Annotated in this window: 55 protein-coding genes and 1 tRNA gene (2 of these 56 running past the window's edge); 30 read left to right on the top strand and 26 right to left on the bottom strand. The window is 47.7% G+C overall.

The annotated features are described in order from the left end of the window. From ilvN to ilvD, 3 genes are all read right to left on the bottom strand, one after another. Positions 1-389, bottom strand: partial view of an acetolactate synthase small subunit gene (ilvN, locus tag DN748_RS10150; RefSeq protein ID WP_112371674.1) — the 5' portion only. It extends 136 nt beyond the left edge of the window; only the first 389 of its 525 coding nucleotides appear in the window; its start codon is at positions 387-389; its stop codon lies off the left edge, out of view. A gap of 36 nt (positions 390-425) precedes the next feature. Beyond that, complete coding sequence (gene ilvB, locus DN748_RS10145) at positions 426-2,159, bottom strand: biosynthetic-type acetolactate synthase large subunit (RefSeq protein WP_201741460.1); 1,734 nt, start codon at positions 2,157-2,159, stop codon at positions 426-428. A gap of 77 nt (positions 2,160-2,236) precedes the next feature. Further along, positions 2,237-3,910: a dihydroxy-acid dehydratase gene (gene ilvD, locus DN748_RS10140; protein WP_112371672.1), complete on the bottom strand. Its 1,674-nt coding sequence runs from the start codon at positions 3,908-3,910 to the stop codon at positions 2,237-2,239. A 147-nt stretch (positions 3,911-4,057) separates the two neighbouring features. Between ilvD and DN748_RS10135 the strand changes: the two genes are divergently transcribed. Beyond that, positions 4,058-4,237 (top strand): hypothetical protein, encoded by a 180-nt coding sequence (locus tag DN748_RS10135; protein WP_112371671.1) that lies wholly within the window; start codon positions 4,058-4,060, stop codon positions 4,235-4,237. 271 nt (positions 4,238-4,508) lie between these two features. Here the strand turns inward: DN748_RS10135 and DN748_RS10130 are convergent, their stop codons facing one another. Together DN748_RS10130 and DN748_RS10125 are read right to left on the bottom strand one after the other, a co-directional pair. Further along, positions 4,509-4,703 carry a DUF6364 family protein gene (locus DN748_RS10130; protein ID WP_112371670.1) on the bottom strand — a complete coding sequence of 65 codons (195 nt, stop codon included), beginning with the start codon at positions 4,701-4,703 and terminating at the stop codon, positions 4,509-4,511. Positions 4,704-4,835: 132 nt separating this feature from the next. Further along, a complete protein-coding gene (locus DN748_RS10125; RefSeq protein ID WP_112371669.1) occupies positions 4,836-5,477 on the bottom strand; it encodes a protein-L-isoaspartate(D-aspartate) O-methyltransferase in 642 nt (213 codons plus the stop codon). 410 nt (positions 5,478-5,887) lie between these two features. On the opposite strand from DN748_RS10125, the gene DN748_RS10120 reads away from it, so the two are divergent. The 9 genes from DN748_RS10120 to DN748_RS10080 all read left to right on the top strand — a co-directional run bounded on the left by DN748_RS10120 (position 5,888) and on the right by DN748_RS10080 (position 15,072). Beyond that, on the top strand, positions 5,888-6,847 hold the full coding sequence (locus tag DN748_RS10120; RefSeq protein WP_112371668.1) for a Gfo/Idh/MocA family oxidoreductase: 960 nt from the start codon (positions 5,888-5,890) through the stop codon (positions 6,845-6,847). Between the two features lie 133 nt (positions 6,848-6,980). Continuing rightward, positions 6,981-7,868 carry a 3-hydroxyacyl-CoA dehydrogenase family protein gene (locus tag DN748_RS10115; protein WP_112371667.1) on the top strand — a complete coding sequence of 296 codons (888 nt, stop codon included), beginning with the start codon at positions 6,981-6,983 and terminating at the stop codon, positions 7,866-7,868. Between the two features lie 142 nt (positions 7,869-8,010). Continuing rightward, positions 8,011-9,255 carry a DUF1015 domain-containing protein gene (locus tag DN748_RS10110; RefSeq protein ID WP_112371666.1) on the top strand — a complete coding sequence of 415 codons (1,245 nt, stop codon included), beginning with the start codon at positions 8,011-8,013 and terminating at the stop codon, positions 9,253-9,255. A 51-nt stretch (positions 9,256-9,306) separates the two neighbouring features. Beyond that, the gene (locus tag DN748_RS10105; RefSeq protein WP_112371665.1) at positions 9,307-9,966 is read left to right on the top strand and encodes a YggS family pyridoxal phosphate-dependent enzyme; all 660 of its coding nucleotides are present in this window, start codon (positions 9,307-9,309) and stop codon (positions 9,964-9,966) included. 62 nt (positions 9,967-10,028) lie between these two features. Continuing rightward, positions 10,029-11,444, top strand: coding sequence for an exonuclease domain-containing protein (locus DN748_RS10100; protein ID WP_112371664.1), 1,416 nt, complete (start codon positions 10,029-10,031; stop codon positions 11,442-11,444). Positions 11,445-11,512: 68 nt separating this feature from the next. Next, positions 11,513-12,400, top strand: a complete 888-nt coding sequence (locus tag DN748_RS10095) for an ion transporter (protein ID WP_112371663.1) — start codon at positions 11,513-11,515, stop codon at positions 12,398-12,400. Between the two features lie 20 nt (positions 12,401-12,420). After that, positions 12,421-13,347 (top strand): tRNA (adenosine(37)-N6)-dimethylallyltransferase MiaA, encoded by a 927-nt coding sequence (miaA, locus tag DN748_RS10090; RefSeq protein ID WP_112371662.1) that lies wholly within the window; start codon positions 12,421-12,423, stop codon positions 13,345-13,347. Positions 13,348-13,478: 131 nt separating this feature from the next. Then, positions 13,479-13,560: transfer RNA gene (locus DN748_RS10085), tRNA-Tyr, on the top strand. Positions 13,561-13,791: 231 nt separating this feature from the next. Continuing rightward, the gene (locus DN748_RS10080; protein WP_112371661.1) at positions 13,792-15,072 is read left to right on the top strand and encodes a site-specific integrase; all 1,281 of its coding nucleotides are present in this window, start codon (positions 13,792-13,794) and stop codon (positions 15,070-15,072) included. Between the two features lie 174 nt (positions 15,073-15,246). On the opposite strand, the gene DN748_RS10075 is transcribed toward DN748_RS10080, so the two are convergent. The 3 genes from DN748_RS10075 to DN748_RS19090 form a co-directional block, all read right to left on the bottom strand. Then, complete coding sequence (locus DN748_RS10075) at positions 15,247-16,104, bottom strand: nucleotidyl transferase AbiEii/AbiGii toxin family protein (protein WP_112371660.1); 858 nt, start codon at positions 16,102-16,104, stop codon at positions 15,247-15,249. Then, complete coding sequence (locus tag DN748_RS10070; protein WP_112371659.1) at positions 16,079-17,077, bottom strand: type IV toxin-antitoxin system AbiEi family antitoxin; 999 nt, start codon at positions 17,075-17,077, stop codon at positions 16,079-16,081. Before DN748_RS10070 ends, DN748_RS10075 begins: the two co-directional genes overlap by 26 nt. Before the next feature lie 341 nt (positions 17,078-17,418). After that, entirely contained in the window at positions 17,419-17,928 is a 510-nt protein-coding gene (locus DN748_RS19090; protein ID WP_112371658.1) for a hypothetical protein, read from the bottom strand. A 470-nt stretch (positions 17,929-18,398) separates the two neighbouring features. Here DN748_RS19090 and DN748_RS10060 point away from each other — a divergent pair, with 470 nt between their 5' ends. From DN748_RS10060 to DN748_RS10045, 3 genes are all read left to right on the top strand, one after another. Beyond that, positions 18,399-20,201, top strand: coding sequence for a ParB/RepB/Spo0J family partition protein (locus DN748_RS10060; protein ID WP_112371657.1), 1,803 nt, complete (start codon positions 18,399-18,401; stop codon positions 20,199-20,201). 287 nt (positions 20,202-20,488) lie between these two features. Then, on the top strand, positions 20,489-21,703 hold the full coding sequence (gene dinB, locus DN748_RS10050; protein ID WP_112371655.1) for a DNA polymerase IV: 1,215 nt from the start codon (positions 20,489-20,491) through the stop codon (positions 21,701-21,703). Further along, positions 21,703-24,681, top strand: a complete 2,979-nt coding sequence (locus tag DN748_RS10045; protein WP_112371654.1) for a DNA polymerase III subunit alpha — start codon at positions 21,703-21,705, stop codon at positions 24,679-24,681. Before dinB ends, DN748_RS10045 begins: the two co-directional genes overlap by 1 nt. A gap of 3 nt (positions 24,682-24,684) precedes the next feature. Here DN748_RS10045 and DN748_RS10040 read toward each other — a convergent pair whose 3' ends face one another. The 4 genes from DN748_RS10040 to DN748_RS10025 are packed head-to-tail and all read right to left on the bottom strand — an operon-like array spanning position 24,685 to position 31,008. Next, on the bottom strand, positions 24,685-26,091 hold the full coding sequence (locus tag DN748_RS10040; RefSeq protein ID WP_112371653.1) for a type III PLP-dependent enzyme domain-containing protein: 1,407 nt from the start codon (positions 26,089-26,091) through the stop codon (positions 24,685-24,687). Beyond that, a complete protein-coding gene (locus DN748_RS10035; protein ID WP_161554536.1) occupies positions 26,078-27,874 on the bottom strand; it encodes an FAD/NAD(P)-binding protein in 1,797 nt (598 codons plus the stop codon). The genes DN748_RS10040 and DN748_RS10035 overlap by 14 nt, the downstream gene beginning before the upstream one ends. Beyond that, positions 27,871-28,812, bottom strand: a complete 942-nt coding sequence (gene sbnA, locus DN748_RS10030; protein ID WP_161554535.1) for a 2,3-diaminopropionate biosynthesis protein SbnA — start codon at positions 28,810-28,812, stop codon at positions 27,871-27,873. Before sbnA ends, DN748_RS10035 begins: the two co-directional genes overlap by 4 nt. 60 nt (positions 28,813-28,872) lie before the next feature. Next, complete coding sequence (locus tag DN748_RS10025) at positions 28,873-31,008, bottom strand: catalase (protein ID WP_112371650.1); 2,136 nt, start codon at positions 31,006-31,008, stop codon at positions 28,873-28,875. A gap of 334 nt (positions 31,009-31,342) precedes the next feature. Between DN748_RS10025 and DN748_RS10020 the strand changes: the two genes are divergently transcribed. From DN748_RS10020 to DN748_RS09970, 11 genes are all read left to right on the top strand, one after another. After that, a complete protein-coding gene (locus tag DN748_RS10020) occupies positions 31,343-32,347 on the top strand; it encodes an SDR family NAD(P)-dependent oxidoreductase (RefSeq protein WP_112371649.1) in 1,005 nt (334 codons plus the stop codon). A 19-nt stretch (positions 32,348-32,366) separates the two neighbouring features. Further along, a complete protein-coding gene (locus DN748_RS10015) occupies positions 32,367-33,197 on the top strand; it encodes an AraC family transcriptional regulator (protein ID WP_112371747.1) in 831 nt (276 codons plus the stop codon). Positions 33,198-33,199: 2 nt separating this feature from the next. After that, on the top strand, positions 33,200-33,964 hold the full coding sequence (locus tag DN748_RS10010) for a methyltransferase domain-containing protein (protein ID WP_112371648.1): 765 nt from the start codon (positions 33,200-33,202) through the stop codon (positions 33,962-33,964). A gap of 828 nt (positions 33,965-34,792) precedes the next feature. Next, positions 34,793-35,335 (top strand): hypothetical protein, encoded by a 543-nt coding sequence (locus tag DN748_RS10005; RefSeq protein WP_112371647.1) that lies wholly within the window; start codon positions 34,793-34,795, stop codon positions 35,333-35,335. Between the two features lie 713 nt (positions 35,336-36,048). Beyond that, complete coding sequence (locus DN748_RS10000) at positions 36,049-36,390, top strand: single-stranded DNA-binding protein (protein WP_112371646.1); 342 nt, start codon at positions 36,049-36,051, stop codon at positions 36,388-36,390. An 81-nt stretch (positions 36,391-36,471) separates the two neighbouring features. After that, the gene (locus DN748_RS09995) at positions 36,472-36,852 is read left to right on the top strand and encodes a DUF6876 family protein (protein ID WP_112371645.1); all 381 of its coding nucleotides are present in this window, start codon (positions 36,472-36,474) and stop codon (positions 36,850-36,852) included. 63 nt (positions 36,853-36,915) lie between these two features. Continuing rightward, positions 36,916-37,374, top strand: a complete 459-nt coding sequence (locus DN748_RS09990; RefSeq protein WP_112371644.1) for a JAB domain-containing protein — start codon at positions 36,916-36,918, stop codon at positions 37,372-37,374. 333 nt (positions 37,375-37,707) lie between these two features. Beyond that, positions 37,708-37,896 (top strand): hypothetical protein, encoded by a 189-nt coding sequence (locus tag DN748_RS09985; protein ID WP_112371643.1) that lies wholly within the window; start codon positions 37,708-37,710, stop codon positions 37,894-37,896. A 516-nt stretch (positions 37,897-38,412) separates the two neighbouring features. After that, positions 38,413-39,009 carry a BfmA/BtgA family mobilization protein gene (locus DN748_RS19245; protein WP_201741459.1) on the top strand — a complete coding sequence of 199 codons (597 nt, stop codon included), beginning with the start codon at positions 38,413-38,415 and terminating at the stop codon, positions 39,007-39,009. 4 nt (positions 39,010-39,013) lie between these two features. After that, positions 39,014-40,036 (top strand): MobB family relaxase, encoded by a 1,023-nt coding sequence (gene mobB, locus DN748_RS09975; RefSeq protein WP_112371642.1) that lies wholly within the window; start codon positions 39,014-39,016, stop codon positions 40,034-40,036. Between the two features lie 19 nt (positions 40,037-40,055). Continuing rightward, positions 40,056-41,633: a type IV secretory system conjugative DNA transfer family protein gene (locus tag DN748_RS09970; RefSeq protein ID WP_236636834.1), complete on the top strand. Its 1,578-nt coding sequence runs from the start codon at positions 40,056-40,058 to the stop codon at positions 41,631-41,633. A gap of 34 nt (positions 41,634-41,667) precedes the next feature. Here DN748_RS09970 and DN748_RS09965 read toward each other — a convergent pair whose 3' ends face one another. Continuing rightward, positions 41,668-41,955 carry a DUF6922 domain-containing protein gene (locus DN748_RS09965; protein WP_112371641.1) on the bottom strand — a complete coding sequence of 96 codons (288 nt, stop codon included), beginning with the start codon at positions 41,953-41,955 and terminating at the stop codon, positions 41,668-41,670. Positions 41,956-42,006: 51 nt separating this feature from the next. Between DN748_RS09965 and DN748_RS09960 the strand changes: the two genes are divergently transcribed. Both DN748_RS09960 and DN748_RS09955 read left to right on the top strand, forming a co-directional pair. Beyond that, on the top strand, positions 42,007-42,216 hold the full coding sequence (locus DN748_RS09960) for a hypothetical protein (RefSeq protein WP_112371640.1): 210 nt from the start codon (positions 42,007-42,009) through the stop codon (positions 42,214-42,216). Between the two features lie 176 nt (positions 42,217-42,392). Beyond that, positions 42,393-42,704 (top strand): hypothetical protein, encoded by a 312-nt coding sequence (locus DN748_RS09955; protein ID WP_112371639.1) that lies wholly within the window; start codon positions 42,393-42,395, stop codon positions 42,702-42,704. Between the two features lie 21 nt (positions 42,705-42,725). On the opposite strand, the gene DN748_RS09950 is transcribed toward DN748_RS09955, so the two are convergent. From DN748_RS09950 to DN748_RS09915, 8 genes are all read right to left on the bottom strand, one after another. Then, complete coding sequence (locus DN748_RS09950; protein WP_161554534.1) at positions 42,726-43,535, bottom strand: DUF4138 domain-containing protein; 810 nt, start codon at positions 43,533-43,535, stop codon at positions 42,726-42,728. A gap of 14 nt (positions 43,536-43,549) precedes the next feature. Then, a complete protein-coding gene (traM, locus tag DN748_RS09945) occupies positions 43,550-44,476 on the bottom strand; it encodes a conjugative transposon protein TraM (protein ID WP_112371637.1) in 927 nt (308 codons plus the stop codon). Beyond that, the gene (locus DN748_RS09940) at positions 44,457-45,080 is read right to left on the bottom strand and encodes a conjugal transfer protein TraK (RefSeq protein ID WP_112371636.1); all 624 of its coding nucleotides are present in this window, start codon (positions 45,078-45,080) and stop codon (positions 44,457-44,459) included. The genes traM and DN748_RS09940 overlap by 20 nt, the downstream gene beginning before the upstream one ends. A 47-nt stretch (positions 45,081-45,127) precedes the next feature. Continuing rightward, complete coding sequence (locus DN748_RS09935; protein ID WP_112371635.1) at positions 45,128-45,973, bottom strand: hypothetical protein; 846 nt, start codon at positions 45,971-45,973, stop codon at positions 45,128-45,130. Positions 45,974-46,048: 75 nt separating this feature from the next. Next, on the bottom strand, positions 46,049-46,624 hold the full coding sequence (locus tag DN748_RS09930; protein WP_236636833.1) for a conjugal transfer protein: 576 nt from the start codon (positions 46,622-46,624) through the stop codon (positions 46,049-46,051). Beyond that, positions 46,621-49,044, bottom strand: a complete 2,424-nt coding sequence (locus tag DN748_RS09925) for a TraG family conjugative transposon ATPase (RefSeq protein WP_112371634.1) — start codon at positions 49,042-49,044, stop codon at positions 46,621-46,623. Before DN748_RS09925 ends, DN748_RS09930 begins: the two co-directional genes overlap by 4 nt. Beyond that, positions 49,022-49,312 (bottom strand): hypothetical protein, encoded by a 291-nt coding sequence (locus DN748_RS09920; RefSeq protein WP_112371633.1) that lies wholly within the window; start codon positions 49,310-49,312, stop codon positions 49,022-49,024. Before DN748_RS09920 ends, DN748_RS09925 begins: the two co-directional genes overlap by 23 nt. A 10-nt stretch (positions 49,313-49,322) precedes the next feature. Beyond that, a complete protein-coding gene (locus DN748_RS09915; protein WP_112371632.1) occupies positions 49,323-49,607 on the bottom strand; it encodes a hypothetical protein in 285 nt (94 codons plus the stop codon). 156 nt (positions 49,608-49,763) lie between these two features. On the opposite strand from DN748_RS09915, the gene DN748_RS09910 reads away from it, so the two are divergent. Together DN748_RS09910 and DN748_RS09905 are read left to right on the top strand one after the other, a co-directional pair. Then, entirely contained in the window at positions 49,764-50,399 is a 636-nt protein-coding gene (locus DN748_RS09910; RefSeq protein ID WP_112371631.1) for an N-acetylmuramoyl-L-alanine amidase family protein, read from the top strand. Between the two features lie 156 nt (positions 50,400-50,555). Next, entirely contained in the window at positions 50,556-51,332 is a 777-nt protein-coding gene (locus tag DN748_RS09905; RefSeq protein ID WP_112371630.1) for a GIY-YIG nuclease family protein, read from the top strand. Positions 51,333-51,348: 16 nt separating this feature from the next. On the opposite strand, the gene DN748_RS09900 is transcribed toward DN748_RS09905, so the two are convergent. The 5 genes from DN748_RS09900 to DN748_RS09880 form a co-directional block, all read right to left on the bottom strand. Further along, a complete protein-coding gene (locus DN748_RS09900; protein WP_112371629.1) occupies positions 51,349-52,470 on the bottom strand; it encodes an endonuclease/exonuclease/phosphatase family protein in 1,122 nt (373 codons plus the stop codon). Positions 52,471-52,477: 7 nt separating this feature from the next. Then, a complete protein-coding gene (locus DN748_RS09895; RefSeq protein WP_112371628.1) occupies positions 52,478-53,164 on the bottom strand; it encodes an ATPase in 687 nt (228 codons plus the stop codon). Further along, entirely contained in the window at positions 53,148-53,855 is a 708-nt protein-coding gene (locus DN748_RS09890) for a hypothetical protein (protein WP_112371627.1), read from the bottom strand. The genes DN748_RS09895 and DN748_RS09890 overlap by 17 nt, the downstream gene beginning before the upstream one ends. Positions 53,856-53,859: 4 nt before the next feature. Beyond that, the gene (locus DN748_RS09885) at positions 53,860-54,135 is read right to left on the bottom strand and encodes a helix-turn-helix domain-containing protein (RefSeq protein WP_112371626.1); all 276 of its coding nucleotides are present in this window, start codon (positions 54,133-54,135) and stop codon (positions 53,860-53,862) included. Positions 54,136-54,416: 281 nt separating this feature from the next. Beyond that, on the bottom strand, positions 54,417-55,247 hold the full coding sequence (locus tag DN748_RS09880; RefSeq protein WP_112371625.1) for an RteC domain-containing protein: 831 nt from the start codon (positions 55,245-55,247) through the stop codon (positions 54,417-54,419). A 288-nt stretch (positions 55,248-55,535) separates the two neighbouring features. On the opposite strand from DN748_RS09880, the gene DN748_RS19085 reads away from it, so the two are divergent. After that, the gene (locus tag DN748_RS19085; RefSeq protein ID WP_161554533.1) at positions 55,536-55,691 is read left to right on the top strand and encodes a hypothetical protein; all 156 of its coding nucleotides are present in this window, start codon (positions 55,536-55,538) and stop codon (positions 55,689-55,691) included. Between the two features lie 103 nt (positions 55,692-55,794). Further along, positions 55,795-57,671: the 5' portion of a tetratricopeptide repeat-containing sensor histidine kinase gene (locus DN748_RS09875; protein ID WP_146746592.1), read on the top strand. The gene runs 136 nt beyond the window's last position; the window shows 1,877 of its 2,013 coding nt (coding positions 1-1,877); its start codon is at positions 55,795-55,797; the stop codon falls past the right edge of the window.

The following is a 57,671-nucleotide window of genomic DNA, read 5'->3' as shown; positions in this document are numbered from 1 at the left end:
CTTCCCGTTTTTTCTATGACAAAAAATTCCCGGGCCACCGTAACGATATTGGCATTGCTATTTTTTATGATATTCTGTATCTGCCGTTCGTCAAACAGCAGGCTTGACTTTATCTTGAACAATGCGGTCTCCTGATAGATGGTTTCCTCATCGGTGTGATAGTAGGCCTTGATGACCTCTATCTGCTTTTCCAGCTGTCCCGCTATTTTGCGCACCTGGTCTTCACTCATATCGGCCACGATCACAAAGCGGCTTACATTTTCGATCTCCGACTCCGAGACCGTAAGGCTCTCTATATTGATATGTCGTTTCAAAAAGATCGCTGAAATACGGTTCAGCAGGCCTATGTTGTTTTCCGAATATATGGAAACAGTATATGTATTATTCATTTTTTATATGCTGATTTCTGTTATTACCCTTCCTGTTTATTCCAGCCTGCAATCGGATACCGATGCCCCCGTAGGGATCATGGGAAATACATTGTCTTCCTTTTCCACGCAGACTTCGAGAAAATAAGCTTCTTCCGAAGCTATCATCTCATCTATGGCTGCGTCGAGATCTTCCCTTCTGGTCACCCGTTTTGCCGGAATATGGTACCCCTTGGCAATGGTGACAAAATCCGGGTTTATCAACTCGGTAGAGGCATAGCGTTTGTCAAAGAACAATTGTTGCCACTGGCGCACCATGCCCAGGAAGTCATTGTTGAGTACCACGATCTTTACCGGGACTTTCGTCTGGAATATGGTCCCGAGTTCCTGGATGGTCATCTGGTAGCCCCCGTCGCCTATGATGGCTACGACTTCTCTCTCCATTGCTCCCATTTTGGCACCTATGGCTGCCGGAAGGGCAAACCCCATAGTACCGAGCCCCCCTGAGGTTACATTGCTCTTGGTCTGATTGAACCGGGCATAACGACAGGCGATCATCTGGTGTTGTCCCACATCGGAAACGATCACCGCATTGTTGTTTGTCCTGGTATTGATCCGTCTTATAACCTCTCCCATGGTGAGTTTTTCCTTTTCCGGGAAAAGATCGTTCCTGATCACTTTATCGTATTCTATGGCATGCATATCCTTGAACTTCTGATGCCAGGATTCATGCCTGTTTTCTTCAAGGAGGGGCAATAATTGTGTGAGTGTCTCCTTCAGGTCACCCAGCACTGCCACATCGGTTTTTACATTCTTGTCGATCTCTGCCGGATCGATCTCGAAATGGAGCACCTTTGCCTGCCTGGCATAGGTTTCCAGGTTTCCCGTAACCCTGTCGTCAAAACGCATACCCAGTGCGATAAGGACATCACATTCGTTGGTCAGCAGGTTGGGGGCATAATTACCGTGCATCCCGACCATTCCCGTATGGAATTCGTGATCGGAAGGCAATGCGGAAAGCCCCAGAGCCGTACTGGCAGCCGGAATCCCCGTCTTTTCAATAAAGGCTTTTAATTCCGCTTCGGCCCTGCCCAGTATGACGCCCTGTCCGAACACAATAAACGGTTTCTTTGCCGCATTAATTACCGCAGCCGCTTCCTGTACCTTTTCCGGTTTTACCACCGGTTTCGGTTTATAACTCCGGATACCGGTACACTTTTTATAAGAGAAGTCAAATTCCTCGAACTGGGCATTTTTCGTAATATCGATCAGTACGGGTCCGGGACGTCCGGAGCGTGCTATATAAAAGGCCTTGGCCAGCGCTTTGGGAATATCGGCAGCCCTGGTGACCTGGTAACTCCATTTGGTCACCGGGGTCGATATCCCTATGATATCGGTTTCCTGAAAGGCATCGGTTCCCAGCAAGTGACGGGCCACCTGCCCGGTAATACACACCAGGGGGGTGGAATCTATCTGTGCATCGGCAATACCGGTAACCAGGTTGGTTGCTCCCGGGCCCGAGGTTGCCATGGCGACCCCTACCCTTCCGGTAACCCTCGCATATCCCTGGGCCGCATGTGCAGCACCCTGCTCGTGGCGGGTAAGCACGTGATGCAACTGGTCCTGGAACTTAAACAATTCGTCATACACCGGCATAATGGCACCTCCGGGGTATCCGTAAATCAGATCCACTCCTTCTTCGAGAAGGCAACGGATAACGGCTTCCGCACCACTTATTCTTATGGCTGCCTTTGTCTCCGTTTCTGCTAATCTTTCCTTTAATGTTTCCATACTTATCTATTATTGCTACGCCGGTTATGGGGTATTGCAGACGTTTATCCGGTATACTCCATACGGATTAAAGATGTTTAGAATTCGTCTGTTACACAACCCTGTGATGCAGATGAAACCGTCCTGGCGTATTTATACAATATTCCTTTTTTGTGTTTCAGCGGAGGTTGTTGCCATCCGGCCCTTCGCGCTTTTAATTCTTCTTCCGTAAGTTCCACTTCTATGGTATTTTTTTCGGCATCTATGGTAATGACATCCCCGTCTTTCACCAGGGCTATGTTTCCGCCGTCCTGGGCCTCCGGAGATACGTGCCCTACCACAAAACCGTGCGACCCTCCCGAAAAGCGTCCGTCTGTAATAAGGGCCACTTCCTTCCCGAGTCCGGCCCCCATAATAGCGGCAGTAGGCTTGAGCATTTCCGGCATTCCCGGGCCTCCTTTCGGTCCTTCATAACGAATGATAACGACATCGCCTTTTTGTACCTTACCTTCCTTTATCCCCCGGTTGGCTTCGAATTCACCGTCAAACACCTTGGCTTTCCCGGTAAAATTCAGCCCTTCTTTCCCGGTGATCTTCGCCACTGCGCCTTCTTCGGCAAGATTGCCGTACAGAATGCGGATATGTCCCGTTTTCTTAATGGGATGGTCCAGGGACCGCACGATGTCCTGCCCTTCTTCCAGATCGGGAAAAGCTTCGAGATTTTCTGCCAGCGTTTTCCCGGTAACCGTAAGACAGTCGCCGTGTAACATCCCTTCCTTCAGCATAAATTTCAGTACGGCAGGAATACCTCCCACCCTGTGAAGGTCTTCCATGACGTATTTCCCGCTGGGTTTCAGGTCGGCCAGGAAAGGAGTGTTTTCACTGATCCTCCTGAAATCGTCCAGGGAGAATTCTATCTCCGCCGCCTTGGCTATCGCCATAAAATGAAGTACTGCATTGGTAGACCCTCCGAGTACGGTAACCAGGCGAAAAGCATTTTCCAATGCTTTCCTGGTAACGATGTCCCTGGGTTTAATATCTTTCTCAAGCAGGTGTCTCAATGCTTTTCCGGCAGCTATACAATCTTCCTTCTTGCCGTCGTTCTCTGCCGGGATAGAGGAATTCTGCGGTATGGCCATCCCCATCGCCTCTATGGCAGAAGCCATGGTATTGGCCGTATACATTCCCCCGCAGGCACCGGCCCCCGGGCAAGCTTTGTGGATCACATTTTTATACTCTTCTTCCGATATGCTTCCGGCCACCTTTCCGCCCCAGGCTTCAAAAGCAGAAACTACATCCAGTTTTTTCCCGTTGTGACATCCTGCAGCGATGGTTCCGCCATAGACCAGTACCGCCGGCCTGTTTATTCTTAAAAGAGCCATAAGTGCTCCCGGCATATTCTTGTCACATCCCACTACGGTTACGGCACCGTCATAACACATTCCCTTGACTACGGTTTCGACAGAATCTGCGATAATATCTCTCGAAGGGAGAGAATAACGCATTCCTTCCGTCCCCATCGATATACCGTCGCTCACCCCGATCGTATTAAAAATGAGACCGATAAGATCAACTTCCGCAGTACCCTGTTTTACATATTCAGACAATTTGTTAAGGTGCATGTTACACGGATTGCCCTCATACCCCGTACTCGCAATGCCTACCAGTGGTTTTTTGAGGTCTTCATCGCTGAGCCCCAATGCGTGGAGCATCGCCTGAGCTGCGGGCTGGGTAGGGTCCTGGGTAACTTGTCTACTATACGTATTTAACATTCTTCAATAAAAATTAGTTTTCTCTACAATACTTTACGAACAGCTAAATTATTTTATATAAAATCACCAGCATTTTAACATGAATTCCGTTCTTTAAACTCAACATCCCTCATGAATTATTACACTGTTGATTTACAACATATTAAAATGCATTCAACTATCATATCCAAAAATTACGACAGCCTTAAAAATCAAGGGCCCGTATCCACCATCCGGTTGATACAGGCCCTTCGCATACGGCATAAGACCACTGTATCAACCCGGAAACAGGCTAATGACGATGACTATAATAATGACCGTATTCCTTATCACAATATTCATTTTTAAGGGTCAGATGAAATAAAAAAAGCCTTCCCGGTTTCAGGGAAGGCTCTTCAGATCGTTTCATACATACCATTCCCTGCTACGATGATATAATCACCACAGTAATGACAGTAATAATATGTATGAAATATCTTTTCATGTGAACAAATATCATAAAGTTTTTTCAATTACCAAGCCCCGAAACAGATTTTATTTCCCCTTAAGTCATAAAATCATAATAATCGTGTATTATGTTACAGATGAAACCCGGTATACACCCGGAATGATGGCCTGGCTATTTCGGCAGATCAATAACACCGCTTAAACTTTCCACCAGAGGTGTAATTTCCGGTTTTCTTTTTGTGCGCTTTGTCAGTGAAGCCAGATAAGACTCAATAAGCTTTGACAAACTTATATTGTTCGACCTGGCATAAACCTTTGCCTTTTCAATGACAGCCTGATCGAGACTTAATGTGAGTTTCTTGTCCATACCATTGTTTTACATGTAAATATACAAATATTATACGTAATACTGAAATATAAAAACGAACTGCAGCTCATATAATTCCTTAAACCGCCCCGATTGTTAAGACAGGGGGTTATGCGGATCAATAATTGCCCTTTAACTCTTATTTTCCAGCAGGGGGACAAAACGGAATTCCCCGAACTCACTCTTTGCGAATTCCTTTGCCGACTTGCGGACAAACATGGTCATGATCTGGGTATCTTCCCCGACGGGGATCACCAGCCGCCCTCCTATTTTCAGCTGGGCCAGCAATGGCTTCGGCACCTCCGGTGCTCCGGCGGTTACAATAATACCGTCAAAAGGAGCCTCTTCCGGGAGTCCCTTATACCCATCGCCAAAAATCATTTTTTTGGGGCGATACCCCAGTTTGGGGAGAAAAAGGCTGGTCCGTTTAAACAGTTCCAGTTGCCGTTCTATGGTATATACCCTGGCTTTCATTTCCAGAAGTACGGCCGTCTGGTACCCGCTTCCGGTACCGATCTCCAGGATCTTTTTTCCCGGGGCAACCTCCAGCAGTTCCGTCTGGAAGGCTACGGTAAAAGGTTGTGATATGGTTTGTCCGGCAGCTATGGGAAAAGCCTTGTCCTGATAGGCGTGATCTTCAAAACTGCTATCCATAAAAAGATGTCTGGGCACCTGCCTGACGGCATCCAGCACCCCGGGGTCCGAAACCCCCTTGCCCGCAATGATTTCTGCAAGCCTGTTGCGCTTTCCTTTATGTTTCAGGGTATCTTTCAAGATCGTATTGCAATTGATGTGCAGGTAAAGTTACGACGAAAAAACTATTGGGCAAATCCGTAAATAGTTTATTAGTTCTTAGTTTGAGTTCGCTGATTTGGTTACAAGTTGAAGGTTTGGTTTGACCGGAGATTCCTCGACTGCGCTCGGGACAATCCTGTCATTCAGAACGCAGCGCAGCGGAGTGAACCCGCCTGTCCGGCAGGCAGGGAATCTACACCCCAGCCCAAAGAAACTTCAATAACATATCGTAAGACCGGAGATTCCTCCATTGCAATCGGAATAACAACTCCCGACTCCCGACTTCAGGCTCCGAGCTTAAACCTGCAACAACCCTTAATAATCCCTGTATAATCTTGGTGGTATTGATCCGAAAACCTTATTTTTGTTGAAATCAATAAACTGTTCCTATGCTTAAAGCCGGAGTTCTGGGTGCCGGGCACCTCGGAAAGATTCACCTTAGATTATTAAAGCAGTCTTCAAAATACGAACTTGCCGGATTTTATGATCCGGATCAGAAAAATGCGAGAAAAGTGGCCAGGGAATTCGGGTACCATATGTTTTCCTCGGTAGAAGAGCTTATTGAGGCCGTTGATGTGGTTGATATTGTCACACCTACCCTGTCGCATTACGACTGTGCAAAAAAGGCCCTCGAAAAAGGGAAGCATATTTTTATAGAAAAGCCCATTGCCAATACCGTGGAGGAGGCCGAAAAGATCATAGCCCTGGCCGGGAAACACGGGGGCCAGGGACAGGTGGGGCATGTAGAGCGTTTTAACCCTGCCTTTCTTGCAGTAAAAGATAAGATACGGAACCCGATGTTTATAGAAACCCACCGGCTTGCCGAGTTCAACCCGAGGGGGACCGACGTTCCGGTGGTACTGGACCTTATGATACACGATATCGATATTGTACTGAGCCTGGTAGATGCTCCCGTGAAAAGCATCAATGCCAGCGGGGTTTCGGTGATCAGTAATTCGCCGGATATTGCCAATGCGCGTATTGCCTTTGAAAATGGTTGTGTGGCCAACCTTACGGCCAGCAGGATCTCGTTAAAAAACATGCGCAAATCACGCTTCTTCCAGAAGGATGCCTATATCTCGGTAGATTTCCTGGAAAAGAAAGTGGAAGTCGTCAAAATGAAAGATGCCCCCCGCAAAGAGGATGAGTTTGCCCTGATCCTCCAGAATGCCGAAGGGATCAAGAAACAGATCTATTTCGAAAATCCGAAAATTCCGGTCAACAATGCCATTCTCGACGAGCTGGAAACCTTTGCCGACGCCATTGCAAACAACACCTCGCCCGTAGTTACCCTTACCCAGGGCAAGGAAGCTCTTAAAGTGGCCATGGAGATCATCGCCAACTTCTGAACATACCGGGGCCCCGTTGTTCCCGGCGATGCAGAACAGCCTGTTCTGTTGCCGGCCGGCAGCCTCGTGACAGGCCCGGAACGTACCCCGGACAGCCAGAGAACATTTACACTAAACACATAAATAGCACACTATGAAGAATATTGCAGTTATCGGTGCCGGAACAATGGGAAACGGTATCGCTCATACTTTTGCACAATCCGGCTTTAAGGTAAGTCTCGTCGATATTGGTGAACAGGCGCTGGAAAAGGGAATGGCTACCATAGCGAAAAACCTCGACCGGATGATCGCCAGGGAAACCATCAGTGAAGAAGATAAAACGGCAACACTAAACCGGATAACTCTCTCAACAGATATGAAAGAAGCCGTTGCCGGAGTCTCCCTGGTGGTGGAAGCCGCTACCGAAAATACTGCCCTTAAACTGGATATCTTCCGAAAACTGGAGGAATACTGCCATGAAGATACCGTTCTGGCGACCAATACATCGTCGATATCCGTTACCCGTATCGCTTCGGTAACCCAAAGACCGGACAAGGTAATAGGCATGCACTTTATGAATCCCGTTCCCCTGATGAAACTGGTGGAGATCATACGGGGATACGACACCTCCGACGAAACCGCAAAGACCGTTACCGCCCTCTCCGGACAACTCCGGAAAATACCGGTAGAGGTCAATGACTACCCCGGTTTTGTAGCCAACCGTATCCTGATGCCCATGATCAACGAATCTGTGGAAACCCTCTATCACGGTGTGGCGGGAGTTGCGGAAATAGATACCGTGATGAAACTGGGGATGGCCCACCCCATGGGTCCCTTACAACTGGCCGACTTTATCGGGCTGGATGTGTGCCTGTCGATCCTGAACGTCATGTATGACGGATTTAAGAACCCGAAATACGCGCCCTGCCCGTTGCTGGTGAATATGGTCACCGCCGGAAAATTGGGGGTAAAATCGGGCGAAGGGTTCTACGATTACAGCGAGAGCAAAAAGGCAGAAAAAATATCCCCCATGTTTTCGTAGAGACGCAATATTTTGCGTCTCCACATATCACACATATAAAAATTACGGATATTCGAACAATGTACCTCCCGCGCATTGCCGCAACAACAACAATAAACAACACAGGGGCCACATTTGCCCCTCGTAAAAAAGAGAACAGCGCATGGCATTAATTCAACCTTTCAGGGCCGTACGGCCTTCCAGGGACAAGGTGGGACTGGTAGCGTCGAGGTCGTATGAGAGTTATTCCAAAAAAGAACGGGAAGCCAGGCTCAGGTATAACCCCTACTCTTTCCTGCATATCGTTAATCCCGGATATAAGTTTCACCGGGAGGTTTCGGGTGAGGACCGGTTCAGGCTGGTGCGGAACAGGTACCTGGAATTCAGGGAAGAGGAAATTTTTATCCGGGATGAAACACCTTCACTGTACATCTATAAACAAAAAACCAGGAAACATGTTTTCTGTGGTTTTCTGGGAGGTGCAAGTGTGGATGATTACAAAAATGACGTGATCAAAAAACACGAAGAAACCATCAGGACGCGGGAAGAACTGTTTATGGAGTACCTGGATACGGTGGGGTTCAACTCTGAGCCTGTATTGCTTACCTATCCTGACAGCGCACCCCTCGAAAAAGTCATTGCCGAAGTGACCGCGGCCGTTCCCGAATACGAATTCACCACCACAGACAGGATAACCCATTACCTGTGGAAGCTGTCGAACCCTGAAAAAATAGCAGCGGTCCGGAACGAATTTTCCGCGATGAAAAGTATCTACATCGCCGACGGGCATCACAGGACGGCCTCATCGGTCCTCCTCGCAGAACGCAGGCAACAAATTAATCCTCACCATACCGGGAAAGAGCCCTATAATTTCTTTATGGGATATTTTATACCGGAATCTTCCCTCAGGATATATGAATTCAACCGTATGGTCAAGGGGCTCAACGGGCTTTCAAAAGAGGATTTCCTGATCAGGCTCGATGAGTATTACCGTATAGAGGACCGGGATACGGAATGGTATAAACCCTCAAAAAAACACCATTTTACCATGTATCTCGACGGAGAGTTCTACTCCCTCTACCTGAGAAAGACCGCGTATCGTTTCGGGGATGTGCTGAGTACTCTGGATCCGCAGTTACTGTACGATACCATCCTGAAACCGGTATTGGGGATAGCGGACCTCCGGAACGACAACCGGATAGGCTATGGCAGCGGGAAAAACAATATCGTTGACATGAAGACACAGATAGACAAGGGAAAATACACCGTAGGTTTCGGGATGCTCCCCCTTACCATGGATGAGATCAGGGCCACGGCCGATGCAGGATTGAAAATGCCTCCTAAAAGCACATTTATCGAACCGAAACTAAGAAGCGGTCTGACCATTTACTCACTAAGTGAGATTTGAGATGCTCCGGGGGTATTGACAAATTTTAAATTTTATCTGAATCAAGGAATGATGAGTATATCTGAAAATCTGAAAGCGATTAAAGAGGAGCTTCCCGGGCATGTAAGCCTGGTTGCCGTATCCAAAACCAAACCGGTCGCAGACCTGATGGAAGCTTATAGGGCGGGACAGCGTATTTTCGGGGAAAACAAGATACAGGAAATGACAGGAAAGTGGCAGCAGATGCCCGAAGATACCGAATGGCACATGATAGGGCATGTCCAGCGGAACAAGGTAAAATACATGGCCGAATACGTCTCCCTGGTTCACGGGGTAGACAGCCTGAAACTCCTCAGGGAGATCAACAAGCAGGCCGCAAAATACCACCGGAGCATTTCCTGTCTCCTGCAGGTGCACATCGCCGAGGAAGAGACCAAGTTCGGAATGGACGAAAACGAGGTACTGGAGCTGCTCCGGTCGGAAGAACTCCATACTTTGACCCATGTAAAGGTGGTCGGGCTTATGGGTATGGCTACTTTTACGGATAATGAAGCACAGGTGAGAAAAGAGTTTTCCGGCCTGAAAAAACTGTTCGACAAATCGTCTTCCTTATCTCCTGAAATACAGGTCCTTTCCATGGGGATGAGCGGTGATTACAGGATCGCAATAGATTGCGGCAGTACCATGGTTCGGATAGGAAGTAGTATATTTGGGGCGAGGAACTATCATTAAATTTTTTCAGAACACCTCCGCCCACGAGGGGAAAACGGACGGGTTCTGCGGATCAGGGATATATGTACGCAATATTAGACATCGAAACGACAGGAGGTCAATACAATGAAGAGGGGATTACCGAAATAGCCATACACAGGTTTGACGGACACAAGGTTACGGACCGTTTTATCAGTCTGATAAACCCCGAAAAGGAAATACAGCCCTTTGTGGTAAACCTGACCGGGATAAACAATGCCATGCTGCGGTCTGCCCCGAAATTTTACGAGGTGGCAAAACGCATTGTCGAGATCACCGAAAACTGTACCATAGTAGCTCATAACGCCCAGTTCGACTATCGCATACTCCGTACCGAATTTCAGCGACTGGGGTTCGACTACAAGCGGAAAACACTCTGTACGGTAGAACTTTCTCAGAAACTGATACCCGAAGCCGGATCGTATAGCCTGGGAAAACTGGTCCGCTCTCTCGGGATCCCGGTAAGCGACAGGCACAGGGCCAATGGCGATGCCCAGGCTACCGTAAAGCTTTTTAAGCTGTTGCTGGCCAAAGACCAGTCCAAGACCATCGTAAGGGAAAGTATCAAATCTGAAGATACGGGGACACTGTCTCCCAAACTGCTGCATATCGTGGAAGAACTTCCCGAAACCACAGGAGTATATTACGTACACCGCAAGGACGGCAACATTGTCTTTATTGAAAAAAGCAAGAATATAAGGAACAAGGTCAACAAACAGTTTACACGCACCGGAAAGAGGTCGAAGCTCATCCAGCAGGAAGTCAGTGCCGTGACCTATGAAGAAACCGGAAGTGTGCTTATCGCGTCCCTCAAGGAGCACGATGAGATCAGGAAAAACAGGCCGAAATACAATCCGCAATACCGGTTTCCCCTGTTTTCCTTCGGACTGTATTGCGGGACGGACGAAAAAGGATACCTGAACCTCTATATCGACAGTACCGGGAAACGCCAGAAAAAGCATCAATCCGCGGTAATGACCTTCACTTCCGTACATGAAGCCCGGACCCTGCTCTACAAAATGACCGAAGAATACGGATTATGCCCGAAACTCACAGGCATATCCGAAGCCCGGAAACACTGCCATAACTACACGGTACAGCAGTGTCGCGGAGCATGCGTGGGCCGGGAACCGGCAGAAAGCTATAATCAAAGGGTGCGGAATGCACTGGAGAAATACAGTTATCCTCACGACAATATGCTTATCATCGACAAGGGGCGGAGTACCGGAGAACGCAGCGTTGTTATGATAGAAGAGTCTGTTTTTAAAGGAATTGCATTCTTTGACCTAAACTACCAGGTAAACAATATCGAGATTCTGAAAAAGGTGCTCACCCCTATGGAAAACACGGCAGACGCACGGCATATCATACAGTCTTTTCTCAGAAAGAACAACGGGTATAAGATCGTAGAATTCGATACTCCGGGGAAACCGGGCAATCATGGGGGCACAAATTCTTAATTGCCGAATTTAACTCTTATATTTATACCGGAAATACTTACACATCACAAACTTACTTTCGGAAAACCGTGAGAGAGAAAATAAAATCCAGATACGAGATATGGAAACAGAAGACCCATATCATTATATATGGGGTGAATACTCCTGCAGGGAGGCTGTTTGATATCTGCATTCTCATTCTTATCATACTCAGCATTTTCGTGGTCATGTTCGAAAGTATCGAGGAGATAGACAGCAAGTATCACAACCTTCTCATGATCCTGGAATGGGTTATCACCATCATCTTTACCATTGAGTATATTCTCAGGATCATAACCGTCAAAAAATCATGGAATTACATCTTCAGTTTTTACGGGATTATCGATCTCATTTCCATACTGCCCATGTACCTGTCCTTTTTCTTTATAAACACTCACGTGCTGGCTACCATAAGATCGCTGAGACTGCTAAGGGTATTCCGTATCCTTCAGCTGATGCGTTTTATCGGGGAAGCTTCACAGCTCAGGGAAGCACTTACCGCGAGCAGGACAAAGATCGTGGTGTTCCTGTATACGGTGCTCATTATCTCTGTGGTTATCGGCTCGTTAATGTTTATTATCGAACAGGACCACAACAGCGGTTTCACCAGTATTCCCAGGAGTATATACTGGACCATCGTTACCCTGACCACCGTGGGATACGGGGATATCGCCCCGCAGTCGGAGCTGGGACAGCTTATCGCCGTGCTCATCATGATCCTCGGTTACGGTATCATAGCCGTTCCTACCGGTATCGTAACAGTGGAATACGCCAAGTCAAAACGCGAAAGGGAAGAGCATGAAAAGGCCCTTAAGGCAGGAGGCAGAATATGTACCCAATGCCAGACCCCAAACTATATACCGCAGGCGAGGTATTGCTATCACTGCGGAAAAGAACTCCCTGCCCTTCCCGGACAGGATAACGGAGGGGAAGATTAATTTTTATCTCTTATTCGAACTTGGAACCGGAAAACAGTAAATACCTGATCAGCGTTGTAGGGCCTACGGCCATAGGCAAGACCGCACTGGCCATTCAACTGGCCAGGCATTTCAAGACCGTAGTCCTGTCTGCAGACTCCAGGCAGTTTTACAGGGAAATGTCCATAGGTACCGCAGTTCCTTCACCGGAAGAGCTCGCTGCAGTCCCCCATTATTTTATCCAGCACAAAAGCATATTCGAAACCTACACCGTAGGCGATTTTGAACAGGATGCCATAGCGCTCCTGAAAGACCTCTTCCAGGAACACGATACGGTTATTATGGCCGGGGGCAGCGGTCTTTATGTCAATGCCGTACTGTACGGGCTCGACGATTTCCCGGAAGTATCCCCAGCCCTGAGAGATGCGCTGAACACTACGCTCCGCAAAGAAGGAATTACCGCATTACAGCAGGAATTGAAGGCACTGGACCCCCTGTATTACCAACAGGTAGACCTCCATAACCCGCAACGCGTGATCCGCGCCCTGGAAATAAGCAAGGGCACCGGAAAACCGTATTCTTCCTTTCTCAAGGGGAAAAAACAATCCCGCCCTTTCAACACCCTTTCCATAACACCGGATGCAGAACGGCAGGTAATCTACGACCGGATCAACCGCCGGGTAGACCTCATGATGCAGAACGGTTTGCTGGAAGAAGCTAAAGCCCTGCTCCCCCACCAGCACCTGAATGCACTTCAGACCGTAGGGTACAAGGAATTGTTCCGTTACCTGGAAGGAGATTGCGAACTGGAATTTGCCGTAGAAGAAATCAAAAAGAACACCCGGAGGTTCGCCAAACGGCAGCTCACCTGGTTCAGAAAACAGCCCGGTACCCTCCGGGTAGATTTCCAATCGGAGCCTTCCGAGATTATTACCCGGATCTCTGACGAGGGCCCAATCCGTCAATAAGCCCAAAACCAACACCTTCAGATAGTTGTAATTTCATCCCCGAACTTCCTGAAATTTTTACTTGTACAAAAGCAAAACAATCCTATATTTGCACCGCTCGTTTACCGGGTATACTACATGACAAAAGCTTAGGGGAGATACTCAAGCGGCCAACGAGGACAGACTGTAAATCTGTTGGTTTTACCTTCGCAGGTTCGAATCCTGCTCTCCCCACTTATAGGGTATTAAAATTAAACTTTTAATACGTAAATAAATGAAAACCAGTGAAATGTATTTTCACTGGTTTTTTTTGTATCCATTTAAAAGCGTATTCATTGATGTCCTATTTGATGTCCTATTTAGTTTAGGAGATAAATTCCTAAATTTACAGTTCAAGGCCCGTATTTGACTTTCGAGGCGATTTGGCTTTCGTTTTAACTGATTTTCCAATCTAAAACGAAAGTGATGACAATTACACACACATTCAATGTTCACTTCTGGTTGAAAAAAACCGCCATCAGAAAAGATCGAACGATCCCGATCTATGCACGTATCTGGATAAACAGCCTTTATGCCGACATCAGTACCAAGGAAGCCGTCCTTGAACAACATTGGTGTACCAAAGCAACCAGGGTAAAGAAACGGAAAGAAAAAGCAAAATTCCTCAACGACAATCTTGATTTGATCGTTTCCCAAATTAAAAAGGCTTATAAGGAATTAAAGAATGAAGAAAGACCAATAACAGCACAGGCCATTAAGGCCCGCTACCTGGGGAAGGACAGAGCTGTTACGACTGTTAAGGAACTTCTAAAGTATCATAAGGAGCATGAACTGAAGAAACTGGCGCCTGGTACGAGGGGGAATTATGGTGCCACGGAAAAGTATGTCGAGCGATTTATAAAAAAGCAATATAAGTCAAAAGATATTCCACTGGTCCAGGTAGGTTATACATTCATAGTAAACTTTGAAGATTATCTCCGCACTTGTCCCCCATTACGGGAAGGCCAACCACTCAACAACAATGGGATTATGAAACACCTCGAACGCTTGCAAAAGATGACCACCTTAGCCTTGAAACACGGGTGGATCAAGACAAACCCGTTTGCCTTGTACCAGCTGAAGTATGAAGAGTTTGATTGCCCATTTCTGGAACAGTTTGAACTTGATTCAATGGTCATGCTTACTATTTCAAATAAAAGCATGTGCTTGGTACGGGATATATTTGTTTTCTCCTGCTATACAGGGCTTTGTTATATTGAGGTGAAGAATTTGAAAAAAAAGGACATCGTCAATGGAATAGATGGAGAAGAATGGATTATGGTTAGACGCCAGAAATCTAAGACTCCTGTTAAGCTGCCGTTGTTGGATGAAGCTAAAGAAATTCTTGAAAAATATGCCGATTATCCATCTGCTGAAAATAACTATTCACTATTACAGGTATTCAGTGACCAAAAGATTAATAAATATCTTAAGGAAATTGCCAAACTATGTAATTTTGATAAGAATCTCACCTTCCATGTGGCGCGTCATACTTTTGCAACCACGATAGCTCTTTTAAATGATGTCCCCATTGAAACGGTTTCAAAAATGTTGGGCCATACCAAATTATCAACTACACAGAAGTATGCCAGGGTCGTTGAAAAGAAAATCAGCAAGGATATGATGCAATTAAAATCCAAACTGAAGAGTTCAAAGAAAAACTTGGAATACACGGAAACGAAATATGATCATTTGAGAATAGTTTAGCCTGAAGCGTTTCCTGAAGATTTTGCGTTCAGTAATAAGAATATATCCAAAATGACCGTTGCCGTTTAGTTGGTTTATTTCAATTAACTCATTTTTGTTCACTTTAAAGAACCCGGTCCCACTGGTGAATTCCATGTTTGAAAATAAGTTCTTAAACATATTGTTCCATTTCGATTATGCATCAAATTCCAAAATGCCCGTTTGCATGGCCCTGACTATTTTTCTGGCGAAGGCGAGGTCTTTATCCAATGCCTTGGCCAAGGCCAGAGTCAGCGGCCCGGTTTCTGCATCCAGTTCTTTCTCTAACAATCCTTTGATCTTATCACCCAGGTCCCGATCCAGTTTCAGGATGCGCTGCATTTTCCGGCCCATAATCCGTGCCGAAACACTATGCATTTCAAAATCTTCCAACCCGAACAGATCGGCATGTTCGGCATTCTCCCGGTAGAGTTCCGGTTCATATAGTGCCCAGGCGATCCGTAAGATTTCCGCCGTGTCGCCCAGGTCCTTCATCCGGATCTCCGGTTTTTCGGACCAGGCAATCAACTTCAGGATTACCAAGCCATGTGCAGGGCTAAAGGGTATGCTGAACCCTTCCGGATGTTCAAACATTTCAATGTCTTCCGCCACCTGTTGCATCCCCACTGCTGAAAGCTCTATCTTTTCATTCAGGAAGGAAACCATCCTGTTTTCCTCAATACCCCCGAACGGCAACAGATCGAGTACCGTCTTTGATCCTTCATGGAACATCCGGTAAGGCATATTTCGTCCTACATCATCAAATCCATACTTTTTGAGTTCCAGTTTTATGGCATTGTATCGATCATGGTCCGGGACCATTATAGCAAAATCAATGTCAGCTGTGGCCCTTATCGGTCTTTCCCCCGCCCGGTACAGGGCAATATCCCTTGCATTGGCCCCTATCAGGTAATAGTTGACTCCATGTTCAGCAAAAACCTTTTCCAGAATTCTGTAAACCTCCCCGTGCTGGGCAAAGGAATATGCTTTAAAACTGTGGTTCGAGGTACTCATTCAAGATGTTTTGTGCCATTTCCAGATTTCTTGGTTCCCCTGAATATACCAACTCGGCATATATCAGTACCGGATGTACCACATTTTTATACCCTACATAGTTAGAAGCCGTTTCCATTTTGTTGGTTTCCATCCAGAACGGTGCATATAAGGTAACATTCCCATTGGGGTCCGGTACGAGTTTTAAGGTCTGGAGGATATCCCTCTTTTCCCTGAACGTGGTGAACATACTGAATTTCTGTGGAAAGAAATCATCGGTCAGCAATGCTGCGGCCGGCTCCCCACTCCAGAATACCTGGGGCCTTAAGAATTGGTTCTTCCAGTCGCTCTGTAAATCTCCGGAAAAGGAATAGGTGCCCAACAGGAAATTGGGCAATATCTTTTCATTGACCAGAGGTACCCAGCGGTCCAATAGTTCCTTATATCCCAAGAGCTGGTATCTTTTGTTTTCGCCCTCGTGGAAAATATAGCCATGTTCGGACAGCCCCTGCATGACCTTGCTCACGCTCCCCAGGGAAATCATGCTGATATGTGCCAGATAACGTTGGGTCTCGTTGACCAGATCGGGGTTTTGTAGAAAATGATAGATCAGTTGTCCCCCGGCCTGCGTAAACACTTTTGAGGAAGGCTTTACATAGGGCGTCGCATTATGGCGTTCCAGATACACCCTCAACCCGGGAAGGTTGAAATAGGCATTGCCAAAACTGTCCATATAATTGATCCTTTCGGCCCTCAACATATCCTTGGCCGTTGGGGTAATGTACCTGGCGGCCACCAATAACGGAAATTCCTGTTCCTCCTTTAGGATGAACGGTACATTGTGCTGCCTGATCTCATTTCTGAAATAAACAGAAACCTGTTCACCGTTGAGTTCATACACCGGCAGTCCGGGAGGGTCCGGTGCGCTCAGGAAATTGGCCTCGATATCCATATCCAAGCCTTCGATGAAGTTTTTAAAATACAGAAAATCCATTGCTTAGTTCATTTTGAAGCTTTGTTCATGAAACATGAACATTCAAATATAATGAACATTATTGATAATTTCACCATCCCTTCAAGATTATTTTATTCACATCATTATTTTTTGTTTTTCTGTACAAACAACAAAGAAACGTTCTCCTGATAACAAATCCGGACCTGTCATTTTCCTAAGCTTTGGCAATAATTTTAGTTTACTGCCAAAGCTTAGGTTGAATTGGAATATGCGAACGCAATGCAGACGAAAGTGAAAACTTAATTAATGGCAAAGTTGAAAGTGAAGCACTATGAAGCCTGTACTACGTTTATAGTCCTCTGGTTACTTTTTACAATAGTTCAAGTCAATCTGAAAGAACCGCAATTAAGTTGAATGTCCCCTATAGCATCCAAAACCTCTCTCAAGTTTAATGATTTGCCCCGAAATGTTAAGACCTTCGCAAGGGGATCGTATGAGCCATTTTTATTGCGATCGACCATTTTCCAGGTTGATGGGAAAGGATCGATATCCAAATCTCTATAGACAGCGGAGGATTGATTTGAAAACCAATCGCTTATTCGTTCGTCATAATGCTCGAAATGATTTCGGAACGTACGGTATGAAAGTAAATTATCGTTATCGACATTGAGTAGCCTCCGCAAATGTTTGCCACGGGCACAATGCTTTTTCTGGGGCCAGAGTATCTTGGAGAGGTTCCCGGCTGCCGCAAGAATGGATTGGATCGAAGACCAAATTTCAATCTCGTCGAAATTCTCATAGGTAACGGACAGACGATCGGAAGCCTTTTTTGCAATCTTGGATTGCAAGACAATCTCACCTAAATATACCATTTCGAGAACCCCGTCCATAAGCTATTTCACATACAGCAGTTACACAACTTTTCTTTCTTCAATCAAAATACACTACAGGTATCCAATATACTCAATTTCCCCAAAAAGATCCAAATTTTCATCCTCTTAAAAATTGGTTGCAGTGATCCTTTTTAACCTACTCAACGAGTTGGCTTTTTACTGGATTCGCCCAACTTTCTATTTGTTCATGTTTCATGAACATCTTAAAATAATGAACAATCATGATTCCAGATTCCCTAACAAACACAGGGCTACCTTTAGAACAGCGCTTAGCTTAGAAAAAAACAGTACTATAAATATATGCTCATACAATATTCCCGAAAGTTAAGCTCGCAAACTTTTCTCGGACAAGGGACGGCATAAAGCCGTTCCTCCCTCACTTTTTATTCCGTTTCCTTGCCACTCCAAAAATTTGTCTTCCGCTTGGTGTCCTGCTCAAATATTGTTTAACCATAAATTCATGTATCATGGAAACGAAGACAAAACAAAGACAAACCGGCAAAACTGCGGGTAAAAGAAAAACAACTCCGAACACTTCCAAAAATGAAGTTGCCAGAAAATCCTCCCTCCTTCAGGTGCAATACCTGGACATGGATTCCGTAAAACCCGATCCTAACCAGCCCCGAAAGACCTTCAACGATGAAGGCTTAAAATTATTGGCTCAGAGCATTGCCCAGCACGGGGTACTGCAACCCATCACTGTCCGGAGATCAGGTAAGAATTTCATCATCGTTATGGGCGAACGCCGCTACCGGGCCAGTAAACTGGCAGGGCAAAAGACCATTCCAGTCATGGTCAGAGAATACTCCGGTAACGACATCATGGAGGTGCAGATCATCGAAAACCTGCAACGCAAGGATGTGGAACCCACCGAAGAGGCCGAGGCCATCGCTTTCCTGGTCGATATATACGATCCGGCAGAGATTGCCAAACGCCTGGGGCGCTCAGAAAATTTCGTTCGGCAACGGCTTAAACTGGCAGGGCTGATCGAAGGGTTCAAAGAGTTCATCAGAAGTGGAGAAATGTCCCTTTCTCTCGGGGTAGCCGTAGCACTGTTCGAAGCCGGGGAACAACAGATGATGCTGGAAAGCCTGAATGGGAAGTTCCAGGCCAACCAGGTCAAACGAATGGTAGACCAACAAACCTTTGACCTGGCCAAGGCTCCCTTTGATCTATCCGATAAAAAACTAATGCCCAAAACAGGAGCCTGTACCATCTGCCCCTTTAATGCCGCCAACCAGGGTAACCTCTTTGGCGAAGGTAAAATGGTCTGTACCCGAACAGCCTGTTTTGAAAGCAAAAAGTCCAGGACCCTATTGAACCTGATCGAAAGGGCCAAAAAGGAAGGGTTCCGGTTAGTACCCGAGATCAGCAAGTACTGGAAAGATGAGGAACGTAACCAAATGGTTATCGCTCAAATGGAAAAACAGGGTTTTACCATCTCCATGATCGATGAGCTGGAGATTATTAAAAAACCGGTAGAACCGACCCTGAAGGCCATCAAGTATCAAAATCGGTTTTACGAGTATACAGATCAGCAGCTACAAGAGAACCTGGATGAAGCCTTAGAAGAATACAAGCAAGCGAAGAAGCATTATGATTCTGCCACTACAAACGGATTTGAAAAAGGTATGCTGTTGGATACCGACACCTATAAGACCGAAGAGATCTTCGTTAAGATGAGGGAAAACGCCAACGGGAAAGAAGCTACCCATACCCTGCCCCTGGAAAAGCGAAAAATGTCTGAATGTACCCCGGAAGAACAGATTACCAAGATCAAAGCACGGGAAACCCGGAAAAAGGAAATCGAAAACAACAAGCTGTTCGAGGAAGTGGTACAAATGATCCGGGAAACGGAGTACATCAACATGGATAAACCCTTGTCCACCGACGAAATGGCCGCTTTTGCCATCTCCCTTTACCAGAATAATATCGGGTATACCGCCCAAGGCCAGCACTTCCAGGGTTTCTTTGGAGATACCATCAAAGGCTCCAGGGAAGAGATCGTGAACCATTTCAGGAAGCACTTTAAAGAAGCTACCCTGAACAGGCTTATCCGGTTTCTGCTCACCAGTCAGGTACACTTCGGGGAGCGGAACCATACCAATGACAGTACCAATGTTGCCTTTTATATGGCCATGAAGGAGTACTATAAGGCTGATGTGGAAGCCATTGAAACCCGCTATGTCCAGGATAGAGACAAACGAGAGAAGAGGCTGAAGGAACGGATCAAGGCACTCCAAAAACAGGTCAAGGCCTCGAAGGGGTAACCCTCAGGATGGGAAATGATTAAAGGGTTCGGGAAACCGGACTCTTTTTTTACTCCCATTTATTTTCGGAGAAATTTCCGGAGGCATATAATGGATATCAGAAACCCGCTTTCTGACAATAAAGGTTTGTGTTACCGGGAAGCTTATATCCGGACTGCCTTATCGAATAACTCATCGTCCCCTCTTCCCATGTAAAAAGTAAAAATTGTTAAAGTTTGGAAACAACGTCCCTTCTTTTGTAATTTTGGACATTTTCCAATTACTTGGAATATATCCAATTTTTAATAATGAGCACTACAATTCTCCATATGGATTTGGACACCTTTTTCGTGTCCTGTGAACGACTGCTGGACACCCGTTTGATGAAACGGCCCCTGCTTGTCGGTGGCCTTGGCGATCGGGGGGTTGTGGCGGCATGCAGCTATGAGACCCGGCGGTTCGGGGTGCATTCGGGCATGTCCATGAAAGTGGCCCGCAGGCTCTGCCCGGAGGCAACGGTCATCAAGGGCAATGCCGGTACCTACATGAAGTTTTCAGACAATGTAACGGAGATTATCCGCGAAAGTGTTCCCCTCTTTGAAAAGGCCAGTGTGGACGAGTTCTATGCCGACCTTTCGGGCATGGACCGTTTTTTCGGGTGTTATAAATATGCCTCGGAACTGCGCCAACGGATATTGAAGGAAACCGGGCTGCCCATCTCCTTCGGACTGTCCAAGAACAAGGTGGTCTCCAAAGTGGCCACCGGGGAGGCCAAGCCCAACAACCAGATGATGATCGATTTCGGCTACGAACGGGAGTTCCTGGCCCCGCTCTCCATCCGGAAACTGCCCTCCGTCGGGGAAAAGACTTATGGACTTTTGTCCAATATGGGAGTCACCACGATCCGCACCCTTCAGGAACTGCCCCTGGAAATGATGGAAAGTGGCTTTGGCGTCCATGGCCGTACCATCTGGATGCGGGCCCACGGACTGGACAACCCGCCCCTCGTCCCCTTCCATGAACGAAAGTCCATTTCTTCCGAGCGTACCTACGGCAAGGACACCATCGATATGGACAAACTGGAGACCACGCTGGTGGCCATGGCCGAGAACCTGGCCTACCAATTGCGGCGTGGCCAGAAAATGACGGGCTGTGTCAGCGTGAAAATACGCTACAGCGATTTCCAGACCTATACCAAACAGAAACGCATTCCCTATACCAGTGCCGACCATATCCTTATCCCCCTGGTCCGGGAATTATTCCATTCCCTGTACCAGCGCAGGATGCTCATCCGTCTGGTCGGGGTCAACTACAGCCATATCGTGGGTGGCTACTATCAGATAGATTTGTTTGAGGACAGCGACAAACGACTGGACCTCTACCAGGCCATGGACAAGATCCGCAACCGCTTCGGGGAATCCGCCCTGATGCGGGCCTCGGCCCTGGGTGCCCGTACCATCGGAAGGGGCGGGAACCCCTTTGATGGAAAGCCTCCTATTTTATTGGCCCATAGACAGCAATAATGTACCTGAATTGCCATACATATTACTCCCTGAACTACGGAACTTTTTCCGAGGAGGAACTCTTGGCCCTAGCCGAAGCCCAAGGGGTCCGGACGTTGGCATTGACCGACATCAACAATACCTCCGTGGCCATGAACTTTGTACGCCTGGCCCGGATGCAAGGTATCAAGCCCGTGGTGGGCATTGATTTCCGCAACGGCAACCAACAGCAGTTCGTGGCATTAGCCAAGAACAATGAAGGATTTCGAGAGCTCAATGCCTTTTTGTCCGGGCACCTGCATTCGGGAAAACCAATAGCCCCCGATGCTCCGGCCTTTGATAATGCCTATATTATTTACCCTTTTGAGAAGGTACTGAAAGAGGAACGCTCCCGGTTCCGGGAACGTGAATTCATCGGGGTATCCCTGGGGCAACTGCGCAAACTGCGTTTTTCCCATTACCGGAATGAGCACGATAGACTGGTGCTCTTGCAGCCCGTGACCTTCAGGAACAAAAAGGATTTCAATACCCATCGGCTGCTCAGGGCCATCGGCCTGAATACCCTGCTCAGTAAACTGCCCCAATCGGAACAGGGCAACCCCGACGATACCATGCGGCCCATTTCGGAGGTGGAAGGGCTTTTGGCCGACTTTCCCCATATCCTGGCCAATACCCGGAAATTGCTGGAGGACAGTTCCCTTGATTTCGGGTTCGGGAAGGACAGGGTCTCCCAGAACCAATCCCGCTTCCTGGAATCGAAAGAAGCCGATTTCCAAAAGTTGAGGGAACTCGCCCAAGCAGGGCTGCCCAGGCGTTATGCCAACCCTTCGGAAAATGTAAGACAACGGATGGAACGGGAACTGGAAACCATCCGGAAACTGGACTTCGTATCCTACTTCCTCATCAACCACGATATTGTTTCCTATGCCCGGTCCAGGGACTATCCTTATGTGGGACGGGGTAGCGGGGCCAATAGCCTGGTGGCCTACCTAATCGGTATCACCGATGTGGACCCCATCGAACTGGACCTGTATTTCGAGAGGTTCATCAACCCATTTCGGGCCTCGCCCCCTGATTTCGATATTGATTTCTCGACATGGGACCGGGACGATGTCACGGCCTATATCTTTAAACGTTTTGACCATGTCGCCCTGTTGGGCACCTACAACACCTTTAAGTACCGGGCCGCCGTCCGGGAACTGGGCAAGGTCTTCGGCCTGCCCAATGAAGAAATCGACAAGCTGGTCTCGGACCGTCTCAAACACCATGACCTGGATGAGCTCTCCATGCTGGTTTTGAAATACGCCACCTATATTCACGGGATGCCCAACTACGTCAGCGTACATTCCTCGGGAATCTTAATCCTGGACCGTTCCGAGCATTACTATTCGGCCACTACTCTACCGCCCAAAGGTTTTCCGACGGTACAGTTCGATATGATCATTGCCGAGGATGTGGGGATTTTCAAGTTCGATATCCTGGGACAACGTGGACTGGCCAAGATCAAGGAGGCCATCTCGATCATTCGGGAGAACCAGCCCGAAGCGGAACTATGGGACATCAAGGATGTGGAACGCCTCAAACGGGACCCCAACATCAACCGTTTGTTAAGCGAAGGTCGGGCCATCGGGGCCTATTATGTGGAGTCTCCGGCCATGCGGGGCCTGATGAAAAAACTGGGCACCCATGACTACTTGGGACTGGTAGCCGCCAGTTCCGTCATCCGCCCGGGTGTCTCCTCCTCGGGAATGAAGGACGAATATATCCGTAGGGAGCGGGAACCGGAACGCCGGAAGCAGGCCAATCCCATTCTCTTGGTGATCATGCCAGAGACCCATGGCATCATGGTGTATCAGGAAGATGTACTTAAAGTGGCCCACCTGTTTGCAGGGCTGGACCTGGGCGAGGCCGATGTCCTGCGCAGGGGCATGAGCGGCAAGTTCCGCTCCCGGGAGGAATTCCAGGCCGTCAGGACCAAGTTTTTTGTCAACTGTAAGGAAAGGGACCATGATGCCGCTTTGACCAACATGGTCTGGGAGCAGATTGAGAGTTTTGCAGGCTATGCCTTTGCAAAGGGACATTCCGCTTCCTATGCCGTGGAAAGTTACCAGAGCCTTTACCTGAAATGTTATTTCCCGCTGGAGTTCATGGTCGCCGTGCTCAACAATGGCGGTGGCTTCTACGATATGGAACTCTATGTCCATGAGGCCAAAATGTGGGGGGCTTCCATCCTTCCGCCCTGTATCAACCGGAGCGACCATATCAATATCATTCATGGACGTAACATTTACCTGGGGCTGGGAAACCTGCGGGATCTCGAACGGCCTGTCATCCAGCGGTTGCTGACCGAACGGCAGCTCCATGGCAAGTTCCGGGACTTTGATGATTTTATCGACCGGGTGCCCATTTCCATAGAACAACTCTCCATACTGGTACGTATCGATGCCTTCCGTTGTTTTGGGGTGCCCAAAAAGGAAGTCCTTTGGCATGCGGTGTTCAAGACCCGTGCCTATGGTAAACGCACGACCCAGACACTACTGTTCAAGCCCAGGCACCGGAACTTCAAGCTGCCCCAGTTGCCCTCCCACCCCGTTGAGGATGCCTACGACCAACTGGAACTATTGGGTTTCCCCCTATGCGGGTACTATGCCCTGATGGACGGGGAACCAAAGAGCCGACTTGTGTACCAGGATTTTCCGGACCATTTGAACAGAAAGATACTGGTCTATGGTGCCATGGTGCACACTCGTACCAATACCACCTCCAAAGGGGAAGTCATGCGCTTTACCACCATGCTGGACCTGGAGGGGAATTTCTTTGATTGTGTCCACTTTCCGCAGGTCATGGACCAAACGCCCATTCATGGCAAGGGCATCTATGCCTGTTATGGAACGGTGACCGAGGAGTTCGGGCATTATAGTTTAGAGGTTATGGCCACCAAAAAACAACCCCTGAAACCTGATCCCAGACAGGCTTCAAGAGCATTTGTAAGAAAATAAAATCTAAATGCCATATAATTTGTCCTCTTCGTAAAGAAGATTTGCCGCCAGTTCGAACCTGTGGGCCCGGGATTCGTAAAAATGCATCATATACCCTGCCGTATTGATAAAAACGATCCAGTCTCCTGTTACAGGAAGGTTCCGGAACCTTATTTTTCGTTTGAGTATAAATTCCTGTTCCAGGCAATATCCGCCTACCAGATATCCTTCGGCTTCCGGCCCGGAGCTGGAAACACGGCTTATATGAACAGGGTCGGAAAGAAAATCGGCACTGGAACTCCTGAGCTGGGTGCGGTTCATCTCCAGTCCCACCAGAGTATTTCCGGCGCTGTCCTTTTTGGTAAAGCATACTTTTGCCAGCGTTATCCCGCACTGGTCCAGTAGCGACCTGCCCGGTTCCAGGTGCACCCGGATACCCTGCGAACGGAGCACCTCGCACAAGCGCTCACCCTTTTCATTCGTACTGTCCAGCACGGTTCTGAGAAATTCTGCCCCGTGTTCCCGGTTAAAATAAGGATATACCTGCGGGCTGCCGATAACCTCTCCGCGGTACAACTGCAGTCCCAGGCCGTCGTTGTGAATGGTTATGGGGCTGCGGTCTCCCCTTACCGACTTCTCCAGCTCCCGGAAAAAATCGCGCCACTGGGTTTGCTGTTCCAGATAGTTTACCAGTATTCCTCCGCCCATATCTATACTTTCGGTAGCAAAACCTTTCTCTTTCAGCAGACGTACGGCCTCCAGGCACTGCCATAAGGCTTCTGCCCTTTGCCCGGTAGAATAACCACTGAGATGAAAATGAAGTCCGCGATACTTCAAAAGGTGATATGTTCCGTCATGGCCAAGGTTCCGGCCTGCCCAACCGGGAATTTCTCCTACCGGAAACCCGAACCGGCTGTACAATACCTCTCCCTCATAGCGAAAATGACTGGCCCTGAGCTGCACCGGTACCGTACACCCTGCCTCCTCACAAACCGATTGAATTAACCGGCATTCGTCTTCGTTATCGATGACCAGGGGAACGCCATGCGTCACGGCAAGTTTTACGAGCGCTTTGTTCTTGACCGCTGCAGTAACCACCAGTTTGCGTGGATCGGCTCCCTGTTCCAGACATTCCCGGAGCTCCGTATAGCTGGCCGTATCCACACCTTCCCCTTCGCCCAGGGCTACTTCAGGGTATACCAGACATTTATTGGCCTTACGGGCAAAAAACAAGGTATATTCGAGTCCGAGGTTATCGAAAACGGACCGGAATTTTCCGATATTTTCCCGGAAAGGCACCGTACAGTGGATATTTACCGGCGACCCGTGCAGTGATAATGCTGTTTCCATACGCTCTTCCTGTCGTAGCAGTTCGTGTACCCACGGATGGACCACCGGGGTGAGTTCCGGCAGATAATCAGGTTTTTTCATAACAATTTTCTTTTAAAGTCCGGGCCCAGAGTGCCCCGAAATTATGTTTTTCACGCGAAAGGCTGTCATTGTCAAGTACTGTTCCCTCGGTAGGAGTGCCATAGGCATACACCTGCAAGACACTTCCGGAGGCGGTAATCACCCTTCCGTTCCGGTCTAAGGTTATGGCCCCCACACGGAAGGTATCATTAACCAGCGGAGTTACCAGCCCCTTATCGTTAAGGTTTGCATACAGCCTGTTATTCCCTTTTTCCAGAGCGGCGCGGGCTATACGGGCATCGATTAGGGCGGTAACGGTCTGCAAACCGTCCGGGACCGATAACATTACCTGTTCCTGGTCCACCCGAAGCTGTGCAGGGGGCTCGCCGGGCAGGCGTATGGTCCCCGACCGTATCAGGGCAAGGACTTTTTTCATGTTAACTACCGGCGGACCGAAACTTACCCTGGATAACGGGCCGTACCAGTTCTTGAGGAACTCACGGTGCGACTCACCGGTAAACCCGCAGAACTCATATAACTGTGCAACCAGCGGTGTGGCGATGCGCCATACTGCTGCGGCAGCCATAAGCGGGCTGTGACATTCACCTTTTTCAGCCTCGGCTATGGTATGGGCCATATAATCGATAATAAATGCTCCGTATGAGGAGTACTCTTTCTGCCATTGCGCAGCAGGAAACAACAGCTGCTTCCACCCGAAACGCTGTGCTCCGGGAAGTTTGTCCATATATTCAGAAACGGCATTTTCCTCCCTGGATCCGAGTAGGGTACTGTAATAGGCAAAACATATTTCCTTCTGAAGCACCGGGAGGATATCCGATGTAAAATCAAGGGGCTTTTTCTTTTTAAGCCGGTCTGCCCATTCCTGGCTGAGATAAAACAGACGGTATGTCTTGTGGTATATCCCCATACGGGGGATCATGGGTAGATTACTCCTGGAAAAAGGGTACAGCAACGGTTCGCTCCCCGAGGGACTGTAGGTCAGGGTATCTCTCCCGTGAAAACGGCCTCCCCTTCCTTCGGTAAGGGCAAGTGCCACATCCGTAAACGATAGCCCCATTCCCAGAACAGCAACGGCATCCCCGGCCGGAATGGCATCGAGCAAGGCTACCGGATAGGGCGACCTGAAGTAAAGGAACCCCGGCTTTTCCGTAATCTCGTCCGGAAAAGAAGTGCTATTATCATAACAATGCCCTGTACACAACAACACGCTCCGGTAAACGTATCCCGGCAACGGAGGAAAAGCTATCCGCCCACCGGGTAGTGGCTCCATTGCCGTGATCTCACGGGCCACCATACAGATCTCAATATGTTCCGGAAGGTGGTCGAACAAGCAATACAGGTAATCCCGCAGATAGGTCCCGACAAGCGCCCTGGAAGCAAAATCCTCTGCAGCCGGACGTTCCTCCGAAGTGGTTTTTGCCGCTATCCATTCCACCAGGTCGGGAAAAGACGGAATTACCGATACGGGAAGCGCACGGGTATGACATCGGATATGGCCGATACAAAAGTTTATGAGCAGGAATTCCGGCTGGGTTGTCCTGAAATTGGGGCCACAGGCAAAAAAGTTATCGCTGTTGAACCAGTGGATGCAGCACTTCCCGGAACCATCCTTAAGCGCACTGACCGCCCGTTCCAAAGCATAAAGTCCTTTAGGCCCTCCTCCCACCACCGCAATATGCCGGAATGAGCCGGGGTCGGGCAGGCGGCTATGTCGGGCATAAAACGACTGCCAACAGCGTTCTTCCCGGTTTCCGCAACCTATATGTGCCCTGGTCCAGATCATTGCCCCGCATTTACCCATGTCTCATTATAAATCGTATCCAGGTACCGCTCGCCACTATCGGCAAATATCCCTACTACATCACTACCCGGCGGTATTTCGGGACTAAGTTGCGTCACTGCTGCAATAACCGCACCGGAAGATCCTCCTATAATCATTGCTTCGGTCTCCACCACTCTCCTGCAGGCTGCTACGATATCTTTTTCGGCGATATGAAGTACCCGGTAAATTTTTTCCGTTTTGACGAATGAGGATGGTCTTGAAGAACCCATTCCCGGAATACGCCGCTTTGCCGATGTATCCTTGAAGATGACACTCCCTTCGGCGTCTACAGCCACCAGTCGCGTTTGATGCCCCAGGTTTTCCAGTCCTCCGTAGATCCCCATCAGCGTTCCGCAGGTACTGGTAGGAACAAAAATATAGTCCGGTACGCGCTGTAAAGACTGGAGGATTTCCTTTACGGTCTCAAAATGGGCGCCGGGATTGTCGGGATTGGTATATTGATCCGGATGAAAACTGTCGGGAAGCGTATCAAGCAGGTCTTTGACCTTCTGCAAACGAGTGTTGAGAAAACCTCCTTTACCGTCATCCTCCTCTACACATACCAGTTCCGCGCCGAAAGCCCGTAGAATCTTCTCGGCCTGGGGATTGATATAAGGGTCCACTACAAGGACGAGCCTAAGCCCCATAAGGCGGCATATTCTTGCCAGACCAATCCCCATATTTCCGGAAGTAGACTCCACAATAGTCGTTTCCCGGGTAATATGCCGATTTTCAATAGCCCTTTTTATAATCCGCGTTGCCGTACGGTCCTTAATACTTCCACCGGGGTTCATATATTCCAGTTTGGCATAAAACTGTAGGGCCTGCGAAGAAAACACGTGCTGCATTCGTACCAGCGGGGTGTTCCCTACGGGAAGTGAAGAAGGTTTTATTTTCATAACCATTTTTGAGATTAATATTCAAACGGGGTATGGCGGGGCAGTGCAGAAAACGGAGGTTCAGGCAGGGACTTTCCTTTTCGGCTCGCGTTCCCATACCCTGTGACTTTTCAGGGCGGAAATAAAGCCTTTTACCAGGGTGTTACCGGAGCCAAACAGCAACCCTTTATCGTTCTTTTCCTTTTTTATATAGGTGTGCTCCAGCAGTTGTTCCGCATCTTCAGAAAAGGCAAGGGGCTTACAGTGGCGGTACATTTCATGGATAAAATGAAAGACATCGGGCTCCTTTTGCAGTGTTTTTACCGATTTTTCTCCTCCCGGCACATACAAACCGTCGTACAATACGGAAGCATCGGTAAGGAAACTGTGGCCGATCTCAATTTTCTGACCACCAGAAGTTTTTATATTTCCTACATCGGGAGCGATGAAGACCACCTCGGCACCTCCTTTTTCAAGCTCCTTTTTAAGCTGGTCTACGGAATTATCGGCTACACCACCGGCCACAAGAAATGCAATCTTCCGCGTGGCTATGCTGTTATTCTTCTGCATGGCCATACTCAGTGCCGGGGATTTTTCCACTTCCGGCTTCGGTGGTTTTACCGGGTAATCGGGATGGTTCTGCCTGGCAAACCGTAGAGTATCTTCAGACAGTCCCTTCGGTACCCGAAGCCCGAGTCTGGAGGCCACCTTCCCGGCCAGGTCACGGTCTATTTCCGCCAATATGCCAAGATATCGCTTCCGGATGGCCACGCCCCCCACCTTGCCCAGCTCAAAACTGTAGGCATCGGCTATATGGGCCTGTTCTTCCGGGGTCTGACTTTGATAAAAAAGCCTGGCCTGGGTAAAATGATCGGCAAAGCTCTTGCTCCTTCCCCTTACTTTCGGGGCACTGACCTTTTCGGGATAGGACCCAAACCCCCGTCCTTCCATCATGGCATGGTAAGGGCAGCCGCCCCCGAGACTGTTAGGAAAATAGCTCGCCTTGCCTTTTACGATATCCCGTCTCATGAAACCATCTCTCTGGTTATTGTGCACCGGTGCCACGGAACGGTTTATCGGCAGTTCGTGAAAATTGGTACTCCCCAGGCGGCTCAGCTGGGTATCGGAATACGAGAACAATCTTCCCTGCAACAAGGGATCGTCAGAGAAATCAATACCGGGAACAATATGCCCGGGATGAAAGGCTGCCTGCTCGGTTTCGGCAAAGAAATTCTCAGGATTTCGGTTCAACGTCATTTTTCCTACGCGCTGTACAGGTACCAGTTCTTCCGGAACAAGCTTGGTAGGGTCCAGCACGTCAAAAGAAAATTTATCGGCTTCTTCCTGCGTAAAAATCTGCAATCCGAGTTCCCATTCCGGGTAATTTCCCTTTTCGATATTTTCCCACAGGTCCCGGCGATGAAAATCAGCATCGAATCCGGAGATCTTCTGGGCTTCATCCCAGGCAACCCCGTGAACTCCCAGAAGGGGTTTCCAGTGGAATTTCACAAATACGGAGTCTCCCTTTTCATTGACCAGCCGGAAAGTGTGTATACCGAAACCTTCCATCATTCTCAGGCTTCTCGGAATGGCTCGGTCAGACATCGTCCACATCACCATATGAGCCGCCTCGGGCATCAGGGATACAAAATCCCAGAACGTATCATGAGCCGATGCCGCCTGCGGCATTTCGTTATCCGGCTCGGGCTTTACGGCATGTATAAGATCGGGGAAATTAATAGCATCCTGTATAAAAAACACCGGTATATTATTTCCCACCAGGTCGAATATGCCCTCATGGGTATAGAACTTTACGGCAAAACCACGTGCATCCCTGGCAAGATCGGTAGAGCCTTTCGAGCCGGCAACCGTGGAAAAGCGGACAAATACGGGAGTTTCTGTCCCGGTATCACAGAGAAAAGAAGCCCTGGTATATTTTTTAAGTGATTTGTACAGGGTAAAGGTGCCATGTGCCGCACTACCCCTGGCATGTACGATACGCTCGGGGATACGCTCGTGATCGAAATGGAATATTTTCTCGCGAAAGATAAAATCTTCCAGCAGGGACGGACCGCGCTCCCCTGCCTTAAGCGTGTTATTGTTGTCGTGCACATTTACTCCCTGATTTGTGGTAAGGATTTTATCCTTATTATCCACCATATCCTTATTCAATTGCACTTTTTTTTCATTACCGCCCTTTGTCTTTTTAGTTGCCATCTTAATACTTTTTGAACTTTTATGTTATATAATATAGTAAAAATCAACAACATCAAGTAAGAACAACACCTTTTTAACAGTATTTTACCAAACCCTGTTATAAAAATCAATTGCACAACCTCCATTATCTCCACAAGCTAAACCCGGAACACATTTCCCGAACCGGTGACCGGAAAGGTTCTTCCGTAAGTTACCCGACAATGAGTTCCCTATAATTTCCGGAATCCGGGAAAGATAAAAACCATAGACCTTTTGAACAAAGTGTTTTCGGACGTTTGAACAAAGTTCCCCGTAATCAACGCCCCTACCTTTGTTCCATCAAAAAATCTAAAAAATGGAACACACCAATTATCAGGGGGCCCAGCAACGCCCCATCGGTTCAGGTTTCAATGCAAAATCTACCACAAGCGAGGTCATCCGGGGCATTGACCTAAGCGGGAAAACAGCTATTGTTACCGGGGGAAATACAGGTATCGGACTGGAGACCGTAAGCACGTTGTCAAGTGCCGGGGCCAGTGTCATCGTTCCGGCAAGGGACATCGAAAAGGCAAAACGGAACCTGGATGGCATCGCAAATGTAGAAATCGAGGTCATGGACTTAATGGAACCGGCCTCCATAGTTGCCTTTGCCGAAAAGTTCCTCGCCTCACAAAGACCACTCCACCTGCTTATCAACAATGCAGGCATTATGTGGGTGCCGTTGCGCCGGGACAAACGTGGCTTCGAGTCCCAATTGGCCACAAATTACCTGGCACCCTTCCAGCTTACCGCCAGGCTATGGCCTGCCCTTAAAAATGCACAGGGGGCAAGGGTGGTCAATGTCTCTTCCGGAGGGCACCAGTTCGCTGATTTTGACTTTGAAGACCCGCATTTCAGGCAACGGGACTATGAGACCCTTTTGGGCTACGGGCAGTCAAAAACCGCCATGAACCTGTTTTCCCTTGAACTGGATGCCCGTGCAAAAAAATACGGGGTCAGGGCCTATGCGCTTTGTCCCGGTGCCGTGGGCGGAACGGAACTCTCCCGGGAAGCACCAACAGACCTGTTCCAAAAGCTGGGGTACACCGATGCGGAGGGAAACATCCTGCCCGAAGTCGCAGCTTCGCTGAAGACCATTCCCCAGGGAGCTGCCACAACGGTCTGGTGTGCCACCAGCCCCATGCTGAATGAAATGGGCGGGGTGTATTGCGAAAACGTGGATGTGGCACAATTGGGAGAGAATACTTCCGTCATCGGTGGGGTCAAACCCTATTCCCTGGACAGGGAAAATGCAAAACGCTTGTGGAAATGGAGTGAAGAAATGACCGGGTTGACCTTCGACACCGGCTCCATTTCGTAACTTTGCAGGTATGGAGGCCATGGACTATACAGTGGATTACATCAATCCCGAGATCAAACTTTCCTGCTACGGGGGCAAGCTGTTCAAGACAGAGGCCGCCTTTGACGACCATCTGCTGGTATGGTTGATCTCGGGGGAAACCAGGGTTATAGGTGCCGATGAAAACCTGGTGTTCGGTAAGGGAAGTACCTTCATGATACCACGGCACCTGCTGGCCACCATCATCAATGTACCAAAGGACGGATTGCCGCACAAGGCCGTGGCCATGCACCTCTCCATAAATAGGCTCCGTGAATTTTACAGGGACAGGGAAATGACCCCAAGACCTGCCCCTGGCAAAATAAGGAGTTTCCGGGAGCATCCCCTTTTACGGAGTTGCATGGCATCGCTCATCCCCTATTTTGAAATGCAGGGAACTTTTCCAGGGGATATTGCCTCATTGAAGATCAACGAGGCCATCAGTATCCTCAGGAATATTGACCCCGGGATCGACCATGTACTGGCCAATTTTGAGGAACCGCATAAAATAGACCTGGCGGCCTTTATGGAAAGGAATTTTATGTTCAACATGCCGCTGGAGAAATTCAGCTATCTCACCGGGAGGAGCCTGACCACGTTCAAAAGGGACTTCCACAAAACCTTTGGCACTACACCACAACGCTGGCTGACGTACAAACGCCTGGAAAGAGCCCATTACCTGTTTACCGAAAACCATAGGCGTCCCATCGAGGTGTGTTATGAAACGGGCTTTGAGAACCTGTCCCATTTTTCCTTTGCCTTTAAAAAACAATATGGCTATGCACCCACCCAGTTGCTGGCCAGATTGGACATTGCATCAAAATCACATTGAATATGCCATGGAACCCGGATACATACAACCAGTTCAAACAAATCAGGTACCACCCTTTTTTCGACCTCATGGATATGATATCAGAAAAAGGATTGAAAAAGGGTGTGGACATCGGTTGCGGGACCGGGGAACAGACCGCCTTGCTCTCCGGGAAATTCGAAAAGGCCCATTTTCTGGGTATTGATTCCTCAGCGGAAATGCTCGCAGGCTCGGAAAAGTTTGCCGGGGACAATGTACGGTTCCAGAACCGCTCCGTGGAGGCCTTTGCCCGGGATGGTACCACCTGGGACCTCATTTTCAGTAATGCCGCCCTGCAATGGGCAAATGGGCATCAGGAACTCTTTCCCGCGTTAATGGCGAAACTCCATACCAACGGGCAATTTGCCATACAGATGCCCGTACAGAACGAAAATCTGCTCAATAGGATACTGCTCGAACTCGTACAGGAACGACCCTTTGCAGGTTTCCTTCAGGGTTACCGCAGACTATCACCTGTGCTGGGCATGGACGACTACGCCCAACTCATGTTCGACAGTGGCCTGGGGCAAATACAAATCATCCAAAAGGTATATCCCATCATTGCGGATGGACCGGATAAACTCTTTGATTTTATTTCGGGTTCTGCATTGATTCCTTATATGGAACGCATGTCGGAAAAACAGCAAGAGCTGTTCGTCACTGAATTTAAAAACCGTATCCGCTCGACCTTCAAATTTCCGGCCATATATGCGTTCAAGCGCCTGTTCCTCTATGGGACAAGGTCATAGTTCCATGATGGCCTGTTTGGTATAATATCCCCAGTGGTATAAACCTATTCCTTACCCTTATCCATGGATACATTTCCATATACACCGTAAAATCCGTTGTCCGGTTAATCCGAAGGCAGCCATTTCCCCTTCCATAAAATCTCCACTCCTGTTCCCGGTTCCTGTAAGAACCGGAAAGTCTACTGCATCATCTACCAACTACCACAAGACAACGTGCCTCATAGTAGGCAGGTTTAAATTCCGTTCATGGCGCAATAATCAAATAAGGAAGTCCAAGGACAGGGTTTCTTCACGCCATCCCTTCGTCAAGCCCTTCTTGGGGCCTTGCCGGGGCTGTCTGAAACCCGGTCATTGGCCAAAAGATTTTAAGGGGTTTTATAATAAAAAAAGCCCTGGTTGTTTTTCGGGGCCTCGAAAAACAGGGCAGTGCCCAAGGACTTCTATTCAGGACACGATTTGCTTGCCTCGCTAAACTGCGGTATCGCTCACCCGCAAATCAGTCAGAAAGAATTCCTAAGGCCCTTGTAGAACCTGTCAAGGCCAGGACAAGTTTACGAAACAAATGCGGGCTTCCACTTCCTCGTTTTTAGCCCTGCGGTAAAAACCACGTCGCAGACCCTCCCGATTTCTCCCGTAAAGCCTGGACAGAACCCACTTGTTTTATGGTGCTGCGCACGTAGGAAAGCAAACAAACACCCCCTTAAAATTTAAGTGTCTTACATAACCATCTTATTCGAATATCAGCCTTAGACCAATAGGCGCGTCCAACCTTAAAACAAGGCACAAACAATATATGGATCGTATACATACCCTTAAAACACGGAAGTTATGGAAAATTGGAACAGTATCAAAAACCAGGAGATCAAAAGGAAATTTGTCAACCGGGAAGTCCTGGCTCCGGTGAACCTGTTGGTGGAATACATCTTGTCTCATGAAGATCCGGATGCTCCCTTTAGCCTGGATGACATTACCCATCTATACTACTATACGGATGCCGAAGGAAATCACTACTCGGAAACCGAAAAAGTATACCAGCTTGAAACCTGGCAGGAAGCATTGGAAGAGGCAGAAATCCTGTTGGAAGAAGATCCCGACAATACCGCTCTGATCAGCCGTATCTCGGCCCTGGAAAATGACATTGAAGCTCTGGAAAACGCTGAACAACAGATGTGGGAAATCTATGAATGGTGGATCATTACCCCCTGGCTCGCAAATGAATTGAAAGCTTACAGTAAACCAATACTTACTGATGGACAAAATTACTACTGGGGACGCTGTACCACCGGGCAGGCCATCCTGCTGGACCGTGTGATCAGCCGGATTTGTGAGGATATGGAAATTCTACACGGAATGTGTAATGCCTGGCTTTAAGCCGGGCCTTTTTTTGGGATTTGGTGATTGTATTTACGCTCCGTGATAGGAAGTAAGCGCTTCCTATATCACGTTTTCCACGATCACCACAATCTCTTTTTTTCATCCTTAAAACTATTAAGGGAACCATTCAAGAAAAATCAATTAAAGCTGTTTAAACACTCTCTGAGACTTCCGTATTTCCGGCTATTCCCGTGGCAATTCCAATAATCCCCCTCCCCGCCTCACCCCAAGTTTTTTCGATGCCATTCTCGGCAAATGCTTCCTCATGCATTTGCTGGTCGAATAGCCAAAAACCCGGGGTAAGCCCCCCCTAAATTTTAAGGGTTTATAATAAATGAAGCTCTGCATGTTTTTCCGGGACAACGGAAAAACAAGTGCGGTATAACGAATTCTAATCAGGACACCGGTCATTTCACTCGCTTAACTACCGGTACGCTCCCTCATAACCGGGTCTGAAAGAATTCCTAATACCCCATGGAACCTGTCCAGGCCAAGACAAGTTTCTGAAACAAATGCCGGTATCCACTGCCTTGTTTTTAGCCCTTCGGTAAAAACTACGTGGCGGACCCTCCCGATTTCTTCCCGAAAGCCTGGACAGAACCCACTTCATTTATGGTGCTGCGCACGTAAGAAAGCAAACAAACACCCCTTAAAATTTAATCGCTGTCAACGCTACAAGGGGTATTTATTAACCTTTAATTTTTTCAATTATGAGTACATTAAGAAACCGAGTTCAACTCATCGGAAATGTAGGGCAAGACCCTGAAATCACTACCCTGAAAAATGGTAGGAAAGTAACCCGTTTTTCACTCGCCACCAACGAGTATTACAAAAACACTAAAGGAGAAAAAGTGCAGTCCACCCAATGGCACTTTATTGTAGCCTGGGGTAGAAATGCAGAGATTGCCGAAAAGTATGCCGGAAAAGGCAAGGAAATTGCCCTGGAAGGCAAACTCACCTCCCGATCCTACGAGGACAAGGAAGGGCACACCCGTTATGTGACCGAGGTCGTAGCTTCCGAAATCCTCCTGTTAGGTGGTAAACCGGAATAATTCAAGCAAAAGAGGGTGTTAATCTTCCTAAGACGGCACCCTCTTTCTTTTCTCATTTATTAACCTTTAAAGGAAATCAAAATGAATATCAAAGCTAAAAAAATTTCAGAAGAATTGAAACATTTTACCGGGTCAGAGACCTTTTACACCCTCCAGCTCTTTAATGCCCGGTACACTGAAGGAGTGCAATACCTCGTGGATAAAGCCGGTTGCTTTTGGCTGGTGATCGATATTTGCGCTGTTTGCGTTAGCCCGCTAAACCCGCACTCCTTTGCATGTATTACCCTGAACCTCTGGAATGAGCAGGAGCAAAAGGAAAAAGGGTGTGTAGCCACCCTGACCTATGACGACGGGAATGGGAATGTCTTTTATACGGCCAATTACGCCTATACGGACTTCCCGTTACCACACATCAAATTCTACTTTACCGATCGTACGTTACTCCTACCCAGTGAATACTAAACCTCAAAAAGGGGGCTACCCGCTCCCTTTTTTCCCTTTTAACCATTCATAAAAATTTCCACGATGAAACAGCAAAAATACACCCTTAACGAAATACAGGTGAGTTACAGGAATAGGTTAAGTATTAAGGAACATGAAAAGGTCATTTCCTCAAAACACGCTAAGGAGGTCTTATATCACCTCTGGGATAAGGATACCATAGCCCTGCATGAATCCTTTAAGGTACTATTGCTGAACAATTCCAATAAATTCAAAGGGGTTTATGAATTGTCCAAAGGCGGGATTACCGGCGCCTTGGTGGATATCCGTATCCTGATGGCCATAGCCCTTAAAACGCTCAGTACGGCACTGATTGTAGCCCATAATCACCCCTCCGGAATACTTTGCCCGAGTGATGCAGATATTAAAATAACGAAGAAAATCCAACGGGCATGCAAATATTTCGATATTAAGCTACTGGATCATATTATCCTCAGCCCATCCGGGGAATACTACAGTTTTGCCGATCAAAGAATCCTGTAACCATAACCGGAATCATAAGTAAAACCTTTGGGGTATGCTCAAAGGTTTTTTTGTGCCCATCCCTTAGAAGTAATACGCTTTACATATCGCTTTTTGCGCGGATCGAACGCCCAAAAAGCGATAAGGGGCAAGCTCGTTTTTTATGGTCGGGGCATACCGGAAACAAACCTATCCCTTATTCACCGTAAAGGTCGTCCTTAAAAAATATTCCCATCAAAAGACTACGGCATAAAGCCGCTCGTGCCTCGCTTTTTATTCCGTTTCCTTTTGAGCTGAAATTTTTCTGAAGAACGGCCTTCACGGTAAATAATTAATAACTTAAATGCATGCATTATGAAGACAACAGTCAAAAAATCGCTGGAGATCCCGGCACGCAAACACCCCAGGAAAACATCCAACACCTCCAAAAAGGTGGTGGAAAACAAAAACACCAAAGAAAAATCATTTACCCTGGTGGTCAATCTTTGGATATTCCGATACGAATATTCCAAAGAACAAACAGAAACGCCACAGGAGAAATAGTTCTCTTAAAGGCCCTTGCAAAAGGGTCTTTTTTTTGATCGTTACCGGCAGCATCTGACGTTTTGAGATCCTCAAAAAATCATTTCCATACGATTCCCTCACAAATATGCCTAATTGCAGGGAAATCGCGTTTTTCCCTGACCGGGATTGTGCCTATATTTAAGACAGGATATCATATCCCACTTTGGTACGGCTACCGTATGATCCGACAAGCCGGATCGGTTTGACTTTCCTTATGGCCGTACTGAAAAATCGCACTTAAAAATCTCCCGGATGGTCAAGTCCGGGAAAATCATTTTGTCCCTGCGGGACAAAAAAGGAATAGCAAGAGGGTAACGCGCTAAAGCGACGTTACAGTGTTTTTATTGATGTTAAAACACTGAATTACAGAATTTTGAAAGAAGACCCCATTAATAATCAACCAGACAATACCGGGATTTTTGACGCAAAACCGCCGCCAGTGCCCGAAAAACCGTCATTTTTTGCGTCAAATCCCTATCAAAAGAGAAGAATACCATGAAATATGAATTCGCCACCATACGGATTAAAAAAAAGATCGCAGACCGGTTCCGGGTATTCTCCAAAAAGATCGCTCCCAACCATAGCCAGGCGATGGCTTCCATGCTGGATTTCTTTGAAATCAACAAACTGTCACCAAACGAGATACTGGGCCCCAATATGGTTACCCTGGAAAAGAAACTCAAAAGCCGGTTGCATGCCGTAGTGGCCATCATAAAAGACATGGAAAAACACCAGACCAAACCTACCGTAGCCATGCTCCAAAATCTCTTTGAACAGGCGGATACCGCCCGGGGAAAATCCAAAGTTCCCGGAAAGAAAAAACGGCAGGAGAAAAAAAACATCCCCGGTTCGGGAGACAAGACATCGCCCCTCACCAACCTGGACCTGGAAGAGGCCTTGGAGCAAGTCTCACTATACAAAGAGAAACATAACCGGGCCGTACAGGAACTATCTCATACCAAAAAAGAAATTACAACATTCCTGGACAAGGTAAAACCCATCCGGAGCAATTTCGGCAAACCCTACCTGCGTATCGACCTACCGGTAGAAGCCCTGGAACGCCTCAAACGAAAGTTAAACCTTAAACAGTAATATCATGTATGTCACCATCACATCGCAGCGTATGAGCGACACCTATAGTAATAGTGTGTCCGATTTCGTGGATTATCTCGAAAAGGAAAATGAAGATAAGGCACCACAGGCCAAGGAACATTTTTTTAACCAGGAGCACGATAAGGTTCACCGGAAAGAGGTTATTAAGGACATTGACAGCAATACCGCCAAGCTCCGGAAAACCGAACCCCGCTTCTACTCCATTACCATAAATCCCAGTAAACGGGAACTACAGCATCTGCAAAAAGGGACCATGAGCCTCAAGGAGTATACCCGGGAAGTGATGAAAAGCTACGCCCAATCCTTTCACCGGGACCGGGAAATTACGGTTAATGACCTGAAATACTACGCCAAGATCGAACATCACCGCTCCTACAAGGGCTTTGACCTGGAGATCCGCGAAAATGCTCCCTACTCCAGGAAAATTGCCCGGCTTAACAACAATATCCGAAAAGTGGAACGCGGGGAGCTGAAGGGCAATATCCGGGACATGAAAACCCGGATCAAACAGCTTACCGAAGCCGCCCCGCATAAAATAGACGGGAAGCTCATTGCACAAGGCATGCCCAAACCGGGGCTCCAGACCCATATTCATCTTATTGTCAGCCGTAAAGATGATACCAATACCTATAGCCTCTCTCCCGGGGGTAAATACAAGGCTTCCCAGGTCGAGCTCAACGGAAAAACGGTCAAACGGGGCTTTGACCGGGATCATTTTTTTTCAAGTACCGAGAAGACCTTTGACCGTATGACCGGCTACCGGCGCAATTTTGCGGAACACTACCAGGCGCGTAAACTGATGGTAAACGATCCTAAAAAATACTTTGAACTGCTTTTAAAAGCTCCGAAAAAAGAGCGGAAAAAGGCCCTCTCGATTCTCCGGGAATCTGGCATCGGTATCCCGAAACTCGCTATCCCCACTACCAAAACCCAGCTCGCCCTTAAGACCATTAAAGCGCTGCGCAAGGCCATTAATGTCACCAAAGATGCAGAACACGGCTATTAACCTTATATTACTTCAAACAATGTTTCCCTATAATTATATCTACCTCCCCGTATTTACACTACTACTCTTCTTCCCGGCCATAAGGTTCCAGGGCATCCATAAGGGTTTTGCGGCCACCGGGATCATGTCCCTGTTGGCCGGGTTTACCTGGTACTGGCACATTCCGGGAACAGTCGGTTTAAAAATCGTAGCTATAGCCCAGGGCCCTGCATGGCTATTGCTTACCGCGGCGTATATCCGGATGTGTTATATACTGCTTCCAAAGAAACCAAAAATATACACGGTGAAAATCCCGCATGCCGGCGGATCGCTTACCCTGCACAATATCCGAAGGGGTGTCTCGATCATCGGGGCGGCCGGGAGTGGAAAAACGGAAAGCGTGGTCTATAAGCTGTTACAGCACCTCGGGGAGCACTCCTTTTGCGGGGTAATGCACGACTACAAGCATTTTGAACTCACCGAGATCGCTTATCCCCTGTTTCAACGGGCGAACATTCCGTTTTATATCGTATCCCCGGATCAGATCTATTTCCGGGTCAATCCTATTGCACCACGATACCTGGAACAGGAGGAATCCGTTAACGAGGTCTCCCGCGTCCTCTTGGAAAACCTCCTGGAGATGAAGGACTCCTCGGCCGTGGGGTCCTCCCGCTTCTTTAACGACGCCGTAGAAGGGCTTATCGCCGGGATGATCTGGAAACTGCGCACGGATTATCCGCAATACTGTACCCTTCCCCATGTCATCGCACTATACCAGTACCTGGATACCGAGGAACTGGCCGATTTTTTGAGTTCCAACCGGACATCCCACGCCATGGCCGATGCCTTTATCAGCGGTATCGATTCGGAGCGGCAGACTGCAGCAGTCAAAAGCACCCTGGCCAACGCTTTTAAAAAGATCGCTACCAGGCGGCTCTTTACCCTGCTCTCCGCGGATGAAGTGCCCCTGGATATCAATCATGAGGATCACCCTGCGGTGGTATCCCTGGTCAATAACCCGCTGTTTGAAACCTCTTATGCTCCGGTACTGGCCACCATTATGCACACCATGACCAAACAGATGAGTGTTCGCAGTCGTTTACCCTCCTTTGTTCTTATGGAGGAAGCCCCCACCATACGGCTTCTTAACATGCACCGTATCCCGGCAACGCTCCGGAGTTTTGACATTACCACCCTGTATGTCTTGCAGGATAAGATACAAAACGACCTGCTCTATGGGGATAAAGCCAGCAAGGCTATCCTGAGTAACCTCTCGTACCAGTTTTTCGGAAAAGCCAATGATCCGGATACGGCCCGGTATTACGAACAGTTTTTTGAGATCGTAAAACGGAAGGCCACCAGTGTCAGTAAAGGGGAATGGACCAACCCTCGGACCCGAATCACCAAGTCAGAAAGAGAAGTAGCCAAGATCCGGGCAGATCGGTTTTTCAGGCTCAAACCCGGAGAGTTCGTGGCTTTTGCCGATGGCAGGGAAAAACGGGTACAATTCAAAAAGCATGTCATCGCTAAAGACTTGCCCCCACTACCGGAAAACCCGGTGGATATCGATACTGGGTTTTTGAGGATTCATACCGAAGTCAGAAATTTGTTCGGATGATTCTCTGTAGTCATGTCATAGATTAACACCCTTATTAAAAAGTATATCTAAAAAAGGGCTCCGTATGATAATGTCGGGCAACCAGTATACATACTTCATTACTGATATGCTCTTTGGTCACTTTTAATACGGAAACAATTTCTTTTGCGGAATAGAGTTTCTCCAGCTTTTGAATATCCTTTTCAAAACTTGATGCAGTTGTGGCAAACAAAGCCCTGGGAATGATAATAGCCTTATCCCTTTTTACAGATAATCTACTGGCATCCATATCCCAAAACAGATGCTTGGGAAAATGTTTCACTATGTTTATTGCCTTTTCCATAACTGTACTAAAGTACAAATTTACTGAATATTGGACCATTACACTAAATTCATGCCGGAATTAGTAGTCAATATTCAAGCTGATCGGTTTTTCAGGCTCAAACCCGGAGAGTTTGTGGCGTTTGCCGATGGTAAGGAAAAAAGGGTACAATTCAAAAAGCATGATATCGATAAAGCCCTACCCCCACTACCGGAAAACCCGGTGGATATCGATGCCGGGTTTTTGAGGATTCGTGCGGAAGTCAGGAAACTATTCGGATAGCGTGTTATCGGATGATGTGTTATATGTCACAAATCTCCTTCCCTGCCGAACTGCCAGTTAACTTAAAGATTTTGATTTTTAAATACTTTGCTCTCAGAAAGGACTCAGACCGTCCCATATGCGTTCAGGAAAATTCACTACTTTTAATAAGTGTTTAATCTAAAAAATGTGGTCATATGAAAGATATTAAAGAACTTGATGAAATCGTAACATCTATACTTTTAGAGAATGTCCTAAAATCTACTGAAATCCAGCAGTTGAATTTTTTTGTTTTTGAGATCCTCTTGCCACTAATAGTGCAGGAAGACGACCGTGCCATACATTTAAAGCTTGGTCACATTCGTCACTTAAAGAGAAAAAAAAGCGAGCTGTTAGACAGGCTCCGAGGGGGCTATCCCGAGTCACTTCTGACCGATAGAAAGATAGAAGAGCAAAGTTATTACGATGATCTGATTGATTCGCTGGAAGCTGAATTAGAAAATCATTAGACCCCCGCCTCCCACATATACTCATTGCTTTAATTCCATCACCCTATGCCCATTCCGCTCCCCCATCTCGATCAGCAAATTTTCCTGTTTCCCCAAAGTGAACTTCGGGAACACCAGTACAAAACGTTTCCGCTCCTTACTACGGACCACCTCCGGAACCTGGTGGGTGTATACGGTATCATGTAAGATCTTCTGGTACGATGCATTTTTCTTATTGTTCCCATTCTCCACGTAAAGCCGGATATAATCCAGCTCGTAGTCGATAGCCGATTTGTTTTCCAGTTCCAGGGATACATAAACCTCCCCGCGACGGTGTACCACTTGTTTCAGGGTAAGTTTGAGTTTTTTACGCCTTTTGGACGTGATCCGTTTGTCCTGACGTATGAGGTACTGGCACAGGCGAATGATACCCGTCTTTCGGTTCGGGGCTATTTGTAGAGTATCCCGGTACGTTTGTTCCTGAAGGGAAGTATCCTTCTCCGGCTTTAATCCTTTCTCATGGCCGATGCTTTTTTGTTTCCCGATAAAATAATTAAGCTCCGGGAGCTTCTCCCGGTATTTCAGGATATAGCTATATACCTGGCCGTCCGTGGTGAGCACCAACAGATTACTCTCTGCACCGGGCATGGCCTTAAGTAGCCCCAGGTATTGCGGGGTCTCCGGGTTGTAAGTAAATACAAAATGGTCTGCACCGGTAATCCCCTGGCGGATAGGCTCCGGGAAGAAAAGGGATACGGTAGTTCTATCATTGGCATAGAGTGTGTCCAATGGTTTTTGGGCACTCAGTGATCCATAGATCAGTACAAATAACAGGATGATATAGGTTTTCATAAGCATGGTATTAGTTATTGTTCGTTGTCGGCTTTAAGAATAAGCGCATAATGGTTATAGATGGTGTTGCGGATCTTACGGTTATCCCTGCGAAATACGTTCTTTAGACCCCGTACCTGCGGTACCCCGGCAATGTTAACCCCCTGGATCACATCGTCGGTGATCTGCGTAGTGATCTCTTCCCGGAAACTGTTCTCGATATAGATCCCTTCATTGCCATCCTGCAAATCGTAGGCTTTAAGATTCACCGCCTGGTGATTGATATTGGTAATGGTAATCATGGCCCGGTTTGCCTTGAGTTTTACAAAGCCATAGACCAGGGTGTTTTTGGGAACACTGACATCCCGGATAATGGCATCTTCGGTAAGGCGCAGCTCCAGCCTGCTGTTTACCTTTACCGTTTGGGTGTTATGGATCACCGCACGGATCACCGGCTGGGTATAGCTTTTGGGAGTGGCAGCATCCCACAGCGCCTTGCCTACCTTAAAAAAGCCTTCCTGGCCTTTTTGTATATCTCCCGGATCGGTTTTATCCTGCGCATTTACCCTGGTAGTGCTATCTACAGCAGTAGTTTGGTTGCTATTGCGGTATCCCCTGGCCTGGTAATCGATCCTCCCCTGGCGGTAGATACTATCTACCATACGCTGCTTTTTCTTTTCTTCCAGGTCCGGGTCATACACCCCTGAGGAATCCAGTAAACGCTCGTCATAGATACTCGGGGCATCCGACTTCTTTTTGTCTTTTAGTTCGTCTACGGCTTCCAGCCGATCCCGGTACTCCTCTTGCGAAGCATTTAACTTCGGCACCGAGGTCTGCTCCATGTTCTCTGATGCTTCCTGTTTTCCTCCCATAAAAAACACGGCATATCCTATGATAAACAGGAGTATCGTCCCTATCACACCCCCGAAAAGGAGTTTCTTTTTATCGATTTGTAGTTTCATTTGAAATCTTTTTTAAACTGTTTTCAAAAAATTGGGTGACCAGTAAGCCATGTGGGTTCGATGGAAAATTCCGGGCCACCGGGATAAGCTGACCGGTAGTGATAAGCTCATAGGTGTCGGTCACCGACCCCCGGTTGATCTCAAATATGGTTCGCACCCTAAAGGGAAAGGGCTCCCGGGACACATCCACTTCCGATTGTATACGGGTAACTTTCTGTACCAAGGCGTATTGTATTAAGCGATTATACACCCCATCAGCTTTTTTCTGACGATACACATGGTCTACGGAACTGTCTCCCAGCCATAGCGCCTTTTCAACCTGTTGCTTATAATTGGATGCTGATAGGTCATAAAAATAGCGGTGGAAATTATCCAAATGCGCCCTGGCCTCAATCTCCAGGTTCTCCCGGTGGGAGGCCAGCTTCAGAGGGATCACACTGCCCTCGGTGCTCACCACAAAAGCATTATTTAAAGATTTTTGGTATATGATATAGGTAAACCAGGAACAAATTATCGTCGCCGTAAAGGCCATGATAACTACGGTTATCACCACAAAGCGATTGCTTCGTAATACATTTGCTATATTGGAATAAGGTGTTTTCATATATACTGTTACTTTAATTTTTTTATGTATTTGAAGGCACTGCCCGCCTACCCACCTGCAAACAGTCGCATGGTAAAGGATATGGCCCGGCGGTATAATTTGAACTTTAGAATAATGATAAAACCCAGGGTCCCTACTTCGATCCAGGAGGAAAAAAAATGACTGCCCAAAGAGGTGCCGAAAAGGTTTTCCCAAAAGTTGGTATTTAGCTCTTCGTACACCAGATTGATAAAAACATTGACCAGGAAAAAGGCCGGGGCGATCATATAAACGGCGGCGTATAGTTTGAAAAAGTTGTAGGCCATATCCCGGAACTTTTCGAATACGGCCATGCTTATAACCAGCGGAAAAAACGCCCGCATAAGTCCTAACAGGAAAAAGCGCTCAGCCAGGAACAGCGGGTAAATAAACAGGTCAGTGAGCCACAATACGAAACCGACCGAAAAAGCCAGCAGCTTCATGCCGTAAAAGGGTGATGTCAAAAAATCGTAAAGTACGGCCATCGCTTTTTTAGCCGCTTCAATAGTCCCCACATCCTCTCCTACCGGGAAATCATGTAATTGTATCGGCAAGAGCGCCGGGGCCGAATCACGGTACTGGGTTTCGATAGCCACCAGTACCCCGTCAAAAAAGTCCAGGACCTGGGTAGAGAAGATCACCACCAGAACGACAGCAAAATTTTTGGCCAGTTCGTTGGGATGCAGCCCCCAGGTATACCCACCCTGCTCGGCTACGCCTTCATTGTACTTTTTAAGAATATTAACCAGGAAAAATAAGACGGCCAGGGTTTTCATCCCGGTAATGGTATATTGTGAAAAATCACTGTCCTGTATGGTCTGGTAGATCGCATCCAAATATTCCAGGCCTATTCCCAATATCAGCATACCTTCCATATTTTTCCTTTTTTAATCTCTTTTTGATAAGTTGTCATATCCTTTTTAGTGGGCGCTGAGCGGGCACCTGGTGAATTAGCGGACGGCTTCCCGGTGGTTGATCACATCCTGCATTTCCCTGAGCTCAATAACAAACTGGTAGCGCCGTTTTTTCAGCTCCACTTCTGCCATCATCACCCGGCTGTTTTCCTTTTGCTGCCGAAGCACCTCCAGGCGTTCGGCATCAGTCATTTCCAGGCTGTTGCTGGTCAATAGCTGTTGCATAAATTCCAGGTCTTCCAGGGAACGGTCGATAATGTCGTTAAAGGCGTCCGAGATACTGCGGATCTCTTCCGGACGGATATAAGGAGAGTCCAGAATATTCCTGAGATCATCCCGGACCATATCAAACAGTTTCTGGTTATTACTCACGATCTCCCGGACCGCTTTAAGCTGCTTGATAACAGTGTTCACTTTTTCGATACGTTCCTTCTGTTGTTTTAGAAATTCCACGGTTTGCAGTAGTTGCGAGGTCTGTTTGGCCGATTCGATCAACTGTTTCCCCAGGCTGATAAAATTGGTATTGTCATACACCGGCCACCCCTGGGCCGTAGCAGTGCCAGTGGCACAGACGAGAAAAATAAAAATACAGATATAATTTGCCGTTTTCATGACCTGGTGGTTTTTTGAGTTGTGGTTTTTACATATTCCTGTATAGCCTTTTCCATACTGCCATATTGCTTGTAAAGGGCCATTATGGCTTCGTTTTCGGTGCCGTCGGTCAGGTAGGCGGCAAATACCTCAGGGGGTACTTCCAGGCGGAAAACATTGCTCTCCTTTCCGATCTTCAGGAAGAGTTCGGTGTATTTACGATCTCCCGTAAAATTGTTGCGCATGGATCGTAGCTGGTTCAGATCGTGTGAGGAAAGGTTAAGACGCTTTTGCAATTCATCATAACCCTTTTCGTTGCGCAAACTGTAGATCACCTGGGTGTTCTCCAGGATACTGGCCGAAGTACTGTTTTCCGGTAATTGATTAATGGATTGCAGGATGATCCCGATAGCCCCGTTCTGTTTCCGGATGGCCTGGTAATAAAATTCTACACTCTCCAGAACATTGTCGAACTTCAGTTGTTTGGCAAATTCATCAAAAAGAATGATCCCCCGCTCTGCCCTGTTCTGCCATACCGTACGCTGTATGGCCGATTTGATGAGTTTGAGCATCACCGAGAGGATCTCCTTATTATCCCGAACTTCGTCCAGTTCAAAGACAATAAGTCTTTTGTCCTCGATCTTATAGGTCTGGTCGGCGCTGGTCTCGAACAGAAAACGGTACAAGCCTTCCCCGATATACTCGGACATGATGTGCAGGAAATGGGGAATATTAAAATATTCCGCCCCGACATGTAAATGCTGTAATAAGGTATCCTGCCTATCTTCTACAAAACGATAAAATCCCTCAAGGGAGTAGCTCCCGGAAGTATGCTGGTAGTAATGTTTCAAGACCTTTTTCATGGCTACTTCATGCCCCTTGGCGACCTGTAGCCCGGAAGCGCTGAGTTCCAGAAGAAAGGTAGAAAGGTCCTCCAATCGCTCCGGGGTGACACCGTCACCGGGGGATTTATAAAATGGATTGATGCCAAGAGGTTTACCATGTTCATACCGCAATATGGCATGGTCCTGGGGATAGAGCTTGGCAAATTTTGTGTAGGAACCGCCCAGGTCGATAATGACAAGGCGTACATCCTGCTCAAAGTATTGCCTTAAAATATTGTTGGCCAGAAAGGATTTGCCCTCACCGGTAGGGGCGAAAATGGCAAAGTTCCGGGCCTTGATACGTTTCTTTCTTTCATCCCATACATCTTTAAGTACGGGAATATTGTGTTGCCGGTCATTAAAGATCACCCCGGTATCATCCGACGTGTAATTGGTGTTATTAATCCATAAACACAGGGCGTGTTTAAGGTCAGTCACATACAGGTCTTCATCGGTCAGGTTGGGACTATGACCGAAATAACTATTTAGAAAATAATGTTTTCGGGCGTTCCCGCGTGGCACATAAGGAGTCATATCCAGTTCCTTGAACGCTGCCTTCACTGCGGAAGCTATAAAGGGAAGCCGCTCCGGTACACGCGTCCAGGAGATCACATTGAGGTGGCCCCGGATCACCCGGCTACTCTCATCATGATTGATCCGATGCAGGATGTCCTGTATCTTCTCCAGCACCACCTTGTTCTGCGTGCCGAAATTGGCGCTTTTCTTGAGTTCCTCCACCCGTTTTTCCAGGAGTTTCCGCCAGCGGTGTTTGTCATCAAGGTAAAGCACCTGGTTCACCACATGGTTCTCATTCAGATGCAGCCCGATCCCATCGATAAACCCCTGATGAAAGGTAAAATCATCCGAGGTAAATTTGTCGTTGACCGTACTGCTTTGCAGGCTCGCGCCAAAACACAGTTCACTATGGATAGCAAGCATATCAAAATAATGGTCCCCGATCTGCATCTGGTCTCTGTTCCAGATAATATCCGTTTGAATATCCTCCTGGAACCCGTTAAAAAACTGCGCAGTGAGCTCCGTAATCTCAGAAGGGGTTAATGGCTCCAGGTGTAACTTCCGGCTGTTATTGATAAAGTTTGCCGCATCCTGTACGGCGTTTTCAAACTCTCCGGCCATTGCGTCCATGGAAGTCACTATATTTTTCGGAAGGTTTTTAAAGGGATTGACATACCCTCTTTTATTGAGGGTCTTGTTTTTGGGCCAGCAGAAAAACAGGTAGCTCTGGTGGGCTACATAAAACCTGTTTTTAAAATAGCTATGGGTGGCCTTTTCCAAAAAGGATGTATTAGGAAGGTTTTGCGCCTGGTACCTTGTTTTTTTATAAACATCCTGTTTGTGGACTACCACGCCGGCAGGCAAACCTTTCAACGCCTGGAACCAGGTACCGTGCAAATCGTCAAAATCAGGTTCCGATAAGGAATAGATCTCCGGCAGGGTTACTTTATAGGCCATGATAATAGTGCCGTTTGAAGCGAATACCACATGCCCTTGAATATCGGCTATCGGGTGAACATCAGATAAATTCAATTTCATAATTCAGGTGGGAGTTTAATTTATTGGAAATGATATGCGGAAAAACGTTCCCAAACCTCAAAAGCCCGGGATCATGGGTCAGCCGGGTCAGAACCATGTAGAGCGAAAAATTGACCAGGAGCACAAAAAAGATGATCCCCAGGCTGAAAGAGAAAATAATAGCCAGCAAGGAGCCTATCACGGAGATCATCTGTATGGCAAAAAAACCTATGGGCAACCCCAAAATCATAGCCCGCTTACGGATCGCCTTGTACGGAGTGAACTGCTTCATCCGTTCGGGGCTATACGGTTAAGCCTATCAGGTAGGTGAAAATACCCACTACCGCTCCGGCAATAAGTACAAAGATCAGCACCCGGGTAATCCCCTTCTTCAGGTCGGCATTCTCCCCGAAAAAATGGCCTGCATTAAACAAAAAGCCGACCAGGAAGATCACCCCCAGGATAAGGGGAAATACCGAACGAATCGTTTCAGAAATATTGTTGACGCTATCCTCGATACCGCCGATCTGTGCCATACCAGACAAGGGCAATAACGCCATTACAGAAAGTACATGTAGTTTTTTCATCAGAAATCGGTTTTATGGTTTCTGATGTAAAATTCACAGGGATATAAAAGAATCGCCTTAACATCCCTAATTTTTAACGATCGGTTACGTTAATTTTTAAGGAAATTTTAGTCCGGGGACAGATTCCTTGCATTTTGCATAATCAAATACACCAAGATGAAACCAGGACGACTATTATACCTTCTTATCCTCTCCGGAAATCTCCTTACGGCAGTCGCACAGCAGACCCGACCCGTGGTCGTGATCGATCCGGGTCACGGGGGCACAGACCCCGGGGCAATCGGTATTCAGGGGATTCGGGAAAAGGATATTACCCTAAAGATCGCCCTGCACCTCCGGGCGCTTGCCGCTGAAGATCAAAATCTGGATCTCTATCTGACCCGGTATACCGATACCCTGATTTCCCTGTCCGCCCGCGCCCGGCTGGCCAGAATATTAAAGGCTGATTGGTTTGTGTCGATTCACTGCAATTGGGCAAACCATCCCTATGCGCGAGGCACAGAAGCTTTTGTAGCATTTCCCGGGACAGGAGTCGATATGTATACCCGGAAATCCATCGCCCTAAGTATCGATCTGCTGGACACCATGGAAGATTCCTCCGGTTTTAAAAACCGCGGGGTGAAGTTTGCAGGGTTCCGGGTACTTAACCAGACTGCCACACATTGCCCGGCAGTACTCCTGGAAATCGGGTTTATCTCTAACCCGGAAGATCTACGGCGTATAGCGCCCTATCGCATAGCACAATTAATAATCCGTATAATTCAAGAAATCGATGAAAAGTGTATACCTTAAAACCTGGAATGTTCTTCTACCCCTGTTCAAATCACTTTACGGTGAACTCAAAACCGGAATAAGATTTCTTTGTATTTTTGTACCCCGGATACCGTCACTACTCCACCGGAAAAAAGGGAAACAGGAAAACGACAAAATCTAAGGAAGGAGATTTTTATGTTAACGGAAATAGGTGATTTGCCCGCTACCGCAGGGGTTTATTTTTTTTATGATGACCAGGACAGGATCATTTATATCGGTAAGAGTATCCATATCCGCAAAAGAGTGCAACAACATTTTACCGGGAAGGACCGCAAATCACTGAAGATACAGACCTTCACACACAGAATTGCCTTTGAGGAAACCGGCAGTGAGCTCATAGCCTTGCTCTATGAGTCTGATCTCATTAAAAAGCACCAACCACTATATAACCGCTCTCAAAGGCGTACCCTATTTCAGTATGGGCTTTATCTTACGGACAAGGACGGATACCAGGCTTTACGTATCGAAAAGATTACTCCCGGCAAGGAAGAAATCACCTCATTTACTTCCTTAAGAGAGGCCAAACAAGCCCTTTTTCAAATCACTGAAAAATACCAGTTGTGCCAAAAGATCAACGGACTGTATAAGAGCTCGTCCTACTGTTTTCAATACCATATAAAATCTTGTAACGGGGCTTGCATGGAGGAAGAAGCACCGGAACGTTACAACACCAGGGTTACCACTTTTTTAAGCAACATACGCTTCCCGAAGTTTACAAGGCTCTTCAAAGTTCCCGGTAGAACACCAAATGAAATTGGATTGGTATCCATGGAAAATGGAATCTATAAAGGTTTTGGCTTCTGCCCGGTCGATACCCCTGAAGGAAAACGGGATAGCTATATCACCCCGAGGCAGGATAACAAGGATGTCCGGAGAATACTGATGCGGCATTTAATCCGGGAAGGATGCTGAGCACATCCGGGAAAACCTATATATCCAGATCACACCACAACAACGGATGGTGACTGGCGGCTTCCTGTTCATTTTGCACGGTATCATAGGTCTCCCACTGCGACCGGTTTTTGGGCCACATCCCCTTGCGGTTCAGGCCGCTGGCAGTAACCCTGTCAAAAAGTTCCGGGGACAGCAATAAAAAATCTTCCTGCCGGATGTTTACCCCCAGGCGATAGGCCCCCAGCCGGAAATAACTCCCGTCTTTGCCGTTATCAGGCGTGGGCTGAAAGGTGGGGTGTTTGGAAATATCCTTAACATCCGTATCCCGGAATATGGGCGAAAGCGCATCGGCATAATAGGGCATATAGAAGGTCCCGGCCATAATGATATGGGCCTCACCCTGCCCGCGTAATTTCCGGTAGGCTTTGCCCATAGCATGAGCCTGCGCTTTACGACGACCCGTTACCCACTCCTGTTTTCCGGTGGGGGATTGCAACTGGGCAAAAAGCACGTGTACCGTTTTCTTTTTGGAGCATTGAAAGGTGTAATGCTGAAAATCTTGTGGAAACAATCCTACGCCCTCCCGGAGCACATTAAGACTACGAACGCTATGTACGGGATATTTCTTATTGGACATCACCCCCATTTCCAATCCCCGGTAATCATGTCCGCACAAGACATGGAAATGATGATATATGCTTTCTTCGGTCTGGCTAAAGAACAGGTCGTTAAAATCCTCTACAGTGGTACGGTCTTCCACTTCCTGCAACAGCAGGATATCCGGGTTCACCTCCCGGATCACCCTGGCTTTGTTCGCTATAGCCTGTTCGCCCACCGGAAAGGTCTGTACCTTGATCCAACCGTTCCAATGGGTCAGGCTGTCGGCTTTATAATCCATCGTATGCCCTCTTTTGCGGATATACAGTCCGCCCCAACGCCGGCGCATCACGACATAGGGTTCGTACGACACCCGTTCGAATCCCAATAAAAAGCTAAGCTCCCGCATGCGCTCATAGTCCCGGTCCGTACGCCGGTCTTTGGTCAGGTAGGTTTCCAGTTCTTCCATCCACATTTTTACGCCCCGCCCTACATGTGGTTGCACCAGGCCAGCGTCCCTGTGAAAGATATTTTCTACGTTGTAAAAGGCTATTTTCATAATGCTGCTATTTTGTTTGGTTACAGGCAGGCACCACCTGCTTACGTTTGTCTTTGGTATGGTTGGGAAAGGCCACCAGGTTGAACATTTCCCGCATCCGGCTGCGTACCCGGTTGCCGTAACGATCTTCGAGTTCTTCAGCGTTCAGGTTGGTAGTGGCATGGGTCATCACCCTATGGTTTTTAAACAGCTCGTAACGCGACAGCAGGATCTCTCCCATCACATTACAATCCTTTCCGAAATGCCGCCCGGTAGGTTCTACCCCGAGATCGTCAAAACAGTAAAATCCGCTATTGCCATAACCTGAAATGGTCGGATACCCCACATGGTTAAACCCGAATACGATATTGCGGCAGGGAATAAGCTCATAAGGCCGCCGGTGCGGTACCAGGTACCGCAGCAGTTTTATCAGGCTGGTCTTCCCGCAACCAACCGGCCCGGAGAGCAGTAACCCCTTGTCCGGATCGATCCCCAGTTTCCGGCAATTCATTTCATCCCGGATGATGTAATTACAGAGGGTAAACAGTAGCTCCCGGTCCTCTCCATATAGCTTAAAACCCCTGCCGAACAATAGCTTTCCCTTGGCCTCCAGGTAGATCCACATTTTCGCAAAGCTGTACACCATTACCTTTCCGTCCCAGTCGCCCAGGGAGAATTCTACGGCGCCTTCCTTGATCTTAGAGGGGTTGCGCATAGTTTTTGGCTTTTGTGGTTTTTAAATGATCTTCCTGTCCTCTGCTACGGCCCTTCTGGTATTCGGCTACCCGAAGCATCCATTTCTCGGCGGCGGATGACCAGTTGGTGATCGATATCCCCCCGGCGGTTTTCCATCCCGTAGACTGGTAGTGGTGAAAAAACTTATGGGCTTCATCCAGCGGCCAGTTCTGCGCTTTAAAAAAAGTTTCGATAGCATGTTTAGATATGGGACTGTAATGATCCCCTATAGGGTTAGTTTGTTTTATAGTTTTAATAAAGGTCCCACCAGTGGGACGGTGGTGTCCCATCTGTGAACTACCCTGTCCCGTATTTGAACATCCTTCGCCTATACCTGGTTCACCTGTGGGACAGTGCCGTCCCGTGACCGGGACAGCTCCCCCACCCGCAAAGCACATACGCACCTGGCTTCCCAGGTGTGCATTTTTCGAAGGAAGATAGTCCACGTACTGCCATCGGTGCAGGTCGCTCATATAACGATGGTAGGTAGAGCTGCTCCGGATGGCCGCCAGGGGCATCAATTCCGCCCGCCGCACGCGGAAAGAGGCAGCAAACCCGGATTGGTTCCATGACCGGAACAAAGCCATATACAGGCTGATATGCCCGGGATGCAGTCGCGGATCGGTACGGAATTTTTCAAATACCGTATTAAGGTGGTGCACATAGTTCATAGGCCTACTGATTATCGATCCTGGAGTCTTCCATAAGTCTTTCGATATCCTCCGCATCATAATAGATGATCCCACCGATCTTACTGTAGGGCAAGGTGCCGGTAACACGTAGATTCTGAAGGGTACCGGGGCTCAGGTGTAGTAGTTCCATGACTTCCGAAGAACGAAGCCATTTTTTGCTCCTTCCGGAACTATGGGATTGTAAAAGCTGGCGGAGATCTTCCAGGAGTTCTTCCTTAAACACCCGGAGATCGTCTGTAGTAATAATGTTTGCTGGCATAACTGAAGTTTTAAAAATCCCGCTACCAGGAAGGTTATGCTTTTTTTATCCCGGCAGCGGGAGGTTGCGATTTGACTTTCGTTATGCAAAACTCCCTTCCAAATGTTAAGGGTTTTATACAGCAGGTATGTAATTACATCAAACTTTAACACTCCTGAAATTTGATGTGTTTTGACTGTTTGCCCCGGGGTTTCAGGCTTCGAAAACATCAAAAGCCTTCATTTTTCACGACGGTACCATCAGGCCAATCCCCCAGGGGCCTATATGTAATTACATACGCCTTACATACTGTCGTCCTGGTCCATTTTCTGGGAAAACCGGAAGATGAGCTCTTCCAGGAACCGCGCCCGCTGCCCTTTGCGCGACTTGATGGCGGCATACGCCCGGTATACATGGGGAAGCCGAATGTCAAAGAACTTTTCAAAAATGGAGGTGATCTCCCGGATATCCGCCTGCCCATGGTTAAAGACTTCCCCGCTGTGCAAGGCGTAGATTAACTCCGTCAGGGAGGCTTTGGATGCCGTCCATGACAATTTCGATTTTAACTGGCGTACCCCCGCACCCGGAGATAGCCGGTCCAGTTCATGCACCAGGTAGACGATCAATTTTTCATAGGCCAGTATGGTGGCGGCCATGTGGTCGTGGCTGGTGGAAAACTGGCTGTCTTCCAGGGCGTAGATCGCCTCGGTACTCAAAAAAACATCGGCCCTGTCCCTTAAAAAATATACATGGTCCAGGGCCGTACTCCCTTGACGGTAGTACCGGTAGAAATCGCTGTGGGCATTCAGGTAACGTTGTAACACCTCAATATGCCCGGCAAGGTACTTCCGTTGGGCCTTGTCGTGGCTCACAGGACGACGGTTTTCCAGGTCCATAAGCCTTACGTAGTAGATCAGCCGGCTGGTCACCTGCGGTTTGATATGTTTAAAAAACTGCTTCTCGCTGTCCTCGCTGGTAAAACCTTCATGACATACCCGCTCGCGCATCTTATGGAGTACCTCCCGTACAAGTCGTATACCTTGGGGGGCCACCAGGGCGATCTCTGTTTTTGGGGTTTCTATGTCTTTAAGTTGTTCTTCCAGTGCCCGGAGCATCCTCTTATATGTATTCATGGACTGGTATTTTGTGGGTTAAAAAACTCATGATCCGGCAGGACCATGTTAGAGAGCCTTCTAAATTAACACGCCTTCCGGGATAAAAAGGGTACTAAAAGTGTACTTCTTGTATACTTTTAGTACCCTGCCCCTTCCGTTACCCTTACTACATTTACCCCTGTTAAGCTGCTTATTACATGAGCATAACAACGACGCTCATGTCCCTTAGTGCACTACTGGTATTAGCATGGAGGCCACACCGCTGGCCCTGTTCGGTACATTTTATCATTACCTAAAACCGTTATTATGAAAATTATAATGCTGGTATGGCTCTGCGCATGTTGCCTGGGGCTCCACTCATGCACCCTGGAGGAAGAACTCGCCGACAATCCGGAAATCCATAAGCCCAAAACGGCTACCCGGGACAACGTGAGCACCCCACCCGACAATGAAAGGGATTAATTTTAAATCCATTTTTTAACACTAAAACCGAATAAAAAAATCCTTTAACCTAAAATGTTAAGGGATTTTTTAAATTTGTGTAACATCAACACCATCTGGTGGCGTGGTTTTAGGGTTTAAATATGATAGCATTGTTCTTATCGCTCTTGTCTGTTTCTGTACGTCCTGTCAACATTACAGCCCTGGGCAGTTACCGCATGTCCCTACACCACCCCGATGGCTCATAGACACGCAAAACCATGATGTCCCCGAACAAGGATATTTCAGGCCCGACAGCCTGTTCCATTCCCTGCCACTATGCAAGCAGGATACCGCCATAACCAAACGTCTCTTAAAAATTGCCCAACTTGCATATGACAAGAACGATACGGTATTGTTTCGCAGAAGTAACCGTGTGGCCCTCCATTATGCAGCGTTCTTTAGTGATTCTGTAGCCCTGGCAGATGTGCATTGGAATTACGGGGGCTTCTACCTGCAAAAGGAAACTTATGATAGTGCCTATTACCATTACAATAAAGCCCATCTGCTATTTACAAAAATCCCCAATCGTTATTACGCCGGGAAAATGCTCTACAATATGGCCATTATACAGGGCCGGTTAAAAGACTATACCCGCTGTGAAGTTTTGCTGTATGATGCCATCACGCTTATGGAGCGTTTTAAAAAGCACAAACAACTCTACTATTGCTTTAACCTGTTGGGAGTTATCAACGAGGAAATGGGAGAAACCGACCGGGCCGTATCCCATTATCAAACGGCTCTGCAACACCTGGACAAGATTGAGGACGGCAACAGTTTAAAAGCCCATGTCTACAACAATCTCGGGGTGCTGTACCAGAAACAGGGCATCCAGGACAAAGCCCTGCGGTATTTCGGTAAAGCCGCCCCTGAAACCGTAAAAGCCCATAATCCCACCCTGTATGCCCGGCTTATCGATAATATCGCCTACAGCCGTTTGTTGCACTCCGATACCCTCGGGCTGTACCGCCAGTTCCTCGAAGGGCTGGCCATCAGGGAAAGCCTGCACAACCAATCCGGGGTCATCGTCAGTAAACTCCACCTGGCCGAATATCGGGCCGTAAGCCGGGACACCACCGAAGCCCTGCGACTGGCCCGGGGCGCCCTGAACATGGCCAGGGAAATTAGAAATAACGAAGACATCCTGGTGGCCCTGCTCCTGCTCTCCCAACTCGACATTCCTGCGAAAAGTGCCTATCTGCAGGAATATATCCGCATACAGAAATATATTGCCGAACAGGAACGTACTGCCCGAAACAAATTTGCAAGGATACAATATGAGACCGACCAGTTCATAAAAAGAACCCGCCAACTCACTTCTCAGAAAATATGGATTCTTTCTATTGGTGTCGCCCTGTTCCTGCTACTGATCTCCTTATATATGTATTTCAGGCAACAGGCCAAAAACAGGATTCTCCGACTGGAAAATAGACGCCAAAAGGCCGATGAGCAGCTCTACATCCTCTCGATAAACCAGCAGGAACGTATCCAAAAAGCAAGAAACCAGGAACGATGGCGCATCTCGGAAAACCTGCATGGTGGCATCCTGGGCGAGGTGTATGCCCTGCGCCTGCAATGGAAGCTCCTCGAACTACAGGGAAAACCCCGGGATATACGGCAACATCACGAATTTCTCCGGGAATTAAGACAGATCGAAAGTAATATCCGGGATGCCTCCCATGCCTTGATCCGGAGCCTTAAAGATCATCCCCTCGACTTTATCCATATCCTGGAAAAGATGATAATATCCCGGTGCCGGGCCGGTGATCTTGACTATCAGTTTGCAGACACCTCGGGTATACATTGGGGTATGATAACTCCAACAATAAAAGCCAACCTGTACTACATTCTTGAGGAAGCCCTGAGGAATACGGTAAAACATGCCAGGGCCAGGCATATAGTCATTGGGTTTACCCGCGAAGACAACACCCTGGTCATCACCTATAAGGATGACGGCAAGGG

The sequence above is a fragment of the Sinomicrobium soli genome (assembly GCF_003285545.1).
Lineage (GTDB): Bacteria > Bacteroidota > Bacteroidia > Flavobacteriales > Flavobacteriaceae > Sinomicrobium.
The sequence above is the reverse complement of the archived record's forward strand: the minus strand, read 5'-3'. Positions and strand labels throughout refer to the sequence as shown.

Excerpts from the sequence above, each read along its gene's own strand:
- ilvB (WP_201741460.1), bottom strand. The coding sequence starts at position 2,159 with ATGGAAACATTAAAGGAAAGATTAGCAGAAACGGAGACAAAGGCAGCC.
- ilvD (WP_112371672.1), bottom strand. The coding sequence starts at position 3,910 with ATGTTAAATACGTATAGTAGACAAGTTACCCAGGACCCTACCCAGCCC.
- DN748_RS10135 (WP_112371671.1), top strand. The coding sequence starts at position 4,058 with ATGCATTCAACTATCATATCCAAAAATTACGACAGCCTTAAAAATCAA.
- DN748_RS10130 (WP_112371670.1), bottom strand. The coding sequence starts at position 4,703 with ATGGACAAGAAACTCACATTAAGTCTCGATCAGGCTGTCATTGAAAAG.
- DN748_RS10120 (WP_112371668.1), top strand. The coding sequence starts at position 5,888 with ATGCTTAAAGCCGGAGTTCTGGGTGCCGGGCACCTCGGAAAGATTCAC.
- DN748_RS10115 (WP_112371667.1), top strand. The coding sequence starts at position 6,981 with ATGAAGAATATTGCAGTTATCGGTGCCGGAACAATGGGAAACGGTATC.
- DN748_RS10110 (WP_112371666.1), top strand. The coding sequence starts at position 8,011 with ATGGCATTAATTCAACCTTTCAGGGCCGTACGGCCTTCCAGGGACAAG.
- DN748_RS10105 (WP_112371665.1), top strand. The coding sequence starts at position 9,307 with ATGAGTATATCTGAAAATCTGAAAGCGATTAAAGAGGAGCTTCCCGGG.
- DN748_RS10100 (WP_112371664.1), top strand. The coding sequence starts at position 10,029 with ATGTACGCAATATTAGACATCGAAACGACAGGAGGTCAATACAATGAA.
- DN748_RS10080 (WP_112371661.1), top strand. The coding sequence starts at position 13,792 with ATGACAATTACACACACATTCAATGTTCACTTCTGGTTGAAAAAAACC.
- DN748_RS10075 (WP_112371660.1), bottom strand. The coding sequence starts at position 16,104 with ATGAGTACCTCGAACCACAGTTTTAAAGCATATTCCTTTGCCCAGCAC.
- DN748_RS10070 (WP_112371659.1), bottom strand. The coding sequence starts at position 17,077 with ATGGATTTTCTGTATTTTAAAAACTTCATCGAAGGCTTGGATATGGAT.
- DN748_RS19090 (WP_112371658.1), bottom strand. The coding sequence starts at position 17,928 with ATGGACGGGGTTCTCGAAATGGTATATTTAGGTGAGATTGTCTTGCAA.
- DN748_RS10060 (WP_112371657.1), top strand. The coding sequence starts at position 18,399 with ATGGAAACGAAGACAAAACAAAGACAAACCGGCAAAACTGCGGGTAAA.
- dinB (WP_112371655.1), top strand. The coding sequence starts at position 20,489 with ATGAGCACTACAATTCTCCATATGGATTTGGACACCTTTTTCGTGTCC.
- DN748_RS10045 (WP_112371654.1), top strand. The coding sequence starts at position 21,703 with ATGTACCTGAATTGCCATACATATTACTCCCTGAACTACGGAACTTTT.
- DN748_RS10040 (WP_112371653.1), bottom strand. The coding sequence starts at position 26,091 with ATGAAAAAACCTGATTATCTGCCGGAACTCACCCCGGTGGTCCATCCG.
- DN748_RS10035 (WP_161554536.1), bottom strand. The coding sequence starts at position 27,874 with ATGATCTGGACCAGGGCACATATAGGTTGCGGAAACCGGGAAGAACGC.
- sbnA (WP_161554535.1), bottom strand. The coding sequence starts at position 28,812 with ATGAAAATAAAACCTTCTTCACTTCCCGTAGGGAACACCCCGCTGGTA.
- DN748_RS10025 (WP_112371650.1), bottom strand. The coding sequence starts at position 31,008 with ATGGCAACTAAAAAGACAAAGGGCGGTAATGAAAAAAAAGTGCAATTG.
- DN748_RS10020 (WP_112371649.1), top strand. The coding sequence starts at position 31,343 with ATGGAACACACCAATTATCAGGGGGCCCAGCAACGCCCCATCGGTTCA.
- DN748_RS10015 (WP_112371747.1), top strand. The coding sequence starts at position 32,367 with ATGGACTATACAGTGGATTACATCAATCCCGAGATCAAACTTTCCTGC.
- DN748_RS10010 (WP_112371648.1), top strand. The coding sequence starts at position 33,200 with ATGCCATGGAACCCGGATACATACAACCAGTTCAAACAAATCAGGTAC.
- DN748_RS10005 (WP_112371647.1), top strand. The coding sequence starts at position 34,793 with ATGGAAAATTGGAACAGTATCAAAAACCAGGAGATCAAAAGGAAATTT.
- DN748_RS10000 (WP_112371646.1), top strand. The coding sequence starts at position 36,049 with ATGAGTACATTAAGAAACCGAGTTCAACTCATCGGAAATGTAGGGCAA.
- DN748_RS09995 (WP_112371645.1), top strand. The coding sequence starts at position 36,472 with ATGAATATCAAAGCTAAAAAAATTTCAGAAGAATTGAAACATTTTACC.
- DN748_RS09990 (WP_112371644.1), top strand. The coding sequence starts at position 36,916 with ATGAAACAGCAAAAATACACCCTTAACGAAATACAGGTGAGTTACAGG.
- DN748_RS09985 (WP_112371643.1), top strand. The coding sequence starts at position 37,708 with ATGAAGACAACAGTCAAAAAATCGCTGGAGATCCCGGCACGCAAACAC.
- DN748_RS19245 (WP_201741459.1), top strand. The coding sequence starts at position 38,413 with ATGAAATATGAATTCGCCACCATACGGATTAAAAAAAAGATCGCAGAC.
- mobB (WP_112371642.1), top strand. The coding sequence starts at position 39,014 with ATGTATGTCACCATCACATCGCAGCGTATGAGCGACACCTATAGTAAT.
- DN748_RS09970 (WP_236636834.1), top strand. The coding sequence starts at position 40,056 with ATGTTTCCCTATAATTATATCTACCTCCCCGTATTTACACTACTACTC.
- DN748_RS09965 (WP_112371641.1), bottom strand. The coding sequence starts at position 41,955 with ATGGAAAAGGCAATAAACATAGTGAAACATTTTCCCAAGCATCTGTTT.
- DN748_RS09960 (WP_112371640.1), top strand. The coding sequence starts at position 42,007 with ATGCCGGAATTAGTAGTCAATATTCAAGCTGATCGGTTTTTCAGGCTC.
- DN748_RS09955 (WP_112371639.1), top strand. The coding sequence starts at position 42,393 with ATGAAAGATATTAAAGAACTTGATGAAATCGTAACATCTATACTTTTA.
- DN748_RS09950 (WP_161554534.1), bottom strand. The coding sequence starts at position 43,535 with ATGAAAACCTATATCATCCTGTTATTTGTACTGATCTATGGATCACTG.
- traM (WP_112371637.1), bottom strand. The coding sequence starts at position 44,476 with ATGAAACTACAAATCGATAAAAAGAAACTCCTTTTCGGGGGTGTGATA.
- DN748_RS09940 (WP_112371636.1), bottom strand. The coding sequence starts at position 45,080 with ATGAAAACACCTTATTCCAATATAGCAAATGTATTACGAAGCAATCGC.
- DN748_RS09935 (WP_112371635.1), bottom strand. The coding sequence starts at position 45,973 with ATGGAAGGTATGCTGATATTGGGAATAGGCCTGGAATATTTGGATGCG.
- DN748_RS09930 (WP_236636833.1), bottom strand. The coding sequence starts at position 46,624 with ATGAAAACGGCAAATTATATCTGTATTTTTATTTTTCTCGTCTGTGCC.
- DN748_RS09920 (WP_112371633.1), bottom strand. The coding sequence starts at position 49,312 with ATGAAGCAGTTCACTCCGTACAAGGCGATCCGTAAGCGGGCTATGATT.
- DN748_RS09915 (WP_112371632.1), bottom strand. The coding sequence starts at position 49,607 with ATGAAAAAACTACATGTACTTTCTGTAATGGCGTTATTGCCCTTGTCT.
- DN748_RS09910 (WP_112371631.1), top strand. The coding sequence starts at position 49,764 with ATGAAACCAGGACGACTATTATACCTTCTTATCCTCTCCGGAAATCTC.
- DN748_RS09905 (WP_112371630.1), top strand. The coding sequence starts at position 50,556 with ATGTTAACGGAAATAGGTGATTTGCCCGCTACCGCAGGGGTTTATTTT.
- DN748_RS09900 (WP_112371629.1), bottom strand. The coding sequence starts at position 52,470 with ATGAAAATAGCCTTTTACAACGTAGAAAATATCTTTCACAGGGACGCT.
- DN748_RS09895 (WP_112371628.1), bottom strand. The coding sequence starts at position 53,164 with ATGCGCAACCCCTCTAAGATCAAGGAAGGCGCCGTAGAATTCTCCCTG.
- DN748_RS09890 (WP_112371627.1), bottom strand. The coding sequence starts at position 53,855 with ATGAACTATGTGCACCACCTTAATACGGTATTTGAAAAATTCCGTACC.
- DN748_RS09885 (WP_112371626.1), bottom strand. The coding sequence starts at position 54,135 with ATGCCAGCAAACATTATTACTACAGACGATCTCCGGGTGTTTAAGGAA.
- DN748_RS09880 (WP_112371625.1), bottom strand. The coding sequence starts at position 55,247 with ATGAATACATATAAGAGGATGCTCCGGGCACTGGAAGAACAACTTAAA.
- DN748_RS19085 (WP_161554533.1), top strand. The coding sequence starts at position 55,536 with ATGAAAATTATAATGCTGGTATGGCTCTGCGCATGTTGCCTGGGGCTC.